General features: G+C 71.8%; 52 protein-coding genes and 2 pseudogenes (2 of these 54 cut by a window edge). 20 read left to right on the top strand and 34 right to left on the bottom strand.

The annotated features are described in order from the left end of the window. On the bottom strand, positions 1-504 hold the 5' portion of the coding sequence (locus ACN28A_RS30110) for a VOC family protein (protein ID WP_421400884.1). 201 nt of this gene lie to the left of the window's left edge; only the first 504 of its 705 coding nucleotides appear in the window; its start codon is at positions 502-504; its stop codon lies beyond the left edge, outside the window. 187 nt (positions 505-691) lie between these two features. On the opposite strand from ACN28A_RS30110, the gene ACN28A_RS30105 reads away from it, so the two are divergent. Further along, a complete protein-coding gene (locus tag ACN28A_RS30105) occupies positions 692-1,135 on the top strand; it encodes a DUF5980 family protein (RefSeq protein ID WP_421400882.1) in 444 nt (147 codons plus the stop codon). 26 nt (positions 1,136-1,161) lie between these two features. Here ACN28A_RS30105 and ACN28A_RS30100 read toward each other — a convergent pair whose 3' ends face one another. Then, entirely contained in the window at positions 1,162-2,061 is a 900-nt protein-coding gene (locus ACN28A_RS30100) for a hypothetical protein (protein ID WP_421400880.1), read from the bottom strand. Between the two features lie 142 nt (positions 2,062-2,203). On the opposite strand from ACN28A_RS30100, the gene ACN28A_RS30095 reads away from it, so the two are divergent. Both ACN28A_RS30095 and ACN28A_RS30090 read left to right on the top strand, forming a co-directional pair. After that, the gene (locus ACN28A_RS30095) at positions 2,204-2,716 is read left to right on the top strand and encodes a SigE family RNA polymerase sigma factor (RefSeq protein WP_421404712.1); all 513 of its coding nucleotides are present in this window, start codon (positions 2,204-2,206) and stop codon (positions 2,714-2,716) included. Next, complete coding sequence (locus ACN28A_RS30090) at positions 2,713-4,203, top strand: WD40 repeat domain-containing protein (protein WP_421400878.1); 1,491 nt, start codon at positions 2,713-2,715, stop codon at positions 4,201-4,203. The genes ACN28A_RS30095 and ACN28A_RS30090 overlap by 4 nt, the downstream gene beginning before the upstream one ends. Positions 4,204-4,218: 15 nt before the next feature. On the opposite strand, the gene ACN28A_RS30085 is transcribed toward ACN28A_RS30090, so the two are convergent. Beyond that, positions 4,219-4,410 carry a DUF397 domain-containing protein gene (locus ACN28A_RS30085; RefSeq protein WP_421400875.1) on the bottom strand — a complete coding sequence of 64 codons (192 nt, stop codon included), beginning with the start codon at positions 4,408-4,410 and terminating at the stop codon, positions 4,219-4,221. Next, positions 4,397-5,194, bottom strand: coding sequence for a helix-turn-helix domain-containing protein (locus ACN28A_RS30080; RefSeq protein WP_421400872.1), 798 nt, complete (start codon positions 5,192-5,194; stop codon positions 4,397-4,399). Before ACN28A_RS30080 ends, ACN28A_RS30085 begins: the two co-directional genes overlap by 14 nt. 232 nt (positions 5,195-5,426) lie before the next feature. On the opposite strand from ACN28A_RS30080, the gene ACN28A_RS30075 reads away from it, so the two are divergent. Then, entirely contained in the window at positions 5,427-5,837 is a 411-nt protein-coding gene (locus ACN28A_RS30075; protein ID WP_421400869.1) for a hypothetical protein, read from the top strand. Positions 5,838-6,262: 425 nt separating this feature from the next. Here ACN28A_RS30075 and ACN28A_RS30070 read toward each other — a convergent pair whose 3' ends face one another. After that, positions 6,263-6,637, bottom strand: coding sequence for a hypothetical protein (locus ACN28A_RS30070; RefSeq protein WP_421400866.1), 375 nt, complete (start codon positions 6,635-6,637; stop codon positions 6,263-6,265). A 251-nt stretch (positions 6,638-6,888) separates the two neighbouring features. On the opposite strand from ACN28A_RS30070, the gene ACN28A_RS30065 reads away from it, so the two are divergent. Continuing rightward, entirely contained in the window at positions 6,889-7,875 is a 987-nt protein-coding gene (locus ACN28A_RS30065) for a hypothetical protein (RefSeq protein WP_421400863.1), read from the top strand. Between the two features lie 110 nt (positions 7,876-7,985). Here the strand turns inward: ACN28A_RS30065 and ACN28A_RS30060 are convergent, their stop codons facing one another. Next, positions 7,986-8,744 carry an SDR family NAD(P)-dependent oxidoreductase gene (locus tag ACN28A_RS30060; protein ID WP_421400860.1) on the bottom strand — a complete coding sequence of 253 codons (759 nt, stop codon included), beginning with the start codon at positions 8,742-8,744 and terminating at the stop codon, positions 7,986-7,988. A 77-nt stretch (positions 8,745-8,821) separates the two neighbouring features. Between ACN28A_RS30060 and ACN28A_RS30055 the strand changes: the two genes are divergently transcribed. Both ACN28A_RS30055 and ACN28A_RS30050 read left to right on the top strand, forming a co-directional pair. Continuing rightward, a complete protein-coding gene (locus tag ACN28A_RS30055) occupies positions 8,822-9,271 on the top strand; it encodes a MarR family winged helix-turn-helix transcriptional regulator (protein WP_421400857.1) in 450 nt (149 codons plus the stop codon). Positions 9,272-9,540: 269 nt separating this feature from the next. Further along, a complete protein-coding gene (locus tag ACN28A_RS30050) occupies positions 9,541-10,752 on the top strand; it encodes a hypothetical protein (protein WP_421400854.1) in 1,212 nt (403 codons plus the stop codon). A gap of 523 nt (positions 10,753-11,275) precedes the next feature. On the opposite strand, the gene ACN28A_RS30045 is transcribed toward ACN28A_RS30050, so the two are convergent. Next, the gene (locus ACN28A_RS30045) at positions 11,276-11,881 is read right to left on the bottom strand and encodes a hypothetical protein (RefSeq protein ID WP_421400851.1); all 606 of its coding nucleotides are present in this window, start codon (positions 11,879-11,881) and stop codon (positions 11,276-11,278) included. A gap of 145 nt (positions 11,882-12,026) precedes the next feature. Between ACN28A_RS30045 and ACN28A_RS30040 the strand changes: the two genes are divergently transcribed. Continuing rightward, the gene (locus ACN28A_RS30040) at positions 12,027-12,815 is read left to right on the top strand and encodes a transposase (protein WP_421400848.1); all 789 of its coding nucleotides are present in this window, start codon (positions 12,027-12,029) and stop codon (positions 12,813-12,815) included. On the opposite strand, the gene ACN28A_RS30035 is transcribed toward ACN28A_RS30040, so the two are convergent. Continuing rightward, positions 12,781-13,215 carry a GNAT family N-acetyltransferase gene (locus tag ACN28A_RS30035; RefSeq protein ID WP_421400845.1) on the bottom strand — a complete coding sequence of 145 codons (435 nt, stop codon included), beginning with the start codon at positions 13,213-13,215 and terminating at the stop codon, positions 12,781-12,783. The genes ACN28A_RS30040 and ACN28A_RS30035 overlap by 35 nt on opposite strands. Before the next feature lie 47 nt (positions 13,216-13,262). Then, complete coding sequence (locus ACN28A_RS30030; protein ID WP_421400842.1) at positions 13,263-13,970, bottom strand: DUF899 domain-containing protein; 708 nt, start codon at positions 13,968-13,970, stop codon at positions 13,263-13,265. Between the two features lie 333 nt (positions 13,971-14,303). Here ACN28A_RS30030 and ACN28A_RS30025 point away from each other — a divergent pair, with 333 nt between their 5' ends. Both ACN28A_RS30025 and ACN28A_RS30020 read left to right on the top strand, forming a co-directional pair. Next, positions 14,304-14,909 carry a response regulator transcription factor gene (locus ACN28A_RS30025; protein ID WP_421400839.1) on the top strand — a complete coding sequence of 202 codons (606 nt, stop codon included), beginning with the start codon at positions 14,304-14,306 and terminating at the stop codon, positions 14,907-14,909. 286 nt (positions 14,910-15,195) lie between these two features. After that, on the top strand, positions 15,196-17,202 hold the full coding sequence (locus ACN28A_RS30020) for a sensor histidine kinase (protein WP_421400836.1): 2,007 nt from the start codon (positions 15,196-15,198) through the stop codon (positions 17,200-17,202). Here ACN28A_RS30020 and ACN28A_RS30015 read toward each other — a convergent pair. Next, complete coding sequence (locus tag ACN28A_RS30015) at positions 17,104-17,499, bottom strand: response regulator (RefSeq protein WP_421400834.1); 396 nt, start codon at positions 17,497-17,499, stop codon at positions 17,104-17,106. The genes ACN28A_RS30020 and ACN28A_RS30015 overlap by 99 nt on opposite strands. Positions 17,500-17,523: 24 nt before the next feature. On the opposite strand from ACN28A_RS30015, the gene ACN28A_RS30010 reads away from it, so the two are divergent. Beyond that, entirely contained in the window at positions 17,524-17,841 is a 318-nt protein-coding gene (locus ACN28A_RS30010) for a VOC family protein (RefSeq protein ID WP_421400831.1), read from the top strand. Between the two features lie 136 nt (positions 17,842-17,977). Here ACN28A_RS30010 and ACN28A_RS30005 read toward each other — a convergent pair whose 3' ends face one another. Beyond that, positions 17,978-18,538 carry a GNAT family N-acetyltransferase gene (locus ACN28A_RS30005; protein ID WP_421400829.1) on the bottom strand — a complete coding sequence of 187 codons (561 nt, stop codon included), beginning with the start codon at positions 18,536-18,538 and terminating at the stop codon, positions 17,978-17,980. Between the two features lie 227 nt (positions 18,539-18,765). Next, a complete protein-coding gene (gene map / locus ACN28A_RS30000; RefSeq protein WP_421400827.1) occupies positions 18,766-19,584 on the bottom strand; it encodes a type I methionyl aminopeptidase in 819 nt (272 codons plus the stop codon). A 73-nt stretch (positions 19,585-19,657) separates the two neighbouring features. On the opposite strand from map, the gene ACN28A_RS29995 reads away from it, so the two are divergent. Then, on the top strand, positions 19,658-19,924 hold the full coding sequence (locus tag ACN28A_RS29995; RefSeq protein WP_421400825.1) for a helix-turn-helix domain-containing protein: 267 nt from the start codon (positions 19,658-19,660) through the stop codon (positions 19,922-19,924). Between the two features lie 18 nt (positions 19,925-19,942). Here ACN28A_RS29995 and ACN28A_RS29990 read toward each other — a convergent pair. The 11 genes from ACN28A_RS29990 to ACN28A_RS29940 all read right to left on the bottom strand — a co-directional run bounded on the left by ACN28A_RS29990 (position 19,943) and on the right by ACN28A_RS29940 (position 33,238). Then, positions 19,943-20,820 (bottom strand): IS5 family transposase gene (locus tag ACN28A_RS29990; RefSeq protein ID WP_421404710.1). Its coding sequence is split into 2 segments (ribosomal slippage): positions 19,943-20,428 and positions 20,431-20,820, totalling 876 coding nucleotides; the frame shifts between segments, so codons are not numbered across the junction. A gap of 461 nt (positions 20,821-21,281) precedes the next feature. Further along, positions 21,282-22,097, bottom strand: a complete 816-nt coding sequence (locus ACN28A_RS29985) for a class I SAM-dependent methyltransferase (protein WP_421400823.1) — start codon at positions 22,095-22,097, stop codon at positions 21,282-21,284. Positions 22,098-22,233: 136 nt separating this feature from the next. After that, positions 22,234-23,151, bottom strand: a complete 918-nt coding sequence (locus tag ACN28A_RS29980; protein WP_421400821.1) for an ABC transporter ATP-binding protein — start codon at positions 23,149-23,151, stop codon at positions 22,234-22,236. Continuing rightward, positions 23,151-23,891: an ABC transporter ATP-binding protein gene (locus tag ACN28A_RS29975; protein WP_421400818.1), complete on the bottom strand. Its 741-nt coding sequence runs from the start codon at positions 23,889-23,891 to the stop codon at positions 23,151-23,153. Before ACN28A_RS29975 ends, ACN28A_RS29980 begins: the two co-directional genes overlap by 1 nt. A gap of 52 nt (positions 23,892-23,943) precedes the next feature. After that, positions 23,944-25,077, bottom strand: a complete 1,134-nt coding sequence (locus tag ACN28A_RS29970) for a branched-chain amino acid ABC transporter permease (protein WP_421400815.1) — start codon at positions 25,075-25,077, stop codon at positions 23,944-23,946. Next, positions 25,074-25,991 (bottom strand): branched-chain amino acid ABC transporter permease, encoded by a 918-nt coding sequence (locus ACN28A_RS29965; RefSeq protein ID WP_421400812.1) that lies wholly within the window; start codon positions 25,989-25,991, stop codon positions 25,074-25,076. The genes ACN28A_RS29970 and ACN28A_RS29965 overlap by 4 nt, the downstream gene beginning before the upstream one ends. Beyond that, complete coding sequence (locus tag ACN28A_RS29960; protein WP_421400811.1) at positions 25,988-27,187, bottom strand: ABC transporter substrate-binding protein; 1,200 nt, start codon at positions 27,185-27,187, stop codon at positions 25,988-25,990. The genes ACN28A_RS29965 and ACN28A_RS29960 overlap by 4 nt, the downstream gene beginning before the upstream one ends. 222 nt (positions 27,188-27,409) lie before the next feature. Then, positions 27,410-27,787: a roadblock/LC7 domain-containing protein gene (locus ACN28A_RS29955; RefSeq protein ID WP_421404708.1), complete on the bottom strand. Its 378-nt coding sequence runs from the start codon at positions 27,785-27,787 to the stop codon at positions 27,410-27,412. Between the two features lie 20 nt (positions 27,788-27,807). Beyond that, entirely contained in the window at positions 27,808-30,399 is a 2,592-nt protein-coding gene (locus ACN28A_RS29950) for a nitrate- and nitrite sensing domain-containing protein (protein WP_421400808.1), read from the bottom strand. A gap of 389 nt (positions 30,400-30,788) precedes the next feature. Beyond that, complete coding sequence (locus tag ACN28A_RS29945) at positions 30,789-31,427, bottom strand: helix-turn-helix transcriptional regulator (RefSeq protein ID WP_421400806.1); 639 nt, start codon at positions 31,425-31,427, stop codon at positions 30,789-30,791. A gap of 518 nt (positions 31,428-31,945) precedes the next feature. After that, complete coding sequence (locus ACN28A_RS29940) at positions 31,946-33,238, bottom strand: cytochrome P450 (RefSeq protein ID WP_421400805.1); 1,293 nt, start codon at positions 33,236-33,238, stop codon at positions 31,946-31,948. Between the two features lie 674 nt (positions 33,239-33,912). On the opposite strand from ACN28A_RS29940, the gene ACN28A_RS29935 reads away from it, so the two are divergent. The 4 genes from ACN28A_RS29935 to ACN28A_RS29920 all read left to right on the top strand — a co-directional run bounded on the left by ACN28A_RS29935 (position 33,913) and on the right by ACN28A_RS29920 (position 40,412). Further along, positions 33,913-35,964 (top strand): M14 family zinc carboxypeptidase, encoded by a 2,052-nt coding sequence (locus ACN28A_RS29935; RefSeq protein ID WP_421404706.1) that lies wholly within the window; start codon positions 33,913-33,915, stop codon positions 35,962-35,964. 88 nt (positions 35,965-36,052) lie between these two features. Further along, positions 36,053-37,117: a zinc-dependent alcohol dehydrogenase family protein gene (locus ACN28A_RS29930; protein WP_421400802.1), complete on the top strand. Its 1,065-nt coding sequence runs from the start codon at positions 36,053-36,055 to the stop codon at positions 37,115-37,117. Between the two features lie 133 nt (positions 37,118-37,250). Further along, positions 37,251-38,909: an FAD-dependent oxidoreductase gene (locus ACN28A_RS29925; protein ID WP_421400800.1), complete on the top strand. Its 1,659-nt coding sequence runs from the start codon at positions 37,251-37,253 to the stop codon at positions 38,907-38,909. A 48-nt stretch (positions 38,910-38,957) separates the two neighbouring features. Continuing rightward, complete coding sequence (locus tag ACN28A_RS29920; protein ID WP_421400798.1) at positions 38,958-40,412, top strand: ATP-binding protein; 1,455 nt, start codon at positions 38,958-38,960, stop codon at positions 40,410-40,412. 83 nt (positions 40,413-40,495) lie between these two features. Here ACN28A_RS29920 and ACN28A_RS29915 read toward each other — a convergent pair whose 3' ends face one another. Next, positions 40,496-41,077 carry a sigma-70 family RNA polymerase sigma factor gene (locus ACN28A_RS29915; protein WP_421400796.1) on the bottom strand — a complete coding sequence of 194 codons (582 nt, stop codon included), beginning with the start codon at positions 41,075-41,077 and terminating at the stop codon, positions 40,496-40,498. Positions 41,078-41,325: 248 nt separating this feature from the next. On the opposite strand from ACN28A_RS29915, the gene ACN28A_RS29910 reads away from it, so the two are divergent. After that, positions 41,326-42,087, top strand: a complete 762-nt coding sequence (locus ACN28A_RS29910; protein ID WP_421400794.1) for a zf-HC2 domain-containing protein — start codon at positions 41,326-41,328, stop codon at positions 42,085-42,087. 318 nt (positions 42,088-42,405) lie between these two features. Next, the gene (locus tag ACN28A_RS29905; protein WP_421400791.1) at positions 42,406-43,827 is read left to right on the top strand and encodes a glycosyl hydrolase family 18 protein; all 1,422 of its coding nucleotides are present in this window, start codon (positions 42,406-42,408) and stop codon (positions 43,825-43,827) included. Between the two features lie 189 nt (positions 43,828-44,016). Here ACN28A_RS29905 and ACN28A_RS29900 read toward each other — a convergent pair whose 3' ends face one another. Continuing rightward, a complete protein-coding gene (locus ACN28A_RS29900) occupies positions 44,017-44,205 on the bottom strand; it encodes a DUF397 domain-containing protein (protein ID WP_421400789.1) in 189 nt (62 codons plus the stop codon). After that, positions 44,196-44,990 (bottom strand): helix-turn-helix domain-containing protein, encoded by a 795-nt coding sequence (locus tag ACN28A_RS29895; RefSeq protein ID WP_421400787.1) that lies wholly within the window; start codon positions 44,988-44,990, stop codon positions 44,196-44,198. The genes ACN28A_RS29900 and ACN28A_RS29895 overlap by 10 nt, the downstream gene beginning before the upstream one ends. 254 nt (positions 44,991-45,244) lie before the next feature. Between ACN28A_RS29895 and ACN28A_RS29890 the strand changes: the two genes are divergently transcribed. Further along, complete coding sequence (locus ACN28A_RS29890) at positions 45,245-45,565, top strand: hypothetical protein (RefSeq protein ID WP_421400784.1); 321 nt, start codon at positions 45,245-45,247, stop codon at positions 45,563-45,565. After that, positions 45,543-45,902 (top strand): flavin reductase, encoded by a 360-nt coding sequence (locus ACN28A_RS29885; RefSeq protein ID WP_421400781.1) that lies wholly within the window; start codon positions 45,543-45,545, stop codon positions 45,900-45,902. Before ACN28A_RS29890 ends, ACN28A_RS29885 begins: the two co-directional genes overlap by 23 nt. A gap of 235 nt (positions 45,903-46,137) precedes the next feature. On the opposite strand, the gene ACN28A_RS29880 is transcribed toward ACN28A_RS29885, so the two are convergent. From ACN28A_RS29880 to ACN28A_RS29845, 8 genes and pseudogenes are all read right to left on the bottom strand, one after another. After that, positions 46,138-47,244 carry a GDSL-type esterase/lipase family protein gene (locus ACN28A_RS29880; RefSeq protein WP_421400779.1) on the bottom strand — a complete coding sequence of 369 codons (1,107 nt, stop codon included), beginning with the start codon at positions 47,242-47,244 and terminating at the stop codon, positions 46,138-46,140. A 287-nt stretch (positions 47,245-47,531) separates the two neighbouring features. After that, entirely contained in the window at positions 47,532-48,956 is a 1,425-nt protein-coding gene (locus ACN28A_RS29875; protein ID WP_421400777.1) for a BNR repeat-containing protein, read from the bottom strand. A 273-nt stretch (positions 48,957-49,229) separates the two neighbouring features. After that, positions 49,230-49,526 (bottom strand): annotated as a pseudogene (locus ACN28A_RS29870) (antibiotic biosynthesis monooxygenase family protein); the annotation flags it as partial. A 46-nt stretch (positions 49,527-49,572) separates the two neighbouring features. Beyond that, complete coding sequence (locus tag ACN28A_RS29865) at positions 49,573-50,814, bottom strand: beta-ketoacyl synthase N-terminal-like domain-containing protein (RefSeq protein WP_421404704.1); 1,242 nt, start codon at positions 50,812-50,814, stop codon at positions 49,573-49,575. Positions 50,815-50,852: 38 nt separating this feature from the next. After that, complete coding sequence (locus ACN28A_RS29860) at positions 50,853-52,124, bottom strand: beta-ketoacyl-[acyl-carrier-protein] synthase family protein (protein ID WP_421400775.1); 1,272 nt, start codon at positions 52,122-52,124, stop codon at positions 50,853-50,855. Positions 52,125-52,369: 245 nt separating this feature from the next. Further along, positions 52,370-52,747: pseudogene (locus tag ACN28A_RS29855) on the bottom strand (cupin domain-containing protein); the annotation flags it as partial. Further along, positions 52,740-53,669, bottom strand: a complete 930-nt coding sequence (locus ACN28A_RS29850; RefSeq protein ID WP_421400772.1) for an SRPBCC family protein — start codon at positions 53,667-53,669, stop codon at positions 52,740-52,742. The gene ACN28A_RS29850 and the pseudogene ACN28A_RS29855, both read right to left, overlap by 8 nt. Beyond that, positions 53,666-55,128, bottom strand: partial view of an acetyl-CoA carboxylase biotin carboxylase subunit gene (locus tag ACN28A_RS29845; protein ID WP_421400770.1) — the 3' portion only. The gene runs 1 nt beyond the window's last position; 1,463 of the gene's 1,464 nt are visible here — the last part of the coding sequence; the start codon is cut by the window's right edge — 2 of its three bases fall inside, at positions 55,127-55,128; its stop codon occupies positions 53,666-53,668. The genes ACN28A_RS29850 and ACN28A_RS29845 overlap by 4 nt, the downstream gene beginning before the upstream one ends.

The raw sequence follows: 55,128 nt of genomic DNA, 5'->3' as shown, positions 1-55,128 counted from the left end.
CTTGGTGCCGCCGTGCGGTGACTGGATCGCGGTCTCCTCGTCCTGGTCCCAGACCAGCGGCCAGCCGAGCGCCTCGCTCCAGAAGAGGCCGACCGCCCGGGTGCCGTCGCAGGCGACCTCGCCGAGCAGACCGCACCCGGCGAGGAAGTTGTTGCCGGGCGGAATCACACAGAATTCGTTGCCCTCCGGATCGGCAAGTACGACGTGCTTCTCCTCTGGCCGCTGCCCGACGTCCAGGTGCGCGGCGCCGAGCTTCAGCGCGGTCTCCACCCGGTGCTGCTGGTCGGCAGGGTCGTCACTGGTCAGGTGCAGGTGCATGCGGTTCAGGCCGGTCTTCGCCGCGCGGCTCGGGGCGAACCGGAGGCCGAGCTGGGTGTCGTCGCCGGGCAGCAGCACGGCCCGGCCGTCGTCGACGACCTCCCGGCCGAGCATGCCGGCCCAGAACCGGGCCAGCCGGGCCGGGTCGTGCGCGTCGAAGGTCACCGCCAGCAGTCCCGGAAGCATCGCCCCACCGTAGACACGGGCCGGCGGGACGACAAGGCACTTTCGGCGAACCGGCCGGGCTGTCAACCGCACCATCTCTGATATCTCTCTGAGCCCACACCGATACGTTTCCGGCATTCGCCGGTGGCGGCTCGGTCGACGACGAACGGGCTGTCAGCCGCCCGGCGAACGAACCTGGGGAGGAAAGATGTTCCGATCGACCTTCGGTGTCGCCCGACTCGCGCTCGGGCTGGTCACCGCGCTGGCGCTGGTGCTGGTCGGCAGCCAGCCGGCTGCGGCGACGGGCGGCACGACCCCGCCCGGGAGCTGGCAGCTGACGAACATCGGGCAGCGCATCTGCATCCCGGCCGGCGAGTCCTGGTGGACGTACTTCTGGATCACCATCGGCGGCGAGTGGTCGACGCCGATCGAGGTCGGGGCTCGGGGTCTGCCCGTCGGCACGACCACCAGCCTGCCGCACGCGCCGATCCCACCCGGGTCGAGCGACGGTCACACCGCCGTCAACCTGATCGCGATGACCCTGCCGCCCCTGCCGTTCGGGGTGTACCGGCCGGAGCTGACCGCCTCCGACGGGACGGTGACGCAGAGCGTCCCGGTCACGATCCGGGTGCAGGAACGCTGGGGCTGCTGACCTGTCCCCCGCGGCTCCGAGGAGCGTCACTCGGCGGCGAGGTCGGCGCAGCTCCGCTCGTCCGGCAGCAGCGGTCGCAGGGCGACCTGCCAGCGCTCTCCCCCAGAGGTCCACGGGGTACGGGCGTTCGCCTTGGCCGCGGCGTCGAGCAGTGCGGTCACCTCGGCTCCGCGTACCTCGACACAGCCCTGGTCGAAACCGGACGAGGGCGGTGACCCGGGCAGGGCCGGACCGGGCCAGGCGACCTCCGGCGGGGCGTCCAGCCCGTTGTCGTCCGGACGCCACGGGATCGCCACCCCCGCGATCGTCTCCGCCCGGTAGGGCTGCACCTCGCCGGCCTTCTCCTGGCTCAGCGGAAGGTCGGTGAGGGTGGTGACCAGCTTCTGCAGCTCTGCCCGGGTGGCCCGCTGCTCCTCGGTGAGGCCGGAGACGTTCTCCCCGCTCTCGGCGAGCGCGTAGACCTCCAGCACGTCCGTCCCGCCGCCGTCGGCGGACGACACGGTGAACCGGGTCGACGGGACGTCCGCGACCGGTGGCCGGCCCAGATCGGTGGCGGTGCCGACCCCGGCGGCACGCGCCTGCTCGACCAGCCGGTCGACCTGCTCCGGGGTGAGGCGCTGCTGCTGGAGGTTCGGCAGCGCCGGCCCGGGATAGATGGCGATCTGGGGACCCTCGGTGATGAGCCGCCCGTCCGCGTAGATCGTGACCCTCGGCACCCGGGTCAGCCGGGCGGCCGGCGGCACGAAGCCACCGACGTCCTCCACCCGGAGCACCACCGCGTTCGGGTCGGCGGGACCGGGGTCGCCGCCCGGCCCGTCGCCGCCCGGCCCGTCGCCGGTCGACCCGGCACCGTCGCGGGCACAGGCCGCGGCCAGCAGAAGCAGCGCGCCGACACAGGTTATCCGGACACCTCGCCACGTTCTCATGCCAATCAGACGGGCCGGCACCCCGGTCGGTTCCACCCCGTCCGACCGTCGCATGATCAAGTTCCGATCGGCGGCGAATCGTCCGACGCACCCACCCCGATCCGGGCCGGCCGGCGTGTGGTCGGTTGGAGGGAAGGTGGAGATGGACGCCGAGGAGGCATTCAACGCGTACCTGGCCGGGGGGCTGGCCAGGTGGTCACGCATCGCGTTCCTGCTGACCGGCGACCGGCACCTCGCCGAGGACCTGGTCCAGATCACCTTCGAGCGGGTCGCCCGGCACTGGGAGCGGGTGGTGGCCGGCGGCGACCCCGACCCGTACGTCCGGCGGATCATGCACACCCAGCACGTCTCGCTGTGGCGGCGCCGCTGGCGCAGCGTGGAGCTGTGGTCCCGGCCGCCCGAGAGGCCGGTCGACGATCCGGCTGGCGCGACCGACCGGGCGGTCGTCGTCCGCCAGGCGCTGGCCCGGCTCGCGCCCCGGCAGCGCGCCGTGCTGGTACTGCGGTACTTCGAGGACCTGACCGAGGCGGAGGCGGCGAAGGTACTCGACTGTTCGGTGAACACGGTGAAGAGCCAGACCCGGGACGCCCTCGCCCGGCTGCGGGTTCTTGCCCCGGAGCTGGGCGAGTTGGTCGGTGGAGGGGAGTTGAGATGACGGGACAGCTACCCGAGGTACTCGGCGAGGTCGGCGACTCGATGCCGCCGGCCCGGCTTACCCCGGACGTGTGGCGGCGGGGCCGGCGGGCCCGGCGACGGTCCCGGCTGCTCCGGGCTGGTGCGGCCGCCGTGCTGGTGCTGCTGGTGGCGCTGGCGCTGCCCTGGGCGCTGGACCGGCCGTACCCGCTGTCGTCGACCGTCGGGGACGGCGGCCCGGCCGTGCCGGCGCGGCTGTCGCTGCCGTGGATGTGGCAGGCGACCGTGCAGATGGATCCGCCCGGCCCGGCGTCGGTGCTCTTCGGCGGCGACTCGATCGGCCTGCGTGGCACCGACATCTTCGACAGCGAGGGCAAGCTGGCCGTGGTCGGCCGGGACGGCGACTACCGGATGCTGCTCTACGCCGGCTGGGACTCCATCGCCGCCGGGGAGAACGCACTGCTCGCCCCGGACGGCACCAGGGTCGCACAGTCCTATCTGGAAGGCTCGGGATTCGAGGCGGACAACGGCGTCACGATCGTCGACCTGACGACCGGCCGGAGCAGCCAGCACGGCGCCGGGCAGGGCCTGGACTGCTGCGCTCCGGTCGCCTGGGCGCCGGACGGTAGGTCGTTGCTTGTCGCGGTCTCCGGGGCGGACGAGGTTGTCGACGAGCGGACCGGGATGATCCGGCGGCCGGAACGGCTGGCACTGCTCGACCTGGCCACCGACACCCTGCTGCCGCTGCGGGACTTCACCCCCGCGCGGGCGGTCCGGTCCGCGTCGCGGGCGGCGTTCGCCCCGGACGGGCAGACGGTCGCGGTGACCGAGGGCGAGACGGTACGCCTGGTCGACCGCGCCGGCCGGCTGCGCTGGTCGGCCGAGCTGGGCGACCGGACGTACCTGGCCGGAATCGGTGCGTTCAGCCCGGACGGTACCCGGATCGCGACCGTCACCCTGGACGGCTGCCTCGACGAGTGCGACGAGGCGGCGTTGGCGGCCCGGCGGTGGAGCGTCGGCTTCCTCGACGCCGCGACCGGCCGGCCGCTGCCCGGCCCGGGTTTCCCGGTCGTGACCGGCTCGGCCGTCCGGGCGTTGGGCTGGGCCGGTGGCCGTGAGCTGGTGGTGCTGCGCTACGAGCCGGAGCACTTCGCGCAGAAGACCCGGGACCGGGAGTGGAACGACACCGGCTGGTACGAGACCGGCCACGTCACCCTGCTCGCCCTGGCCCCGGACGGCGCCACCCGCACGTTGCTCGACCCGCCGGACGACGTGCTCACGATGGACGTCGCGCAGGATCTGCTGACCGCCGACCGGTTCGGCGGGCCGTCGCCGACCGCCGCGATGTTCCCGGCCCGGGACATCATCTGGGTGGCGGCGGTCCCGGCAGCCTGCCTCGCCGTGGTGCTCGGGCTCGTCGCCCTGGCCGTCGTCCGCGCGATCCGTCGCCGGCAACGTGTCCAGTGGAAGTCAGGTGGAATACCGCCTGGCCGGGGGAAGGCTGCCTAGCCGGAGAATTGCTTTCTAGTGTCGCTCGACGGCGAGGCTGACGAAAGCACGCCACGCCGCCGGCCGGAAGGCCAGCACCGGACCCGCCGGGTCCTTGCTGTCCCGTACGGCGACTACGCCGGGCAGGTTGTCGGCCACCTCGACACAGTCGCCACCGGCCGTGCCGCTGCGGGTCGACTTCCGCCACCGGGCGTCACTGAGGCGCATGCTGGCTCTCCACTTCCTTCAACAGTGCGAGCGACTGGTCCTGCGGCAAGGCTACGCCGCGCACACCCTCCCAGCGCGCGAGGAGTGCGGCGATGCCGTCCTCGTCACCGACGGTGAAATCGGCAATTTGGTTTTCCAGGTTCCCCACCCAGTTGCCGTCGGCGGATCGGGCCAGAGCGAGTTGCCCGGAGAGGCCGACGTGCAGGCCGGTGCCGGCGGGGATGATGTGGAGCTGGATGTAGGGCCGCTCGGCCATCCGTAGCAGGTGCGCGAACTGCTCGGCCATGATGGCGTCCGGGCGGCGCAGTGCCGCCTCGTCGAAGACGGCGATCACCAGCGGCGGATGGTCCCGGGTCAGGATCTCCTGCCGGGCGAGCCGGGAGGCGACCAGCTTCTCGACCTCCTCCTCGGGTCGGGTGGCGTCGAAGCGCAGCACCGCGCGGGCGTAGTTCTCGGTCTGGAGTAGTCCGGGGATCAGCGTCGGGTGGTAGTACCGGAGCTGCGTCGCGCTGCGTTCGGCGTCCAGCCAGCGCTTGAACCAGGTGGGCTCGTTGTCCCGCTGCGCCGCCTTGAGCAGGGACACGAACAGGCCACCGGTCTCCAGGATCTCGTCGGCCCGGGTGGCGTACGGCATGTCGACTGCTCGGGTACCGGTCTCCACGGCGGAGATCGTCGAGGCCGAATAGTTCGTCCGCTTGCCGAACTCCTCCTGCGGCATGCCGCGCAGGGCTCGCTGCCTGCGGAGCTGGTCTCGGATGAACGCGAACGCGTCCTCGTGTTCCATCGGACCTCCAGAGGGTTGTTCCAGATCACCATGAGTTCGCCAGTAGCCGCCGCCGGCTCGCCAGATCAGCGCCGTGAGCTGCTCGATCGCCTTCCGAGCCTAGTCCTGTCCACAGCAGAGTGTCACCCAGCGGAACTGCTCGGTGACCGCCAGGCGCCCGGGTGGAACCGTCCCGGGAGTCGGCCCCGCCCCCACCGGGGCCGGCTCCCCTCCAACTCCCGAGGAGGTTGCGATGAGAAGGCTGTTCCGGCACCTGACCGCAGCACGGTCCCACCACCGCCGGGACTGGCGCCGACTCTGGCGGTACTGCCGCTGCGGCTGGCGCTGGCGTTGCCCGGAATCGGTGCAGCTGGTGCCCACGCCCCACCAGCCGCCGCCTCTGGTCGAGCTGACCGGGGTGGAGCCGGGGGATGCGGAGCCGGCCGAGGTCGAGCTGACGGAGGTGGAGCGGGCCGAGATCCGTACCCTTGCGGTTGCGCCGCCGCCCGACACACCTGACGCGTCCCCGCCGCCGGCCCGGGATCGGGCGCGCAATCGGCGGCCCGGGTGGGACGCGCCCACCCGGGCACACCTGGCGAACGGCCGGGCGGGTGGACTGACACCCGGGCAGGAGCACCGGACACGGCGTGGCGCGCGGGTGTGACAGGTGATCGGCCGCAGGAGCGTTGGCGTAAGCACATCCCGGCGCACCCGTCGTACCGGTGCCGCAGGTGCGCGGCCCCCTGGCCCTGCCGGCCGGCCCGGCTGGCGCTGGCGACCGCCTACCGTGACGACCGGGTGGGTCTGATGGTGTACCTCGGCGCGCACCTCGCCCGCGCGCTGCGCGAGCAGCCCGACACGCATCCCGCACTGCTCGCCGGGCAGATCCTCTACTGGGTACCCCGCCGCCGCTGACCGCCACGCCACCCGACCCGGCCCGCTGGTCGGTGGCGCGGCCGATGCCCGTGAAACCCGGGCGCACAGGCGGGGCAGCTCGACAGCCTACAAACAGCACCTCGGTCCGGAGCAGCCCCTCCTAGCGACCTGGAACGCGGCTCGCCGCGTCACCGACGACGGTCGCCACGACGCTCAACCGTCAACAGATCCGCAAAGCACGGCCCGCAGCCTGGCCGTCGCCGTCGACAGAGGCCAGTGCAGCGCTGTCTCGAGAGGTTCCCCGCCGACGATCTGGCCGAGGAGCTGCCAGCCGAGCCAGTAACCGCAGCGTCCGGGCAGCTCGCCGCACCGATCGACGGCACCGCTGAACCACTGCTCGGCCCGCCGGGCGACCAGACCGGGGATCCGGTCGGGAGCCGCACCGGGATCGACCCACGAACGGACCGCCGTGAAGATCTCGGCATCGGGTTCGACGACGTCACGATGCCACCGGTTGACGAGGTCGCCCGCCAAGCCCCCGGCCGCGAACTCGTCGAACCCGTCCACCAGGTCCAGGACAGCCAGCATGGCTTCATCATGCAGTGTCGTCGAAGGTTGCAGTGCCGCCGAACAGGGCCTGCGTCGCACGACTCCGCGAGTGGGCGACCTCCTCGCCCGGGCCGGTAGGCGGCGGGACTTGCCCCGCAGACAATGATCGGCTTTGCTGGACGAGATTCTCTTCCGCAGATGCACGGGGGCGTCTGGTCGGACGAGTCGTGGCGCCGCCGCGTGCCTGGCGCCTGCTGTCGCTCCCGTGCGGTCGAACGCAAGGAGCCTGCATGAACAAGCGCGTGGGCGCGGCTCTCGCCGTGCTCAGCCTGGGTCTCGCGACGGTGGCGGCAGCCCCGCCGGTGTCCGCGTCACTCACCCCGCCGGGAACTCCGCCCGCCACGCTCATCGTCCCCGGGAACAACTTCCATCCGGAGAGCGTCACCGCCGCCGGCTGGGACGTCTACGCCGCCAGCATCGTCACCGGTGCCGTCGTACGGTTCCGGCAGGGTGTCTGGACCGCGGAGGAGTTCGTACCGGCCGGGGTCAACCTCGGCACCGCGGGCATCCTGGCCGACCGCGCCCGCAACGTACTCTGGACCTGCGGCATCGACCTGAGCTTCCAGACGCCGACGGTGCTGCGGGCGTTCAGCCTGACCACCAGGTCGATCGTCGCCACCTACACCGTGCCCGACCGGGGCGTCTGCGCCGACATCGCGCTGGTGGGCGCCGACGTGTTCATCACCGACACGGTCGACCCCACCCAGTCACCCGCGTTGCCCGGCCGGATCCTGAAGCTGACCACGCCCAGCCCGAACTCCGCCGTCGGTGGCACGCTGAGCGTCTGGTCGGCCGACCCGGCCTTCAGCCAGCCGACGGGCGGGCTGCAGATCAACGGCATCGCGTACGACGGCAGGTCCAGCCTCTACACCACCAACTACAGCGGCGGCCGGCTGGTCCGGGTCGACATCGCCGCGGACGGTTCCGCCAGGCCGGCCGTGGTGGTGCCGGTGTCGCGCCCGTTGCAGAACCCTGACGGCATCCGCATGCTCGACACCAACCGGCTGGTCGTCACCGAGAACGCGGGCCCGGTCACCGTGATCGACGTCCGTACCGGCGCCGTCACCGACTACGCCACAGTCGACCAGCCGTCGTCCGTCGTCCGGGTCGGCGACTGGTTGTGGGTCGCCGAAGGACAGATCCTCCGCCTGCAGACCGGCCAGCAGCCGAACCTGCCCTTCAAGATCCGCCGCTTGCCGGTCGAGCCGACCGCTTAGCTCAACCAAGGTGCGGTGGGGGCACACCGGCACGGAATCGATGCGCAGACCTGGGACCTGGCCCACGTCATCGCCCGGTGCGCCCCCACCCCTGCCGTCCTCGGCCTCCGTCAGCGGACCAGTTCGCGACCACCGGCCACGGACAGGGCCTGCCCGTTGACGTGACCGTTGGCCGCCGACGCCAGGAACGTGACGGCCTGTGCTACGTCGTCGGGCGTGCAGATCCGCCCGGTGGGTGTCCTGGCCGACTCGGCGGCGACCGCCTCCGGCCCGAGAAATGGAGCGTTCAGGGCCTTGTCGGTGAGGGTGAAGCCGGGACGGACGACGTTGGTCAGGATGCCGTGCCGGGCTTCCCGGACGGCGAGTACCCGGGCGGCGGTCTCGATCGCTCCCTTGGCGGTGGCGTAGGCGAGCGGCCCGGCCATGGGCTGTTCGACGATGTCCGTGGACACGACGACGATCCGGCCCCAGCCGCCGGCCCGCATCGCTGGCAGGGCGGCGTCGATCAACGCCACCGGGCCGATGGTGTTGGCGTCCAGGCTCGTGGTCAGGCCCTCGATCTCGTCGTCGTCGAAGGACGGCCACCGTACGGCGTTGGCGACCAGGATCGTGACCGGTCCGAGGTGCTCGCCGATCTCGGCCAGGACGTCGTTCGCGGCTGCGGTGTGCAGGTGGTCCAGGCGCACGGCGTACGCGGTACCGCCCGCCCTGGTTATGTCATCGACGACCTCCGTCACGCCGTCCCTGTTGCCGTGCCAGGTCACGCCCACCCGGGCGCCTTCGGCGGCGAGTCGCAGCGCCGTGGCTCGTCCGATCGCTCCGGATCCACCCGTCACCAGAGCAGTCCTGCCGGTGATGCCGGTTTCCATGCCAACTCCTTAGCCAGCTATAGGTTAGCCGACTATGCAATGACCGGGCCGCTCACGTCAACTCGTAGACTGCCGTCGTGGAACTCGCGGATGTCCTGGCCACCAACAAGGCCCTGGTCAAGGTGGCCAGGCTCTACCGGTCCGCCCAGGCCGATCTGCTCGGCGCCCTGGACCTGCATCCCGGGCAGGACGTCCTGCTCTGGACTCTCGGCGCAAAACCGGACGGCATGCTCATCACGGAGATCGCCGCGCAGCTGGGCGTGGAGCAGCCGACCGTGACCCGCAGCCTCAGCCGCCTGGACCGGGGCGGCTGGTTCGTCCGCGAGCCCGTGCCCGGGGATCGGCGGGCCACCCTCGTCAGACTTACCGACAAGGGTCGTTCGACCATCCCGGCCATCGAGGCGACCTGGCGACGGCTCGCCGAGACCGCCACCGCGGGAATGGACGAGAACCAGCAGACAGCCCTGATAGCAGCACTCGAACGGGTTCGCCTGAATCTCCGGGTCCTGGCTTCCGAAGGCGAATAGGTCCTCGGACCAGGTGCCTACAGACCCGCCCTTGGGCGCGTGCTGCGGATTCCGTCGCTGGGCGTCGGGTCGGGAACAAGTCTCTTCGGAGCGTGCCCCGGGCGTTGACCCAGAGATTGGCGCTGGTCACCGGGTTGGCCTTTGACGAGTGGTAGCCGCACCAGACGGATGGGTTGCATGGCGTGTCGCCCTGGTGACTGCATCGGTAAGGTGCCGTGGCCCATCGTGTTCCCGATGGCTCGTGTGAGGGCTGATGGAGGAGGAACAACGTGACGGTAAAGGTCGGCTCGCTCGTCTACCGGGCAAGGAATCTGCCCCAGCATGCCGCTGCGGTGGGGGCGGTGTCAGCCGGGATACCGCCCCTGCTGTTCGGCAGCTCGACGAAGCTGTGGAAGTTCGTCGACGCCGACGCGCTGGTCAAGGCGCTGGCGGTGCTGCAGCAAGCGAACTGGACCGGCGGATCGGCTGTGCCACCCAACGCCGTCGCGCTGAACTACACCGTTCCGTCCGGTGTGGAGAAGGCCGGCACGGTGCGTATTGGCAGGGGCCAGGCGGCCATCGAGTACTCCTCCCTGCTCGACCTGCAGCAGACCGAGGTGTACCAGGCACTCGTCCAGGGCGCGGCGTGGCTGGGCAGCCCTGGGTTCGCCGCGCTTGCTGCGGACACGGTTGCCGAACGCTGGCGGTTTGCCACCTGGGGCGAGGTGGACACCGCATTGCAGGGTTGGGTGCCGGGCACCCCGTATCCGCAGCAGTTGACGACCCACCGCGTGGCCCGGCATCCGGAGAGCGTGCTTACCTGGTATGACCCGGTGAACATGAAATTCGCCGGGTCTGAGTTCCGCAACTTCTTCGGTGCCTGTGGCTCCACAGCCAAATACCTCATCGGCCGTGTCCAGGACCTGGGCGGCCAGGTGGAGCTGGTGGCCGAGGAGAGCGGGCTGTACGGCACCGACGGTGCCGCCACGCTGACCCAGCTGGTCCAGGCCGACTACCCGGGCCCGGTACTGATCAACGTGGTGAACCACGCCATCCACGAGTTCGTCCTGGAGCGGGCCACCGACGGTACGGCTGCGCTGTTCCAGGGGTATCTCGGCGCGTACGACGCGCTGTGGTGGGCCGAACTCAAGCGGGCCGAGGTCACCGTCAGCGGCAACGAGCTGAGCACGCTGCAGAACCTGCGCACCACCTACGGCGGCGGCCGGGCAGTGCCGTTGCCCACCCTGCTGACAAACCTGGGCACGTTCATGAAGGTCGACCAGCTGCGCAACGCCGGCATCGCCTGGCGGGCGCTGCCGTTCCTGCCGCAACAACACTTCAACGACGACGGGCTGCCCAGCTTCGACGTCAAGGTGTGGCAGGTCACCCAGCCACAGGCAGTGCTCAACGCACTGCGCGGGCGCCAGGTCATCGACCAGCAATTCACCTCCTGGCTGAGTCTGGCCGTGCTCAAGGAGGCCGAGAACGCCGCCCCGCAGTAGCGGACCCGGTGGCGGGCGAGACCGCCACCCTCGCCCACGGCAAAGCCGGCTGCCAGACCGGCCAGACGATCCGTCATTCCCGGCAGGGTCGGACATGCATTGTCCGACCCTGCGTGGCGCAACCACACGCTTACCTGCCTCGACACCCGGGCCTGTACGCCGACAACGGACCTCGCACTGCCCCGCCTCTCGCCCCCGGGGCGGGCAGCGGGAGAGGCAGCAGCAGAGACAGGCCGCGGCAGATGTCAGGCATCTGCGGGCCAGGCGGCCGCGGCGGGCTTTCCGCCGGGATCGACCGAGGTGGTGTCGCGGTCGGGCGGCGGGTCAGGACCCGGGGACCGTCAGCCGTGACGGCGACCGTGTGCGCGGAGTGGGCGGAAATGATCGGCGTCCGGCGGGGTTCGCTCGTTTCTTCGCTGCGCGGAGTTGGAACGTGCCGGTGGCGGTGCACCGTCGAGCGGCTGATCCGCGAGTCCGGCTGACCGACCGATCAAGGGAGAGAACGGGTTATTTACCATGCTCTTTAGAGCTTGAAGGCCAATTCGGCGGCCAGAATGATGTCCAGGACAAAGCACCATTCGGCGTGGGAGCGGGCCACGACCTTGTTGAGTCGGAGATGGACCAAGTCCCAGATGCCGTGCAGGAACAGGCCAGCGGCTACCAGGTAGCGGCCCAGGTCCGGTTCTACGATCAGCCCGACCAGGGCTAGCGCGCCAAACCCCAGCATTCCCAGCGCCTGCGCCTGCAATGCGCCCGAGCGACGGAGCTGGCCATCGATGGCACCCCAGATCAGCACGACCAGCGCGACGGCGGCGAACACGGCTGATGGAGCGATCACGTCCAGCGCCCGCAGGACGATGATGGTGGTCATTCCGGTCACGATGACGGGCCACGACGCCTGCCGTCGGTGACCTTTGGCTACTACCAGATAACCCAGTTGCATAAGAATCAGCGCGTCCCACAGCGGCGCCACTACCTCGGGTGAATCCTTACCGCCGAACCCCACGGCGGTCATCACCAGCGCCAGCGCGGTCGGCCATCGGCGCAGCAGCGGTGTGCTCCAACGCCGGTGGGGACGCAGGCTGGGGATCTGTGCCAGCGGTGGGCGGGCCTCGCTTGTTGATCGCATACTGCTGCCCTCCGAACGTCTCGGCGACCTCATCGCCAGGGGGTTCTCTCCTCATCGAGTCTCGTCTCACCAGGTCGAACACAACCAGTGCTACCAGCACGACCTCACTGTGTGGGTCACACGCCCACGGGGCTGCACTTTGCATTTGTCGGTCCGGCTGGACGCCACGCCGTGCAGTCCGGCGTACCGCTCCCAGGTCACCCCCGAGACGCCTTCCGGCACGTGGCACCCGTCGCCACGCGGCGGGCCGGTCGACGGCGAGGGTGTCGAGATGCCGTTGCCAGGGCGGCAGCCGCGGATGGTGCCGCATGATCTCGCGCCGGGGGATGCGGCGTATCGATGGTTCCGGCGGTGGAGTGTGCTGGGCGTGTGGGATCAGATCCACGACGCGCTGCGTGACGCGGTCCGTGCCGCCGAGGGCCGTGACCCGCAGCCGTCGGCGGCGGTGCCGGATGCGCAGTCGGCGAAGTCGTCCTGCGGCGGGCAGCAGATCGGCTTTGACGCGGGTGAGAGGGTTCGTGGCCGTAGGCGGCATCTGCTGGTGGACACCAACGGACTGCTGCTGGCCCACGTGGTGCACTCGGCCGGCGTCCAGGACCGGGCAGGCGCGAAGCTCGTCCTGACCGGCATCACGGCCCGCTATCCGCACATCGGCCCGGTCTGGTCAGACGGCGGCTACGCCGACGCGGTCGACGCCACGCTGATCGACTGGGCCCGGTCCGAGTCGGCATCGCGTTGCAGATCGTCGGACGCAACGACGACATCAAAGGCTTTTAGGTACTCCCACGCCACTGGGTCGTGGAGCTCACGCTGGGCTGGCTGTCACGCTGTCGGCGCCTGGACCGCGATTATGAGCGGCTGCCGAATCCCTCATCGCCACCGTAGCCGGGATCAGGCGGTCAGCGCGGGGACCGCCGTTGCCGGCTTATCGTGAAGCGGTACATCTGCACCGTCCAGGTCGGCTCTTCGGTCGGCTTGGACGCGTACCATTCGGCGCCCATCGATTCGTAGAACGGTGCCGCGTTCGGGTCGGCGCCGATGATGAAGTCGGACCGGCCGAGGTCGAGTGCTGTGCGGACCGCGTGCTCCCAGAGGGTCCGTCCGTGCCCCCGGCCGATCTGGTCGACGTCGACGAACATCCTGTCCAGCAGCAGCTCGTCGTCCTCGGTCGTGAAGCTGTAGAAGCCCACATCGCGCCCGCGCCCATCGAGGAGGATGTAGACGGGGTTCTCGCGGATGTACGACTCCCTGATCCGCCGGGCGTCCCCGGCCCAGTCAAAGTACCCCGCTGGATAGTTCCAATGCGAGGCGGACCGGTTCTGGAGCTCCTCCAACGCCTGAGCGTCATGAGGCTCCGCGCGGCGGAAGCGAGGAGGGGTTCTCATGGCCGGCCGTACTCGTCGTGCCGGCGCCACCACTGGTAGGGCTCGCCTTGGGGACGGCCGGCGGGGGAGTTCTCCCAGTGCTCCTGTCGGCCGAGGGGCGTTAGGTCGAGGAACGTCATGGCGTGTGCGACCGTCTCGACGCCACGGCCGTTGACGAAGTAGGTCCGGTACACCTGATCGCCGTCCCGGAGGAACGCGTTGATGCCAAACATGTCCGCCACGTCGAAGTCCCGGGAGAAGTCGTTGGCGGAGTCGTCGCTCCGGAGCGTGTACCAAGGCACGCTCCACCCCATCCGCCGCCGGTAGGCGTGGACCTGCTCCTGGGATGCGGCAGACACGAACACCAGTGTGGTGTCACGCGCGTTCAGGTGGGCGGGGTGGGTCACACTGTCGGCGAACATCGAGCAGCCGCCGCATCCGGCCTCGGGCCAGCCCTCGACGCCGGGGTCGTAGAAGAAGCGGTACACCAGAAGTTGACGCCGGCCGGCAAACAGGTCGAGGAGACCGACCTCGCCGTCCGGGCCCAGGAAGCGGTAGCCGGTCTCCACGGGGGTCATGGGCATCCTGCGCCGTTGGGCGGCGAGCTCGTCGCGCGCACGGGTCAACTCCTTCTCCTTGACCAGCATGGCCTCGTACGCGGCGGCCCAGTCCTCGGCCGGGACGATCGGCGGCAGGGCGCTCGTGGGTAGGTGGGACCCGGTCATCAAGGATCTCCTCGCGGTTGTGTCTTCGGCGGGGCACCGCTCATCTCCAGTGTGCTTGCCCACCCGTGGCGGCGGATCCGCATCCAGATGCCCGTGCCGGAGCCACCGGCCGATTCTCGCCCGGCGTGTTCAGGCACGGCCAGTGTCTCGGTCACGATGTCGCGGTGGGGTTGGCACGGGCCGGCACGTGCAGTTTGACGTGGTGCGGGCTCGGCCGCGGCCGGACAGCGCCGTCCCGGCACCGCGGCGCATCTGGTGTACGTTCGGGTGACCGGCGACCCAGAAAGTGATGAGAGTCGCCCGCGCCGGATCGCCACTGCTCCAGGAGTACAGATGATTCGGGTTCTGCTCGCCGAGGACATGCGGATCCTGCGCGAGAGCCTCGTCGCCCTGCTGCGGCTCGAGGACGACCTCGAGGTCGTCGCCGAACTCGCCTCCGGCGACGAGATCGTGCCCGCGGCGCTCGAGCACCGTCCCGACGTGGCCTTGATCGATATCGACCTGCCCGGTACCGACGGGCTCACCGCGGCCGCCGAGTTGCATGAGCGCCAGCCCGACTGCCGCACCCTCATCCTGACCGGCCTGGCAAGGCCCGGCGTCCTCCGTCGTGCCCTCGCCATCCGGGTATCCGGATTCATGGTCAAGGACGCGCCGTCCGAGGAACTGATCGACGCCGTGCGCCGGGTGGCTGCCGGGGAGCGCATCATCGACCCGAAGCTGGCGCTGGCGGCCCTGGAGACGTCCGACAATCCGCTCTCCCCCCGGGAGGCCGACGTTCTCCGCCGCCACGCGGCCGGTGCGTCGGCGGCGGAGATCGCCGTGGAGATGTATCTGTCCTACGGGACCGTGCGGAACTACCTGGCGGCGGCAGTCACCAAGTTGGGCGCACGCAACCGGGTGGATGCCGTTCGCATCGCCACCGACGCCGGCTGGCTGTAAGGCCACCGGCGGCGCTGGTCCGGTGTGCAGAGTGCACAAACGCCGCGGTGCCGTTGCCATCCTCGGCTCGTGCTGGCGACCTGCACACGGTTGCGCCTCAACGGCAGCGGGGCACGCTACGTGATCTCGCCCGCACGGTGGACGTTCCGAGCGCCCGGTGGCGGGCCAAGACCCTGGAATACCCGGCGGACGACGCTCTTCTGAAGCAGCCCCTCGCTGACGCTCTTCTGAAGCAGCCCCTCGCTACAGTGAGCCCCTTGTGCCGGGGGCCAGCGGGAGGTGATGTATGGCCGATGACGGTGCGCACGGGCCGCTCACACCCAGGTTGGTGTGGACGGTCCCCACCGGTTTCCTGTGCCTGCTGCTGCCCGCCCGAGCCGGCGTCGCGGTCGACCACGGGAACGGTGCCACCGGTGCCGGCATCGCGTTCGCCCTGTTCGCGCTGCCTCTGCTGTACACCCTGCCCAGCGGCCGGGCGGTGTGGGACCGCCACCGGTGGTGGCTGCTCTCCGCACAGGCCGTGCTGACGTACGTCCCATTCCTCATCTACGGCCAGACCTGGGTGTTGGGCCTCTCGGGCCTGCTCGGTGGGCTCGTGCTGCTGGCCGTCCGGGCCCCGGTGTCGTGGCTTCTGTTCGGCGCCATCCTGGCTATCGAGGGTGCGATCCGCATCGGCGTATACGGCGCCTACCCGGCGACCGGCGCCCAGTCCTACAGCTGGGTGTTCGTCGTCCCGATCGGCATGGCTCTACCGCTGTTCGGTCTGGTGCGCCTGTCGGATCTGGTCGTGGACCTGCGCGCGGCCCGCACCGAACTGGCCGGGCTGGCGGTCACCCGGGAGCGTCTGCAGTCCGCGGGCCGCCTGCGCGCGGCCATCGGTGATCGCCTGGAAGCCGTCACAGTGCGCGCCGTGGCGGCGCTGCGGGAGCTGCCGCTCAACCTGGACCCTGCCCGCGCCCACCTGGCCGACGCGGGTGGACTTGCCCGGCAGGCGGCGCAACAGGTACGGCAAACGGTCACAGACCCCGAGCCGGAACCCGAGCGGGTCCCGCCGGCGCGGTGGCGTACCGGCCGCACGGTGGCGCCACGGCTGGCCATGCTGGTGCTCGTCGTCGACCTGGGCGCCTATGCGATTCACCATGTCATGATCGTCTTCGACTCGTCGTCCAGCCGCGCGCTGACGGCGGTGGCCGTGGTCGCGGTCGGTGCCATCGTCGCGCTGCAGCTTTACCACTCCCTGGCCGGTCGGCCCGGCGGCGGTCCCCGCGGCTGGCCCGTCACGCTACCCGTTCAGGCGCTACTGCCGTTCACCGAATTCGTCAACGCCTCGCTGCTCGGGCTGCCCGCCTTTCCGGCCGGCTCGGCGTTGCTGCTGCTGCGGGGTTGGCTGGCCGGAGCGGCGTTCGCCGTCATCAGCTCCAGCATGGCGGCGTACTGGCTGGTGCTGCAGCCGGGCGACGTCGACGGGGTGGTGTATCTGGTGGGGCTGACGACATCGACCGGGCTGGCGGTATACGGGCTGTCCCGGTTGCGGGACCTGGCCGAGGAACAGGAGACCATCGGCCGGGACCTCGCGCGTGCCGCCGTAGAGCGGGAACGCCGGCGCGTCGGCCAGGACACCCACGACCTGCTCGGACTGGGCCTGTCGGCCATCGCGCTCAAGTGCGACCTGGCCGGTCGACTGATTGGCCGCGACGACACCAGAGCGCAGATGGAACTTCACAAGCTGCTGCGGCTGGCTGCACAGGCACGTGCCGACATCCGCGCGGTCACGGCCGGAGAACCGGGCCTGTCCATCCGCACCGAACTCGTGGCCGCCCGCGACGTGCTTGGCACCGCGGGCGTACGGGTCGAGGTCACGACGACCGGCGCGGAGTCGGTTCCGGCGGACGTGGACGCGGTCCTCGCCACCGTGCTCCGTGAGGCGGTCACCAACGTGCTGCGCCATTCCCGGGCCACCCGGTGCGACATCGACCTGCGCGCCAACGCGGTGACCGTCAGCCTGCGGATCGCCAACGACGGCGCGGGCGCCGCACCGGCAGCGCCGCCCGCGCCGACGCACGGCCGACCGGTCGGCGGCCGGGGTCTGGCGAACCTCGCCGCCCGGGTACAGGCCCGGGGTGGGCAGTTGAAGACGAACGTCGAGGACGGCCGGTTCGAGCTGACCGCCCGGCTCGCCCTGCCCGCGGACGGGTCAGGCCGGGAAGGCGGGGTAGACCCGCTCGCCGCGGGCGGCGCCGCGCACGGCGCGGACGAGGTCGTCGGCGGTGCCGTCCTTGACCAGGAACCCTGACACACCGACGGCCAGCGCCCGGTGTACGTGGTCGTCAGCGGCCAGGCCGGTCAGGATCAGGACCCGGCACGTCGGCAACCGCGCCCGCAGCCGCGCGGCCGCGGCGAGCCCGTCGACCACGGGCAGATCGATGTCCAGCAGCGCGACGTCCGGCTCGAGTTCGAGCGCGGTGGGCACGATCTGGTCGCCCGAGGCGATTTCGGCAACGACCTCCAAGTCGTCCTCCAGATCCAGAAGGGCAACCACCGTATCGCGGTACGCGTCCGCGTCGTCGGCTACCAGAATCCGGATACTCATCGGTCACATTCTCCGCCCGCTCCGATGGTCGTGCACAGTGCCACCGTCACCACGGCGGCATTCGATCCGCACACCGGGACGTGTGCGTTCTGCATGCCCACTACGCGCGTGGGGCACTGGGCCCGGCGCACCCGAACCGCGGCTAGACCAGGATGCTGCGGCACGTCACGGTCCGAGTGTTCCGCAGCGTCCGCACCGGCACCTCGTTCAGCCGCCTACGAGGCGGTACGCACGACGGGCGCAGAGATCGTGCACCCGATCACCGACGAGCAGTGGGGCGTCCGGCGCTTCTTCGTCCGCGACCCGGACGGCAATGTGGTCAACGTCGTCAGCCACCGCTGACCGGCAGAAGGGCCAACGGCCTACCGTCCCGACAAGCCTCGAGTCTGGCGAACTGGTGACCTGTGCGGAGCGCGACGTCTCCGCCGGTCACCGAGCGCCCTGGAAGCAGCAGATCCGGACGTCGACCGAGCGCTCCTCAGGACTGCTGCTCGGCGTCGGGAAAGGTGACCTGGAACAGCAGGTGGTCCTGCCATCGGCCGGCGATCTTGAGGTACTCCGGGGCTCGGCCGTACTGTACGAAGCCGTTCTTGATCAGAACCCGCTGGGACGGTTCGTTGTCAACCAGGGTTTCCGCCTGGAGTCGGTGCAGGCCAAGTTGGTCAGAGGCGGTCCGCTTGGCGGCAGCCACCGCTGCGGAGGCAAAGCCCTTACCATTGCGGTCCTGAGAAATCCAGTAGCCGATGCTCGCGGACTGGAACGCCCCTCGAATGATGCTGTTGATGTTCAGCGTGCCGACGAGATTACCGGCCCCGTCGACTATGACCATCGGCAGCGCGGTGCCGTTCTCCGCCGCTTGGAGGCTTGCGAGGGCGGCGCGCTCCTGTCCCTCGTCTGTGAAGTGCTCCTCCGGGCGCAGCGGACTCGACGGCGCCAGGAACTCTCGGTTGGCCCGGGTGAGTTGAGCGAGTGCCGGAATGTCCTTGCGCTCCAGGGGACGCAGGAGCGAGCGAGCCGCTGTGGGCGCTTCCAGTACCATGCCACCTCAACCTGTTCCGCACGTCCGTTCACGATGCATGATGCCAAGGGGACTTCCAGCTCCTCAATTCGGCGTGATCGGATGCACTCATCTGTCAAGTCGAGGGGGCCGGTCGCCCGGCGCAGGTCGAGATCGGCGTAGCCACCTCCGTACCCGGACCTGTACGCCGACATCGGGCCCCGCGTTCCGCCCCGAGGCAGGCAGCGGCAGAGGCCAGGCACCTGCGGTCAGGCGGCAGCGGCGGGCTTTTCACCGGGGTCGGCCGAGCTGGTGTCGCGAGTAGGACGGCGGGTCAGGACCCGGGGTCCGTCCGCCGTGATAGCGACGGTGTGCTCGGAGTGGGCGGTGCGGGAGCCGTCGGCGGAGCGGATCGTCCAGCCGTCCTCGTCGTACCTGATCTTGTCGGTCGAGCGGCAGAACCAGGGCTCGATGGCGAGGGTGAGCCCGGGATCGAGTTTCAGGCCCCGACGGGCCCGACCGCTGTTGGCCACGTGCGGGGCCTCGTGCATGGTGCGGCCGATGCCGTGGCCGCCGAACTCGGCGTTGACGCCGTACCCGTAGGAGCGGGCGACCTCGCCGATCGCGGCGGAGATGTCACCGAGTCGACCGCCGGGCTGGGCGGCGGCGATCGCGGCCTCCAGGGCGACCTCGGTGGCCTCGACCAGCCTCAGGTCGGCCGGATCGGGGGTGCCGACGACGACGGAGAGCGCGGAGTCGGCGACCCAGCCGTCGATACCGACCGCCATGTCGATGCTGAGCAGGTCACCGTCGCGCAGGACGTAGTCGTGCGGCAGGCCGTGCAGCACCGCGTCGTTCACCGACAGGCACAGCACGTTGCGGAACGGACCCCGGCCGAACGAGGGTGCGTAGTCCCAGTAGCAGGACTCGGCGCCGCGTTCGGAGATCCGGCGGCGGGCGTGATGTTCGAGGTCCATCAGGTTGACCCCGACCGCGGCCACACCGCTCAACTCGGCGAGCAACTCCCCGACGAACCGGCCGGCCACCGCCATCCGGCCGATCTCCTCGGCGGACTTGAACTCGATCACGAAAGCCTCCTCTGCTCTGCGGTATTTTTATACCACGCCAGCTCGGCGGCGTTCCGGGGGATATCCTGCTGGGATGGTGCGCCAACCACTCACCGCCGAACAGATCGCCGCTGGCCAGCGACTCGGGACCGCCCTGCGGGCCGCGCGGGGCGGCCGCAGCCTCGTCGAGGTGGCCCTGGCGGCCGGCATCTCCCCCGAGACGCTGCGCAAGATCGAGGCGGGCCGGCTGCCCGCACCGGCGTTCGGCACGGTGGTCTGCCTCAGCCAGGCTCTCGACGTTCCCCTCGGCGACCTGGCCGACGCCTGGCTGGCCGACATGCCCGTCCGGCAGGCGTCCTAGGGCCTGTGTCGAAGTCGGTTACAGCCACTCGTTGATCGCGGCGATGTGCACGGTGGCTTCGTAGCGGACGGCGAGTTTGTCGAAGCGGGTGGCGACGGCCCGGTTGCCCTTGAGCCGGTTGATGCCGCACTCCACGGCATGACGCTGCTTGTACCGTTCGGGGTCGAAGGCCGGGGGTCGGCCGCCCTTGGACCCCAGCATGCGCCGGTTGGCGTCCTGGTCGGCTTTCGAGGGGATAGTCGCGGCGATGCCGCGTCGGCGCAGGTAGCGGCGGTTGGCCTTCGACGTGTACGCCTTGTCGGCCAGGACCCGGTCCGGGCGGGTCCGGGGTCGGCCGGCGCCGAGACGGGGCACTCGGATCCCGTCGAGCACCGCGATGAACTGCGGGCTGTCACCGCGCTGCCCGGCGGTCAACACGATCGACAACGGCTTCTGCCCCTGCTCACAGGCCAAGTGCAGCTTCGTGGTCAGCCCGCCCCGCGACCGGCCGAGCGCGTGATCGGTCGGCTCGACCATGACCCCGCCCGGCGGCTCGGCCTGCAGATCCCCCTTTTACGCGCCCCGGCAGCGTGCTGATGCGCCCGGGCGACCGTCGAGTCCACCGACACGTCCCAGACCACACGTCCGGCCGAGTCAGCAAGGGACTGCAACACGGTCAAGATCTTCGCCCAGGTCCCATCACGCTGCCAACGCCGGAACAGCCCGTACGCCGCGGCCCAGGATCCGTAGCACTCCGGAACATCCCGCCACGGAGCACCGACCCGTGTCCGCCACCTGATCCCATCAATGAGCTGCCGTTTCGTCCATTTCGACGGCCGACCTGGCCTACGCCCCGCAGGCAGCAGCGGCTCCAGCGCCACCCACTCTGCGTCGGTCAGGTCGTGCCGCCTCGCCACCGCTAGGGTGTCCACGAGGTCTCCGGTCTTCGGGTTCTGCTTGGTCGCTGAACCAGATACCGGAGACCTCGCTACACCTCGAACACCAACACGCGAAGATCCTCACCCAACAGCTCAAGCCCTGGCACCGACTTCGACACAGGCCCTAGCAGATCCGCGAGCCAGCCGACCGCACCGCCGGCCAGCCAGCCGACCGCACCGCCGGCCAGCCAGCCGACCGCACCGCCGGCCAGCCAGCCATCGCGAGCCGGCCGACCGCACCGCCGCCCGACCGCACCGCCGGCCAGGCGACCGCGACCACCGAACCCGGGCCGACGAATGTGGTGGTCCGGCGGTCGACCGCAGCGCTCCGGTCGACCGCCGGACCGGCCAGTCAGGTCGGCGGGTGTCGCGGCGGCCCGCCGCTGGGGAGGAAGCGACCGCCCTCGGCCCCGCACCGCCGCCCACTGGCGGGGAGATGGTCAGTTCACGGTGCCCGGACCCGGCCGCCGGCCCCGGGTGGAGACGAACTGGTACGACAGCGACGCGAACGCCGGATCCTTGGCGAGTTCCCGGAACCCCTCCAACTGGGTAGGCGAGAGTCCGGTGGCGAGCAGCCGGGGTTCGAGCTGCCGGGAGTTCGTCTCGTGCAGCGAGGCTCCGGTCGAGCCACCCGGCCAGCTCTGCGAGTGGGTGATGGTGTCCACGTCGATCAACCCGGCCAGCACCATCTCGGTGTGTACGTCCTGCGCCCAGGCCAGGTCGGCGCCCCGGTCCTGGAGGATGCCGAGGGTCGCCTCCATCACCTTCTGGAAGAGTTTCGCCGCGTCGTCGGTCGGGGCCGCCAGCACCCGCAACCCGGCGGTGCAGTCGAACTCCTCGACCACCAGCCAGCCGCCCGGGGCGAGCGCACCGATCAGCTCGGCGAGCACCCGCCGCCGCTCCGGAAGGTGCAGCAGGACGAGTCGGGCGTGGATGACGTCGAACGGGCCACCCTCGGGCGCACCGGTCCGCACGTCGTGCTGGCGTACCAGCAGATTGTCCGCCGGCTCCAGCCGGGACGGTTCGATGTCGGTGGCGACGACCAGGCCGGTCGGGCCGACGACCCGGGCCATGTGCCGGGCGATCGAGCCGCCGCCGGCACCCAACTCCCAGCACCTCGCGCCGGGCCGCAGCACCGGGGCGAGCCGCTCCGCCGTTATCGGGTCGAGGAACGCTTCCAGCGCGCGCATCTGCGCCTCGGCCTCCGGAGAGCGGTTGTCGAACGCGTAGCTGCTCTTGACAGGGGTGGCAGTCACGATCGGTACCTCCTTCGTGATGATCTGTCACGACGATCCGCCCAGGCGTCATCGCGCGTCGGCACCGGAGGAACGTGGGGGTACCGGTGCGGACACGAAGTCGGCGGTGCGCGGAGCGTCGGAATCCGACGGTTTCTCAGGGTGCGGATGAGGAAGCGGATGAGGAAGCGGACGTGGTCGTGGCGGAACCGGAAGAGCTGGAAGCCGCCGAGGAGTCGGAACCAGGAACGAGCGCGTCCGGGCCTCCCGTTGACCCGGAGCGAGCGGAGTCGGGTCCGGTCGGGACCGGCGACTCCTGGCCGGGCGGGACCGGTCCGGTTCCGCCCGGCGTGGCCGCGCCCGCCACACTGAGTACCGCCTCCACCGGGGCGGGGTCGGCGCGCACGGCGGCCGTCGAGTCCGCGAAGACCAGCCGGCCGTAGTCCAGCACCGCGATCCGGTCGGCGACCTCGACCGCGTGCTGGAGCTGTTGTTCGACGAGCAGGATGCACAACCCGGCCCTGGCCAGCCGGGTCACGAGTTCCCGGACCCGGGCCGCCAGGTCCGGGGCGAGCCCCTCGCCCGGTTCGTCGAGAAGCAGCACCCGGGGCTGGGTGAGCAGCGCCCGGGCGATGGCGAGCATCTGCTGCTCCCCGCCGGAGAGCTGGTTGCCCCGATGGCCCAACCGCTCGGCCAGCCGGGGAAGCAGTTCCAGCACCCCGTCGACCGTCCAGTTCGGACCGGACCGCGAGCCGCCCCGGCGGCGTAGCGAGGAGGCCAGCGTCAGGTGCTCGGCCACGGTCAGCCGGGGAAAGACCCGCCGACCCTGCGGCACCAGCCCGACCCCGGCCCGAGCCACCCGGTGCGCCGGCCGGCCGGCCAGGTCCGCGCCGTCCACCGAGACAATCCCCTGGTACGGCCGCAGCAGCCCGGCGACGGCGTGCACCAGGGTGCTCTTGCCGGCGCCGTTGCGGCCGACGAGCGCCTGCACCGTACCCGCCGGCACCTCCAGGTCGACGTCGTGCAGCACGGTGCCGCCGTCGTAACCGGCGTGCAGGCCCTGGATGCGCAGCATCACCGCACCGCCTCGGCGTACGCCCGCCGGACGGCGGGGGCGGTGCGGACCTCGTCCGGCTCGCCGGTGGCGACCAGCCGGCCGTCGTGCAGCACGGTGACCGTGTCGGCCAGGGTGTACACCAGATCCAGCCGGTGCTCCACGAGCAGCACCGACACCTCCCGGGGCAGTCCGGCCAGCAACTCGGCCAGCCGCTGCACCTCCAGCTGGGACAGCCCGGCGGCCGGCTCGTCCAGCAGCAGCAGGCGGGGACGGCCGGCCAGGGCCATCGCGATCTCCAACTGGCGCCGCTGGCCGTGCGACAGGTGACCGGCCGGAACCGCCGAGACGACGGCGAGCCCGACCCGGTCGAGCAGCGCCTCGGCGCTCTCCCGCAGCCGTCGCCGGCTCCGGCCGCCCATCGACCGGAACCCGCCGGCCCGGTGCCAGCCGGCGATCTCGACGTTCTCCCGGGCGGTCAGCGACGACCACACGGCCGGACGCTGGTGGATCCGGCCGATCCCGATCCGGGCCCTGCGGGCCGGACCGAGCCGGGTGACGTCCCGGCCGGCGAAGACGATCCGGCCGCCGTCGACCGGGGTCGCCCCGCCGATCAGGTCGAGCAGCGTCGTCTTGCCGGCGCCGTTCGGCCCGATCAGGGCGTGCCGCTCGCCGTCGGCGACCCGCAGGTCCACCCGGTCCACCGCGACCAGCGAGCCGTACCGGCGGACCACCGCCTCGGCAGTCAGCAGTGCCGTCATCGCGACTCCCCGCCGGCCGACCCGGCCGTCCGCAGTGTCGTCCGCAGTGCCGTCATCGCGACTCCCCGCCGGCTGGCCCGCCGGTGCCCACCCGGGCGGCGGCGACGGGGTCGCCCCGGGACGGGCGGCCCTGGATTCCCGTCCCGGGGCGGTCCCCCGGCCCGGTCCGGCCCCGTGAACGGGACCTGACCAGATAGGCGAGTTCGGTCGAGAAACCGGCCACGCCCCGGGGGAAGAGATAGGCGGTGAGCACGAACAGGGCACCGAGCAGCAGCGGGGCGTACCCGGGCAGCAGGCCGGAGAGCCAGTCCCGTACCGCGATCACCAGCGCGGTGCCGACGATCGCACCACCGATCGACGTCGCACCACCGATCACCACGCCGAGTAGCAGCAGCGCGGCGACGTCGAAGCCGAAGTCGGCAGGCGAGACGAACTGCTGTGCGGTGATCAGCAGCGTTCCGGCGACCCCCGCCACCGCACCCGCCCCGACGAAGGTCACCGCCAGGTAGCCGGTGACCCGGTGTCCGGAGGCCCGCATCCGGGCCTCGTCGTCCCGGCTGGCCCGCAGCAGCAGCCCTGCCGGTGTACGCAGCAACATCACCATGGCCGCTATCACCACCCCGACGACGACCAGTGTGTACAGATAGCGTGCCCGGTCGCTGGCCAGCGGAGCCATGCCCCAGACGGGCCGGATCGCCGGGATTCCGGCGAGCCCGTCGGTCCCTCCGGTGACCGAGCTCCACCGAGTGGCGGCGGTAACCGTCAGTTCACCGATGGCCAGGGTAATCATCAGGACCACCACCCCTCGGGCGTACACCACCAGAGGGACGGTGAGCAGCGCGAATAGGGCCCCGGTCGCCGCCCCGACGAGCACCTGCACCACGCCGACCGGCGAGACGTGCATGGCCACCAGGGCAGCGGCGTAGGCACCCGCGGCGTACGGGCCGGTCTGGCCGAGCGTGGGCAGCCCGGCCAGCCCGGTCAGCAGCGCCACGCTCACCCCGACCAACCCCAGCACCAGGGTGCGGGCCGCCAGCGAGGTGGTGTAGGGGTCCACCGACCAGGGGACCGCGACGGCGACGAGCAGCAGTCCCGCTCCCCCGGCCCGGGTCAACCAGCGCCGGGCGGCGGCCGGGCTCACGTCGTACCCCCGGGTCAGCCAGCGCCGGGCGGCGGCCGGGCTCACGTCGTACCCCCGGGGCGGAGCCGGAGGAACCGGCCGGGCAGCCCGCGTGCCCGGACGGCGAGCACCACGGCCATCGCCGCGAAGAGCAGGAACGGCGCGGCGGTCGGCGCCAGCGCGACGCCGAGACTCTGGATCTCGCCGACCGCGAGGGCGGCCAGCAGGGTTCCCTGGACCGATCCGAGACCGCCGAGCACCACCACGACAAGCGAGAGCAGCAGTACGGTGTCGCCGGTGGTCGGCGCCGGACCGATGATCGGGGCGCCGAGCACCCCGGCGGCCCCGGCCAGCGCGCCGGCCGCGCCGAGCACGCCGAGCCGGATCCGGGCCGGGTTCACCCCGAGACAGGCGACCATGTCGGCGTCGTCGACCGCCGCCCGGACCAGCATCCCGGCCCGGGTGCGGGCCACCGTCAGCCAGAGCAGCACCGCGATCAGCGCCGCCACCCCGATGAAGACCAGCCGGTACGCCGCGTAGCGGTAGCCGAACAGTTCCACCGGACGGTCCAGTGCGGCCGGGATGTGCACCGGCAGGCTGTCCGGGCCGAACGCGGTGACCAGCAGCGCTCCCCCGGCCAGCGCCACCCCGAAGGTGAGCAGCGCCTGGGTCAGGTGGTCCCGCCGGGCGACCGGGGCGAGCAGGCCGGCCAGCACACCGCCGGCACCGGCCGCCGCCACCGTCCCGACGCCCAGGGCGAGCAGCAGGCTGCCCCAGCCACCGTCCGTCAGCGCCGCGGCCAGGTACGCGCCGATCGCGTAGAGCAGCCCGTGCGCCAGGTTGAGGATGTTCGCCACCCCGAAGCAGAAGACCAGCCCGGAGGCGGCGACGAAGAGCAGCAACCCGTACGCGACTCCGTCCAGAGCCGGGATCACGTACGGGTCGACCGGGCCGAGGACCGGTGCCGCCTGGGCCGTCATCCGCCCACGGTCGCCAGGTCACCGACGACGGTGTTGGACAGCGCCCGGCCGTCCTGCCGGACCTGCCGCAGATACCACTTCTGCACCGGCGAGTGCGTCGTCTTGGAGAACTGCCAGGTGCCGCGTGGACTGTCGATCTGGCCGAGCCCGGCGATCGCCGTGTTGATCTCCTCCGGGGTGGGGTTGTCACCGGCCGCCGCGATCGCCTTGTCCAGCACCGCCGCCGCGTCGTAGGACGCCATCGCGTAGGTGGTCGGGGAACCGTCGTGGTCCTCCTTCCAGGCCGCCACGAACGAGCGGTTCTCGGCGTTGTCCAGGTCGGGCGAGTAGTTGAGTACGGAGTAGATGTTCCGGGCCGCCTCGCCCTGTGCGTTCAGCACCCCGCCCTCGGTCAGGAAGCCGGCGGCGTAGAGCGGCAGGTCCTTGATCTCCGACTGGGCGTACTGCTTGACGAAGTCCACCGCGGCGGTGCCGGCGTAGAAGGTGTAGACCGCCGCCGCACCCGACTCCTTGATCTTGGCGAAGTACGGCAGGAAGTTGGTGGTCTGCGGGAACGGCGTCCAGAGCGTCTTGCCGTCCGGGTTGGCCAGCTTGCCGCCGACCTCGGTGAACGTCTCGGTGAAGCCGCGCAGCTGGTCGTGCCCGCCCTGGTAGTTCGGGCCGATCGCGAAGACCTCGCCCTTGACGTTGTCCCGGACGTACTCGGCGATCGCCGCCCCGGTCTCGTCGGAGAGGTAGGAGGTGAACCAGGACCGGGAGTTGTCCTTCAGCCCGGGGTTGCCGTTGGAGCCGACGAACGGGATCTTGCCCTCGGCGAGCACCGGGGCGACCCCGGCCACCGAGCCGCCGCCGACGATGCCGGTCAGCACCTGCACCCGGTCCTGTTTGATCAGCTTCGTAGCGGCCGGTACGGCGGTCTGCGCGCCGTTGCCCTCGTCGGCCACGACCAGGTCGACCTTGTGGCCGCCGAGCTTGCCGTCGTGCATCCGCAGGTACAGCTCGAAGCCGTCGCGGATCTCGGTGCCGACGGCCTCGTAGGTGCCGGAGAGTGAGGCGAGCAGACCGATCTTTATCGTGCCCGGCGTGCCGCCGGCGTCGTCGGCGCTGTTGCAGGCGCTGCCGGCCACGGTCAACCCGAGGGCGAGCAACGCGCCGGTCAGGACGCGACGCCGGCTCGTACCGGTGGGGAAAGGCATGACTTCTCCAGTCGAGGGGGTGCGGAAGGTTGTGGGGATGAGGTGCGGGTCGTGGTGCTGGCCGCCGGGAGAGCGGAGGCGACCGGGGTGGTACGGCGGTACGGCGGGGCCGGGCCACCGGAGGGTGGGCGCCGGACCGTGCGGCAACACCGGTACGGCGACACCGGTGTGACGACACCGGTGCGGTGCGGCGGGCGGCGGGCCGGGACCGTCGGGTCGCCGTCAGCGTCCGTGTGCCACCGCGGCGCGGGCCGCCGGCGTCAGTACGTCTCCAATCCGGTTCGCCAGTTCCGTCATCTCGTAGGAGACTTTGCCGACGTCACAGGTGGGCGCCGCCAGGACCAGCAGCGAGGCACCGTCGTTGAACGCCATCGAGAACATGAAGCCGCCTTCGAGCTGGGTGACGTTGGAGATCACCGCGCCGGCCTCGAAGAAGCCGGCGGCCCCCCGCAGCAGGCTGACCAGGCCGCTGCCGGTGGCCGCGAGCTGGTCGGCCCGGTCCGGCGGCAGGTTCCGGGTCGACGCCACCATCAGGCCGTCGCTGGAGATGGCGATCGCGTGGCTGACCTCCGGGGCCCGCTCGACGAAACTGTCCAGCATCCAGCCGAGATCTCGTTGGTTCACGTGGTACTCCCTGTCGCGTCGCTTGTGGCCGAGGCGTTCACCAGCTTGGGACGGCGGGCGGCCACCCCCCGGGCGTAGGCGGCCATCGCGTTGGCCACCTCGGCCGGGTCGCGGTGCTCCGAAACCGGCTGCTGTTCGGGGGGCAGGGCAACGCCGCCCGGCACGAGGTGCCGCTGCGGTTGACGGATCGGGAGCCCGGACGAGGTGGTGGCGTTGATGTCCGGGGTGACCAGCCCGGTGGCGGCCCGCCATCCGGCGTCGCCCCGGGTCTGCCAGACCGTCGGGGCACGGCCGCCGTTGGATCCGCCGGTCCCGCCGGGCGTGTCGGCCGGCGGGCCGGCGGGTACCGGAGCGGCTTCCGCCGGGGCGACCGTGCCGTTGCCCGGCCGGGTTGCGTTGCCCGGCTGGGTCCCGTTGCCCGGCGGCGTGCCGTTGCCCGGCGGCGTGCCGAACGGAGTTCCTGAGCGGTCGGTGCGGAACCAGTTGTTGACCTGCTCGAAGATGACCAGTTCCTGGGTCGGCTCGTCACCCCGGCCGGTCCGCTGCGCCGGTGGCCGGAAGACCGAGGCGGCGGGCAGCGCCCGCTCCCCGGCCGGCCGCCGGGGCGGGCCGTTCGGGGTGGCCGTCGACCCGGTGACCGGCGCGGCGCTGCCCCGGGCCCGGCCCTCCGGCATCGCGGCGAGGCGGCCGGGGGCCAGCTGCTGGGTCTCCGGCGGGACGGGCCGGATCAGCGTCGCCGGCAGCGACACCTCGGCGATGGTGCCGAGCTTGGGGCCGGGGCGCAGCTCGACCGCCACCCCGAGCCGGCCGGCGAGCTGACCGACCACGACCAGACCCATCGCCCGGACCGCCGCCACGTCGGTCGCCGGTGGCCGGGACAGCAGGTCGTTGAGCTGTGCCAGCCGTTGCAGCGAGAGCCCCACACCCTCGTCGCTGACCTGCACGATGACCCGGTCGCCGAGGCTGCGCGCGGTCACCCACGCCTCGGTCTCCGGCGGCGAGTACGTGGTCGCGTTGTCCATCAGCTCGGCGAGCAGGTGCACCACCTCGTCGACCTTGTCGGCCGCGACCGCCACGTCCGGGTCGACGACGCCGATCCGCACCCGGGTGTAGTGCTCGATCTGCGACAGCGCAGCCTGGACGACCTTCTGCATCGGTACGTCCTCGTGGCGTACCCGGCCGACGCCCACGCCGCCGAGCACGAGCAGGCTGGCGTTGATCCGGCCCATCCGGGTCGCCAGGCTGTCCAGGGTGTAGAGCTGCTGTAGCCGCTCCGGGTCGGTCTCGTCCTGCTCGACCTTGTCCACCTGGGCCAGTACCGCGTCAACCAGCCGCTGCTCGCGGCGGCTCAGATGCACGAAGATGTCGGCGGTGTTGGCCCGCATCACCGCCTGCTCGGCGGCGGTCCGCACGGCTGCCTGGTGCACGGCGGCGAACGCCTCGCCGACCTCGCCGATCTCGTCCCCGGTGGACGCCTCCAGGGTGTTGGCGGAGGCTCGGGCCAGCGCCTCGGGATGGATGCCGGCGCTGTCCAGGCTGCGCAGTTCGGCGACCATCGCCGGCAGCTCGCTGTAGGCGACGGTGTGTGCCGCGTCCCGCAGCCGCCGCAGCCGCCGGGTGATCTGCCTGGCGACCGCCCAGGTGACGAGTACGGTCAGCAGCAGCGCGACGGTCATCGCGGCGCCCTCGGCGACGGCCCGCCAGCGCTGCTCGACCCGGGCCGCGTCCACCTCGGCCAGTACCGCGGAGTCGACCCGCTGCTGCACCTCGAAGAGCCGGGCGGCCCAGCCCTGGGTGGCTCCGATCCAGGCGTTGGTGTCGACCTCCAGCGGAGCGCCGATCTCGGCCCGGGAGACCTGGTCCTGGAGGCGTTGCAGGGTGAGCATCTCCTTGCCGCTGCCGGCCTGCTCCCACCAGACCTGCCACGGCCCGGGGGCGAGGCCGAGGAAGGCGAGGCTGGATTCGGTGAAGCCGGTCCGGGCGGCGGTGATGTCCTGTTGCATCGCCGGAGTGAGCTGGCCGGCGGCGATCGCCCGGAGCACCGCGACCTGCTGCTGGCCGAGCGACTCCGCGGTCTTCGACAGCGCGGCGGCGGCCCGGATGCCGTCGGCGACCTCGGCGGAGACGATGCCCTGGGCGATCGACTCCCGGTAGGCGAGCAGGTCCGCGATGATGATCCGGTAGCTGAACGTGGTGGCCGAGACGGCCGCGTGCGCGGCGGTCCGCACCTGGGTGCGCAGCGGCGGCAGGCCGGCCAGCGCGTTGTCGATCCGGGCCAGTACGCTGCCGGGCCCGACGGCCGGCTCGGGGGCGAGTGCGCGTTGCCGCTGGTAGCGGGCGACGATCTCGTCGGTGTCGGCGGCCTGCCGGGCGTAGGCGTCCTGTTGGCGGGAGGCGGCGGCGGTCAACAGGTCGGCGGCGGCGGCCCGTTCCCGCTGGAGCTGGTAGGCCAGCCGGCCGGCCTCGGCGCCCAGTTCGGCGAGTACGCCGAGGTCGCTGGCCTGCTCGGCCTGCCGGGCGCTGTCGGCCAGCGCCAGTCCGGCGAACCCGACCACCGCGACCAGTGGTGCGGCCACGATGATGCGCATCCGGGAGGCGATCTTCCACCCGCGCCGGCGTACGGGCTGGGGTCGGGCCGCGTGGGATCGGGTGGTCGAGGCCAAGACTCACTCCCACGGCTCGTCATCGAGAGATCTGCACCTTGCAGTTAGCAAGTCCCATTGCGCCGGACCGGCGGGTCCGGCAACAGGGTTAACCGTGGTACAAACAGCTCGTACCACTATCTGTACCCATGACCGGACGGGGAGTTACTTTCCCAGGTAGCGATGCCCGTCGAGGCCGGTGGGCAGGCCCACCGGCCGGTTCACATGCTGGTTCGCGACTCAGTGAACTCGGCACCTGAGCCGTCCGCCGGGTCCACCCGACCTACCTCCGTCCCGCGGGCCGCGACGGACCGCGACGGAGCTGGCGCGGCGATTCAGTGCCGGCGGCGCGACGCGCCCACCCGGTCCCGCCGATGGGACTCGACGGGGGACCGCCGGCCGTCGCCGGCCGGCCGGCGCGACTCGGCCGCCGACTGCCGGGACTCGCCCGCCGCCGACTGCCGGGGCTCGCCCGCCGGCAGCGGGTCGGCCGACGGGTCGGCGTCGTGCAGCCGGTGCACCTGCGCCGCGAGTCGGTGCGCCTCCTCGGTCAGCCGGTGCGCCTCCGCCGGCTGCTGCGCGGACCCGCCCGGGAAGTGCGCCCGCAACATCTGGTCGATCAGGTCCCGCAGGCCGTCGATGGCGTCCACCACGGACTGCGGATCCCCGACCGCCGGCTCCGGCTCGACCGCGCCCGGCTCCGGTCGGCCGGCCGCGGCGCCGCGCGGCCCGCGGCGCCCGTCCGCCGCGATCTGCTCGGCCGCCACCTGTGGCCAGAGCGCCTTGAGCCGCCCTCCGGTCCCGAGTACGTCGTCACAGCGCACGGCGAGCTCGTGGCTGCCGTACCGGCGGCCCGCCTCCACCGCCGCCACCGTCTCCCGGCTGAACCGCACGCGGTCGGCGAGGGCGCGCTGGGTCAACCCCTTGCGGGTACGCCAGCGGCGCAGTTCGCGCTGGAACTCTCGGGTGGCCATCGATTCTGCGGTACCTGACGACGCAGCGTCCATTTGCTCACCTTCGTTGGTCAGCGATCCGATCACCAGCACCAGATCATGAGACGCGCGGAACAGATCATGACCCGGCATTTGCCGGGGCCAATTCTTACCCTCGCAGCCACGGGTGTGAAGCCTTACGCGCCACCCGTCGTTGACGGTAAGTGAAAAACCTCGCAGGCCGAGCTACTTGACGGTAGGAAAATGATCTCCGGGTGGACGTGCCGACACTGGTTGCCCGGATTCACCCCTTCCGCCGCGACCGGCGAATGGCGACAGTCCGCAATCACCGGTCAAAGAGGCGGCACCCCGGCCGTCCCCCTACACCACGACGTCGGTCGATTGCTTGGCTGTCGTTGACAGAGTGTGACCCGGATCGACCGATCCGGCCGCCCCGGACGGACGCGACCGTCGATGTCATCCGGCCGGAGTCGTCGCCGGTCGAGTTCGACCCGGGTCGGCCACTCCGGACCCGAAATGGCCGGTGGGCACGGGATCGGCTAGGCGGCCCGGATACCGAACCCGTCTGGTGGATCTTCGTGTAGTTCCGCCGGCGCGGTGGTGATATCGACGACGGCCGGAAGGGACCGGTGCGCACGGAACGCCACATTCGGCTTGTAGACGCTTACGTGACCCGGTGCCAGACGCAGCCCCGGAATTGCCTCCGCGAGCCGCACGAGCGCGATCCGGGCCTCCAGTCGGGCCAGTGCCGCCCCGATGCAGAAATGCGGACCGTAACCGAAGGAGAGATGGTCCTGCACGTCGTCCCGGTCCGGATCGAACCGATCCGGACCGGTGAACGTCGCCGGGTCGCGGTTCGCGGCACCGACGAGGAGCAGGCACCGTTGCCCGGCGGGGATGGTGACGCCGCCGAGGGTGACCGGCCGCAGGGTCAGCCGGAGCCAGCCGTCGATGGCCGGACCGAACCGCAGTGCCTCCTCCAGGAAGGCCGGCACGGCGGCCGGATCCTCGGCGATGCGCTGCCAGCGGCCCGGTACCGACAGCGCCTGTTCCAGGCCGTGCGCGAGCAGGCCGGCGGTGGTCTCGTGCCCGGCGACGAGCAGGTTGAACGCCATGGAGGCGACCTCGGCGACGGTGAGGACCTCGTCGTCGCCGTCCCGGTAGCGCAGCGCGCGGGAGACGAAGTCGTCGCCGTCGAGGTCACCGGCGGCCCGCCGGTCGACCAGTTCCTGGCAGTAGTGCCAGAAGTCCAGCAGCCCCTGGGCCAGGCGCACCTGCTCGGCGGGGTCGGGCTGCCCCCAGACCAGCGCGATCTGGCCGTCGGCCCATCGCCGGATCCGGGTGGTGTCCCGGTCGGGTACGCCGAGGATGTCCAGCACCACGAGCAGCGGCAGCAGGGCGGTGAACTCTCCGATCAGGTCCACCACCTCCCCCGGGCGGGCGGCGATCCGGTCCACCAACTCGTCGACCCGGCGCCGCACGATCGGCCCGTACTGGGCGGCGACCCGGGGAGCCGTGTTGGCGAAGGTGGCCCGCAGCGCCCGCCGGGTACGGGTGTGTACCGGCGAGTCGGCCGCGGCCGTCGTGGGCGGCACGTCCAGGCGCATCACGATGGCCAGCGCCTCCGGGCACATCTGGTAGACCGGGGCCAACGTGAGGGCGTTGCCGAAACTGTCCGCGTCCCCGAACGCCCGCCGGACGTGTTCATGGCGACTGATCAGCCACATGCCGAGGTCCTCGGCATAGTGGACGCTCTCCGGGCGGTCCAGCAGATCCCGCCACACGGCGGCCGGATCGGTGAGATAGGTACCAGTGAACGGGCTGAGTTCCATGGCCGCCTCCTGGCGCACGCTCGGCGCGCTGTCGTAGGGTTTCGATGGCAATAGCTCACCCACCGGGAATGAGTTGCCCCGCAACTTCCAACGACATCTGGGAATCTCACGATGCGCTGCGGCAGACGCTAAGTCAAGGTATTGGTTTGTGCCATTGCATTGACGCTCGTGGACGCGCATCCGAGCTGCCCGGCCGGCGGTCGCCCGACCCTCCCGTGCAAGTTGCGCGATGCACGTTGCCGCCTGTAACGCCGACCGGCCGACCGTCACCCCGAGTCACCGCAACCGGCCGGACCGACCCGCGCATCCCGGTGGCGGAGCCGCTTCTGCGGGACACCGGGGCACCGTCCAGAAAGGATCTGGATAATCACCCTGAAACACCGCAGCCTGAGCGATGGTTAGGGTCGATGGTCGCCAATACCTAACAGCCGCTCGAACACATGCGACCCGCCGGAAACACGAACGTTCCGAAGATGTTCACCCGTGCGACGTCGAACGACCGGGACACGGTCCTCCGACACCTCCGGGCCTTGACAGGAGTCGATCAACCCACTGGTGTGGAAGCACTCAACTCGACGACCGTCAGGAGGTCCAAGTTGGCCAGACACTGGTGGACGGCCACCGCCGCCACGCTGGTCCTGACCGCGGCCACGCTCGGCAACCCCGCAGCGGGCATGGCCGCACCCGACGCCGCGCCCCCGGGCGCGGCCGCCCCGACCACCCTCGCCGACGACGAGACCGCCCTGGTCCGCGTCCAACTCCGCGACGAGGCCCAGTTCCGGCAGCTTCTCGCCGAGGGCGCCGACATCGCCAACCGGCCCCGGCACCGGGACGGACAGCTCCTCGCCGACCTGGTGCTGACCGGCCGGCAACTGGCGGCACTCACCGCGCAGGGTGCGGTGGCCCGGCAGGTGGTGCAGCGCGACGGCGACGCCGCCCGGCACTACGCCGAGAGCGTCCGCGCCGCGCAGGCGCGCGGCACCGCCGTCGCCGCCGTCGACACGCTGCACTTCCTCCAGGCGTACTGGTGGACCAGCGGAGGGCGGACCTTCCTACAGACCCAGGTGGCCACCACCGCCGCCGAGGACCCGGACGTCGAGATCACGGTGAACTGGCGTACCGCCGACGGCACCACCGGCAGCTTCCCGCTGGTCCGGTTCTCCGACGCGGGCGAGTACCAGTACCACTACGCGCAGCCGCAGCGGTTGCCGGCCCGGCCGACCCAGGTGACCGCCACCTCCAGCCTCGGCGGGACCGCCCGGCCGACCACCCCGGCGAAGTGGCCGAACGCCACCCCACCGGCGCTGCCCGAGGGCTACCAGTCCGACTTCGTCGACGCGTACGTCACGCCAGTCGACGTGCAGGCCCGGATCAAGCGGCTGGCCCGGCAGTACCGGAGTCTGGTGGACGTGATCGACCTGCCGAACCGGACCCAGGGCTACCGGCGCACCGCCGCCGGCTACCTCGGCGACCCGACCAGCGCCGCCGTGGTGGTCGAGTCCGTGAAATTCGGCGACCAGAACATGAACGGCGTGCAGGTCCGCACCGTCGACCCCGGCCGGGCCGACCGCCCGCTCTCGGCCAGCTACCGGGACCGGGTGCTCACCATCTCGCTGGCCACCGACGCGGCGGGGAAGACGGTCAGCACCACCGACGAGGTGGCCGCGCTCGTCTCCGCCCGCTTCCCGCAGCGGTTCTCGGCGTTCGTGGAGAACGGCTCGGCCGGGCTGCCGATGCCGGTCGCCGGCCCGGTACGCCTGGACGACGGCCTGCAGGGCGCCGAGGTGCCGAAGAAGCCGTGGACGGTGCAGGCGCTGCGGATCGGCGTACACCGGGACGGGTCGCGGATCGGCGTGCTGGCGTACTCGCAGGAACACGCCCGGGAGTGGGCCACCCCGCTGGTCACGCTGGAATTCGCCGAGCGGCTGCTGGCGAACGCCGGCACCGACCCGGCGACCCGGGAGCTGCTGGAGGCGGTCGACGTCTTCGTCGTCCCGACGGTGAACCCGGACGGGGCGAACTACTCGTTCCACGACGCCAACTTCCAGCGCAAGAACCTGGTCAACCACTGCACCGGGGCACAGCGCGACCCGGTGAACCGGAACTCGTGGGGCGTCGACGTCAACCGGAACTACACGGTCGGCTCGCTCTTCGACGGGTACGCCGGGGCCAGCACCAACTGCCTCTCCGGCACGTACGCCGGCACCGGTGAACTCTCCGAACCGGAGAGCCGCAACGTGGTCGACCTGGCCAAGGCGCACCCGAACATCAGGTTCGCGATGAACGTGCACAGTTACGGCGGCTACTTCATGTGGCCGCCGGGCGCCTACCAGGCGCAGGGGCGGATCCCGCTGCCCCGCCCGTCGATCGACGAGTCGAAGATGTTCCTGGACAGCGCCCGGCGGATCGTCTCGGCGATCGCCAGCCACCGGGGCACCGTCACCTGGCCGTCCCAGACCGGTCCGGTGGCCGACGTGCTCTACTCCGCCGCCGGCAACTCCGCCGACCAGCTCTACTACGAGCTGGGCATCTTCGCCTGGGACTTCGAGGTCGGCAACGACATCTGGAACGAGCAGACCGGCGAGTGGGAGGCGGTCGGCTTCCAACCACCCTTCGCCGAGGCGCACGCCGAGTCGCAGGAGTACGCCAGCGGCCTGGTCGAGCTGCTCCGGGTGGCCCGGGACTACGCCGCCGAGCAGGAGGAGGACCGGCGACGCGCGTCCTGAGCGACTGACCGGCGCTGACGGTCCCCTGGCGCGGCCGAAGGGCTGTCCCAGGGGGCCGTTCCGGGTCCGGGACAGCCAACGTGTGAGGATGGGCCGCGTGCGGGCGGTGGTCTTCGAGGAGTTCGGCGCGGAGCCGGAACTGCGTACCGTCCCGGACCCGGCCCCGAGCCCGCAGGGCGTGGTGGTGGAAGTCGCCTCGACCGGGCTGTGCCGCAGCGACTGGCACGGCTGGCAGGGCCACGACCCGGACATCCGGCTGCCGCACGTGCCGGGGCACGAGTTCGCCGGGGTGGTGGCGGCGGTCGGCGCGCAGGTGCGCGGTTGGCGGCCCGGGGACCGGGTCACCGCCCCGTTCGTCTGCGCCTGCGGCAGCTGCCCGGCCTGCCTCGCCGGCGACCAGCAGGTCTGCGAGCGACAGACCCAGCCCGGTTTCACCCACTGGGGCTCCTACGCCGAACTGGTCGCGGTCGAGCACGCGGACGTGAACCTGGTGCGACTGCCGGACGACCTGGATTTCGCCGGTGCCGCCGCGCTCGGCTGCCGGTTCGGCACGGCGTTCCGCGCGGTCGTCGCCCAGGGCCGGGTGGCCGCCGGGGAGTGGGTGGCGGTGCACGGCTGCGGCGGGGTGGGCCTGTCGGCGGTGATGATCGCGGTCGCCTGTGGTGCCCGGGTGGTGGCCGTCGACGTCAGCCCGGCGGCGCTGGAGCTGGCCCGCCGGTTCGGCGCCGCCGCCTGGCTGGACGCCGGGACGCTGCCCGGACCCGGTGCGGTCGCCGCCGCCGTACGCGAGCTGACCGGCGGGGGCGCCCACCTGTCGCTGGACGCGCTGGGCAGCGCGCCGACGTGTGCCGGCTCGATCGAGAGCCTGCGGCGCCGGGGCCGGCACGTGCAGGTCGGGCTGCTGCCCGCCGCGAACGGACACCCGGCGGTGCCGATGGACCGGGTCATCGGGTACGAGCTGGAGCTGCGCGGCAGTCACGGGATGCCCGCGCACGCGTACCCGGACCTGCTGGCGCTGGTCGGCGCCGGGGTGCTCCGACCGGCCGAGCTGGTCAGCCAGACGATCGGGCTGGCCGAGGCCCCGGCCGCGCTGGCGACCCTGGACCGGCCCCCGGTCGGCGGCATCCGGCTGGTCGAGCCGGGCCGGGACTGACCGCCCGCCGCCACCGGGCTGGGACGGACCGCCCGCCGGGGCGCCGACACCCGGGGCGGGCGGCAGCGGCGGGCGCCGGCGGCTCGCCATCGGCGTTCGTCAAGCCGCGCTTCCGGGTGCTTTGATTGGTGCCATGGCGAATCCGGTGATCTTGACGGTCGACGACGACCCGGCGGTGTCGCGTGCGGTGGCCCGGGACGTACGGCGGCGCTACGGTGACCGGTACCGGGTGGTCCGCGCCTCCTCCGGCGCCGAGGCGTTGGCCGCGCTGCGCGAGATCAAGCTCCGTGGCGACCTGGTGGCGGTGCTGCTCGCCGACTACCGGATGCCGCAGATGAACGGCATCGAGTTCCTCGAAGCGGCGATGGACCTCTTCCCGACCGCCCGCCGGGTGCTGCTGACCGCCTACGCGGACACCAACGCGGCGATCGACGCGATAAACGTCGTCGACCTGGACCACTACCTGCTCAAGCCCTGGCACCCGCCGGAGGAGAAGCTCTATCCGGTGCTGGACAGCCTGCTGGAGGCGTGGGCGGCGACCCCGGAGGTCGCACCGGACGAGGTGCGGGTGATCGGCCACCGCTGGTCCGCGCCGTCGTTCGAGGTCCGCGACTTCCTCGCCCGCAACCTGGTGCCGTACCGCTGGCTGCTGGCCGACGAGCCGGAGGGCGGCCGGCTGCTCTCCGCCGCCGGCGCCGACCCGGCCGACGTGCCGGTGGTGATCACCGCCGACGGCAGCGCGCTGGTGAAGCCGACCGAGGCGGAACTGGCCGACCGGTGCGGGCTCTCCACCACCCCGGCCGCCGACTTCTACGACCTGGTGGTGGTCGGCGGCGGCCCGGCCGGGCTCGGCGCGGCCGTCTACGGCGCCTCCGAGGGGCTGCGCACCGTACTCGTCGAGCGGCAGGCGACCGGCGGCCAGGCGGGACAGAGCAGCCGGATCGAGAACTACCTCGGCTTCCCGGACGGCGTCTCCGGCTCCCAGCTCGCCGACCGGGCCCGCCGGCAGGCGTTGAAGTTCGGCGCCGAGTTGCTGACCGCCCGGGACGTGGTCGGACTGGAGGCGGCCGGCACCACCCGGCTGCTCCGGTTCAGCGACGGCAGTTCGATCGCCGCGCACACGGTGGTGCTGGCGACCGGCGTGTCCTACCGGCAGCTCACCGCGCCCGGTCTGGCCGACCTGACCGGCCGGGGCGTCTTCTACGGCTCGGCCTCGACCGAGGCGGCGAACTGCGTCGGGCAGGACGTCTACATCGTCGGCGGGGCCAACTCGGCGGGGCAGGCGGCGGTCTACTTCGCCCGGCACGCCCGCCGGGTGCACCTGCTGGTACGCGGACCCGACCTGCACCGTTCGATGTCGCACTACCTGATCGAGCAGATCGAGCGGATCGACAACATCGAGGTGCACCCGCACTCCGAGGTGGTCGGCGGGGAGGGCGGCGACCACCTGGAGCAGCTCGTCATCTGCGACAACCGGCTCGGTCAGCGGCGCACCGTCAAGGCGTCCTGGCTGTTCGTCTTCATCGGCGCCGAGCCGCGCACCGACTGGCTGGCCGAGGTGGTGGCCCGGGACGACCGGGGGTACGTGCTGACCGGGCTGGACCTGGGCAGCGACGGCCGGCGGCCCGCGGGCTGGCCGCTGCCCCGCGACCCGTACCCGCTGGAGTCGAGCCTGCCCGGCGTCTTCGCGGCCGGCGACGTACGGGCCGACTCGATCAAGCGGGTCGCCTCGGCCGTCGGCGAGGGTGCCATGGTCGTCTCGCTGGCCCATCAATACCTGGCGGCGCAGTGAGGAGCCCTGCCGACGGAAATGGTTCACGGACACGGATCGGGTGACACGATGACCGGATCGGACGAGCGGCTGGCGATCGAGGAACTGCGCACGCTGTTCCTGTTCGAGTCGCTGGACGAGGAGAAGCTCGGCCACATACACGAGCACGGCCGCGTGCGGCGGTTGCCGGCCGGTGCCGACGTCTATGTCGAGGGCGCCGAGGCGGACTGCTTCTTCGTCCTGCTCGACGGGACGGTCTCGCTGACCCGGCTGGTCCAGGGCGACCGGGTGGAGATCATCCGCACCGAGCAGCGCGGCGCGTACGCCGGGGCCACCCAGCCGTACCTGGACGAGGCACGGGTGCACACGTACCCGAACGGGATGCGGGCGGTCACCGACGCGACGTTCTTCGTGCTGCCGGCCGAGGTGATCGGCACGGCCATGCGCCGCTGGTTCCCGATGGCGATGCACCTGCTGGACGGCCTCTTCCTCGGTATGCGGACCACGCAGACCGTGGTGGGCGAGCGGGAGCGGCTGCTGGCCCTCGGTTCGCTCTCGGCCGGGCTGACCCACGAGCTGAACAACCCGGCCGCCGCCGCCGTCCGGGCCACCTCGGTGCTGCGGGACCGGGTCGCCGGGATGCGGCACAAGCTGGCCATGATCGCCGACGGGCGGCTGGACGGCGAGCGGCTGCAACGGCTTGTCGAACTCCAGGAAAAGGCGGTCAAGCTGGCCGCCACCGCACCGGCGCTCTCTCCATTGGAGACCAGCGACGCGGAGGACGCCCTGGCGGACTGGCTGGACGAGCACGACGTGACGGCCGGCTGGGACATCGCCCCGACGCTGACCGCCGGCGGCATCGACGTGCGGTGGCTGGAGCAGGTGAGCGCGGCGGTACGCGCCGACGACCTCGAACCGGCGATCCGCTGGCTGACCTACACCGTCGAGACCGAGCTGCTGCTCGGCGAGATCGACGACGCGCTCAGCCGGATCACCGGGCTGGTCGGCGCGGCGAAACAGTACTCGCAACTGGATCGGGCACCGCACCGGACGGTCGACGTGCACGACCTGCTCGACGCGACACTGGCGATGTTCAACTCCAAGCTGAGGCCCGGTGTCCGGGTGGTGAGGGAGTACGACCGCGCCCTGCCGCCGATCCCGGTCTACGCCGCCGAACTCAACCAGGTGTGGACCAACCTGGTCGACAACGCGCTCTACGCGATCGGCGCGGAGGGGGTGCTGACCGTACGCACCGGGCGGGACGACGACCGGATCGTTGTGGAGATCGCCGACACCGGACCGGGCATCCCGGCCGACGTCCGGTCGCGGATCTTCGAGCCGTTCTTCACCACCAAGCCGATCGGCGACGGGACCGGGCTGGGGCTGGACATCTCGTACCGGATCGTGGTCAACAAGCACCACGGGGACATCCGGGTGGAGTCCGAGCCGGGGCGTACCGTCTTCCGGGTCTGCCTGCCGATCTCCGGGCCGGCGCCCGGCGCCGCCGAGGCCGCCCTGTCCTGATCCGGGTGCCGATCCCGCCGCCTCGGCGGGCGGGGTCGGTCAGCCCGGCGGGCGGGGTCGGTCAGCCCGGCGGGCGGGGTCGGTCAGCTCGTCGAGCGGAGCCGGCGACCGGAGCCGTCCGCCCGCATCGCCTCGACCAGGTCCTCCCGGGCCCGGGCCACCCGCGACCGGATCGTGCCGACCGGGCAGTCGCAGACCTCGGCCGCCTCGGCATAGCTGAGCCCGGCGACCTGGGTGGCGACGAACGCCTCCCGGCGGTCCGGTGGCAGGTCGGCCAGCAGCCGGGTCAGTTCCACGGCACCCTCGAAGCCGCTGCTCTCCCGGGCCAGCTCGGCATCGGCGGCGAGCTGCCAGTCGGGCAGCGAGGCGACCCGGGGACGTCGCATGGCCGTCCGGACGTGGTCGACGCAGGCCCGCCGGGCGATCGAGAGCAGCCACGTCTTCGCCGACGACCTGGCGGCGAACCGGGGCAGCGCGCGCATGGCCCGCAGATAGGTCTCCTGGGCCAGGTCCTCCGCCTCACCGGCACCGACCAGGTGGGAGACGAACCGCTGCACGTCGTGCTGGGTCGCCCGGATGAAGGCCGCTGCCGCCGATCGGTCGCCGGCCTTCGCGGCCAGCGCCAACCTGGTGATCTCGTCGTTGTCGACGCCGGGGGGAGGCATGCCCCAAAGCTACCCGTACCGGCGCTCACCTCGAATACCCCCGGTGGGCATACGATTGCCTTACGGGTCGATCATGTACCTCACGGGTCGATCATGCGCCTTACGTGTCGATCATGGGCACGTCCGGATTCACGGAGCGGCCGACGGACGCCGCTGTCGACCCGCTCCGGTCAGCCGAACGGGGAAACCTGCGGCGCAATGCTTACCCCCGAGGGAACCGACGGGACGCCGGGTCCGACTATGGATATGTGCGGTGCGAAGAGTCTCGAGAAGCCCTGTCGGCCCGACTGGACGGCGAGGACCACCCGGCCGAGCGGGCCGGCGTGGACCGGCACCTCGCCGGCTGCGCACGGTGCCGGAGCTGGCTGGAGAGCGCGACGGCGCTGAACAGGCTGGCCCGGACCAGTGTGGTGGGGCCACCGACGGAGATCGACGACCGGATCCTCGCGGCCGTTCCCGGGCCGGGCCTGCTGGCCCGGCTGGCCGGTACGCTGCGGATCGCGCTCGGGGTGGTGGGCGTGGCCCAGTTCCTGCTCGGTGCCGGTCAGATCGCCGGCATCGGTTCGACAGGTCATCCGCACGGCCTGGCGGTCGTCCTCGGCGGCGGCCCGGACCACCTGTGGCACGAGTCGGCCGCCTGGAACGTCGCGCTCGGCGCCGGATTCGCCTGGATCGCGCTGCGCCGCACCCGGCCGCTGGGACTCGTGCCCACGCTCACCGCCTTCGTCGCCGTGCTGAGCCTGCTCTCGGTGAACGACGCGATCGCCGGCCGGGTCGATCCGTTCCGGATCCTCAGCCACGGGCTGATCCTGGCGGGCTATCTGATCATCCTCGGTCTGTCCCGGCCGGCGATCGAGTCGGGCGAGCCGCCGACCCGGCACGGCCAGCGGACCGGGTCGGGCTGGCGGGCGACCTTCGAGGAGGAGCCGGCACCCGCGCCGCCGCGCCTGCGGCTGGTCCGGGCCCGGCCCGGAACGGCACAGGCGCACAGCGACCACCGGGCGGCCTGACCGCACCTCCCGGCGGCGGGTCGACCCGGCCCGTCCCGCCGGGCACCGAACACCTCGCCCGCAGACTGTCGAGCTGCCCCGCCCATGCGCCCAGCACGGGACAGGGCGGGGCGCCGAGGGTCTCCCGGTCATCCGAAACAGCGCATTGACTTTGTTAGTTAACTTTCCTAATGTTTCAGCAACTCAGCGACGTCGATCCCGATCCGCTTCGCCCGGTGCCGGCGCCGGAACCTCCGCTGCCGCCGCACCGGCGCTGCGGCGACCCCACCCCCAGGTCGAATCGAGCCGCTGAGGCGTCTGCGACAGAAGGGAACGTGGATGTCACCCACCACGAGCGCCGAACGGATACCCCCGGCGGGACGCCGCCCCCGCGTCCGGTCCAGGTTGTTCACCGGCGCGCTCGCACTCGCCACCGCCGCCACCGGGACGGCCGTCGCGCTCGCGCCGCTCTCCCCCGCCGAAGCCGTCGTGCTGCCCGACAACTTCAAGAGCGTCGGCTACCTGCCGAGCTGGGCCGGCGACGTCAACGCCATCCAGTACAACAAGCTGACCCACATCAACTACGCGTTCGTACTGCCGAACGCCAACGGCACGCTGCGGGCGGTGGAGAACCCGAGCAAGCTCTCCGCGCTGGTGTCGCGGGCGCACAGCAGCAACGTCAAGGTGTCGATCGCGGTCGGCGGCTGGAACGACGGGGACGACTCGGCCTTCGAGGCGCTGGCCGGCAACGCCGCCAGCCGGACCACCTTCGTGAACAGCGTGCTCAGCTTCGTGACGCAGTACAACCTGGACGGTGTCGACATGGACTGGGAGTACCCGGACCCCGGCACCTCGGCGAACAACTTCACCGCGCTGATGCAGCAGCTCAGCGGTCAGCTCCGCAGCCGGGGCAAGCTGCTCACCGCCGCCGTGGTCTCCGAGGGCGGCAGCGTCAACGGTGTGCAGCCGGCCGTCTTCGGCTATGTCGACTGGCTGAACATCATGGCGTACGACGGCGGCAGCCCGCACGCCAACTACGACTGGTCGGTGAACGCGGTGAACGGCTGGAAGGCGCGCGGCCTGCCGGCCGGCAAGGCGGTGCTCGGCGTACCCTTCTACAGCCGGCCGGGCTACTACACCTACTCGGCACTCGTCGCGATGGACCCGGCCAACGCCAACCGGGACTGCACCACGGCCGGCGGCGCACAGCAGTGCTACAACGGCATCCCGACGGTGAAGCGCAAGACCCAGTGGGCGATGGCCAACGCCGGCGGCATGATGAACTGGGAGTTGTCCCAGGACACCAACAACTCGACCTCGCTGGTCAGCGCCATCTACGACACGGTGACGGGTGGCGGCACCCCGCCGCCGAGCGGCCGGACCGGCCAGATCACCGGCATCGCCGGCAAGTGCGTCGACGTCGCGGCGGCCTCCACCGCGAACGGGACGGCGGTCCAGCTCTACACCTGCAACGGCAGCAACGCCCAGCGCTGGACGGTCGGCACCGACGGCACGCTGCGCGCGCTCGGCAAGTGCGCCGACATCACCGCCGCCTCGACCGCGAACGGCGCGAAGGTGCAGCTCTACGACTGCAACGGCACGGGCGCGCAGGTCTGGCAGGCACAGAGCAACGGCACCCTGCGCAACCCCGCCTCGAACAAGTGCCTGGACGCCACCGACAACAGTTCGGCCGACGGCACCCGGCTACAGATCTGGGACTGCTTCGGCGGCGCGAACCAGGTCTGGCGACTCCCGGCCTGATCCCGGGCACCGCATCCGGCCCGGTCGCCACAAGCGGCCGGGCCGGATGGCATCCGGCTGGACGCTCGTCCGGCTCGGGCACCCGGAGCGTCCGGCTTGGACGCTCGTCCGGTTCGGGCACTCGGAGTATCCGGTTCGGGCACTCGGAGTATCCGGTTCGGGTAGTCGGGCGAGGGGGCGAGCCCGTGGTCAGCGCGTCGGCAGGCGCCGGACGAAACCGCGCCACGCCGCCGGCTCGAACACCAGCGCCGGGCCCTGCCGGTCCTTGCTGTCCCGCACCCCGACCACCCCGGGCAGGTTGCGCGCCACCTCCACGCAGTCACCACCGTTGTTGCCGCTGCGGGTGCTCTTGCGCCAGAGGGCGCCGGTCAGCTCCATGACGTCGCTACCTTCTTGATCAGCTCTAGTGACTGGTCGACCGGGAGCGCGTAGCCCCGGATCCGCTCCCACCTGCCGACGAGGGTAGCAATCTCGTCGGCACCGTCGACAATTCGCGCCGCGAGCTGGTTGTCCGCGTGCCCCACCCGCCGGTTCTCCGGCAGGTCGGCCAGGATGAACGGTCCGCCGTAGCCGGGATACATGCCGACCCGGGTCGGCACCACCTGGAGCTGCACGTTTGGCAACTGCGCGCAGGCGACGATCCGGGCCAACTGCTCGGCCATCATCGGCCGGGCCTCTTCGGCGCCCCGCTCGATCACCGCCTGGTCGAGGACGGCAATGATCATCGGCGGGCGTTCCCTGGTGAGGATGGCCTGCCGGTCCAGCCGGGCGGTGACGAGCTGGTCCACCTCGTGCGGGGTGAGCCGCTCGCCGGCCAGGGTGGCGCGGGCGTACGCCTCGGTCTGGAACAGGCCGGGCACGTATGCCGGTCCGAACCAGCGGAGCGCGATGGCGCGGCGTTCGATCTCCAGCCAGTCGCGGAACCAGGCCGGTGCGGTGCCGTCGCGGACCAGTTCCTCCCACATCTCGACGAGCAGCCCGCCCGCGCCGAGTTCGGCGTCGACCGCCCGCAGGTAGTCGGGCTTGAGCGGCTTGGTGCCGGTCTCGACCGCACTCACGTGCGTGTCGGAAAAGTGCAAGCGTTCTCCGAGCGCCGTCTGGGTCAGGCCGGCGGCCACCCGACGGCGGCGCAATTCGCGGAGCAAGAATTCCAATGGCGACATTCCCACGATTCCCCCAGAATCCCCGATCGGAGCGCGTGGTTCCCGGCAGGTTGCCGGCCGCACCCCGATTCATCGACGCGCCTACCGAGGGTAGGGCCTGGTCGTCCAGGGTGGAAGGAGGGCGCACTCGCCCGGATCCGCAAAAACGGAACTGAATCGAAAGGACGGGCGGGTGTTGCCGACGGGGGCGGTGCCGGGGCGCTGGAAGTTCCACCGCACCGCCCCCGTCTCCAATTCTGGCGACAGGAGACGGAATGAAAAGATCACGACGGATCAGGGCCCGGCATCGGCGGGACTGGCGACGGCTGTGGCGGTACTGCCGCTGCGGCTACCGCTGGCGCTGCCCCGACTCACCGGAACTGGTGCCGATGCCGTACGCGCCGACGGTGCCGCCGCTGGACCGCGCGGCGTACCGGGAACCGGTCCGGGCGTCGACCGTGGCGCTGGTGGTGGTGCCGCCGGTCCCGGGCCGGGCGGCCAACCAGCGGCCGGCGGCGCGAACCTCGGGCCGGAACAGCCGGCTGGCGGTCCCGGCGGCCGGGCGGACGCGGCATGCCGGACGCGTACCGAGCTGAGCCCGCGTCGCCCGGCGCCGACGACGGGCGGCGTGCGACACCCGCGAACGGTACGCCGGCCGGCCCTACCGGGCCGGAGCGGTACGTGATGTTGCGCCCGTACGGCGGATTCCGGGCGCACACGCCCGCCCGGCCGCTGTTCCGGTGCCGGGCCTGCGGGGCGCTGTGGCCGTGCGGGCGGGCCCGGCTGGTGCTGATCGCCATGTACCGCGACAACCCGGCCGGGCTGCGCGCGCACCTGACCGCCCGGCTCGCCCTCGCGCTGGCCGACCAGCCGGACGCCGATCCCGCGACACTGACCGCCCGATTCCTCGGCTGGATACCGGCCGACCGCTGACCCGTGCGGATACCCCGGGCGGACGGCGATCCGGCACCGGGCGGCGGACAGCTCGACCGCCCGAACCGCCGGCGATCCGCGTGGACACCGCCGGACCGGTGATCGCGCGACAGAGGACGACCCACCTGCCCCGGAATCGCTGCCGGGGCAGGTGGGTCGGGTCGAGACGCCGGCGGTCGCGATCGACACGGTCCGAACGGGGGCGGTCGGGCCGGTGCGGCGCCTCAGGGGGCGGTCAGCGGGCGGTGCAGCTCGGCGTGAGACCGGCCGCGCTGCCGGTGCCCTGGAAGCCGAACTCCGTCGACTGCCCGGCGGCGATCCGTCCGTTGTAGCTCACGTTCGTGAACTCGACGGCGCCACTGCTGCCGCTGCGCTGGGTGTTCCAGGCGTTGGTGACCGTCGTACCGGACGGCAGGGTGGCGTTGACGGTCCACCCGGTGGTGCCGGCGGAGCCCGCGGTGACCCGGACCGTGGCGACGAAGCCGCCGGTCCAGGAGTTGACCGAGACCGTCGCGGTGCAGCCGGCCGGCGGGTTCGTCGGCGGGTTCGTCGGCGGGTTGGTCGGCGGGTTCGTCGGGCCGGTGGTCGGCGGCGTGCTGGGAGTGACGGTCGGGGTCGGGGTCGGGGTGGTGCCGTCGGTGAGGCTGCCGGGCACGGCTTGCAGGGCGTTGTACCAGGTCGTGGCCATCTTGCTGTAGCCGGTCGCGTTCGGGTGCACCCCGTCGGCCAGGTCGGCGGTGGTGAGCGCGTTGTACATGTTGACCAGGTAGACCGGCCGTCCGGCGTTCGCCCGGGTCTGCACGATCTGCGGGATCGCGGCGTTGAAGCTGCGCACCTGGGCGTCGGTACTCGCCGAGCCGGCCGGGACGATCGTCGCCACGAACAGCTTCGCCTCCGGTGCGGTGTTGTGGATCCGGTCGATCAGCGCGGCCAGCCGGTTCGGGGCGTTCGGCAGGTCCCGGTTCTGGAAGATGTCGTTGGTGCCGATGTGCAGCAGGATGGTGCGCGGCTGGAATGTGTTGAGCCAGCCGACGATGTTGGCGTCGAGCTGGTCGATCCGCCAGCCGGAGTGGCCCTCGTGGTTGCGGTCGCCGAGACTGGCCGGCCCGTTGCTCAGCGAGCCGACGAAGTCGACGTTGTAGCCGCCGGCCACCACCTTCTGCCACAGGTCGATCCGGTAACCGCCGGGTACGTTGAAGCCGTCGGTGATCGAGTCGCCGAGCGGCAGCACCCGGACGGCGGCCGCCGCCTCCACCCGGTGTCCGGTGTGCAGCAGAACGGCCACGGTCGCCAGTACGGCCGCCAGCAGTGCCCCGGCACACCGCCGCATGGTCGTCGACATGGGCCACCTCCTTTCAATGCATTCACATCTATCTATCGGCCTCATTGAATGTCCCGCACTCGGCCCGCCGGAGGTCGGAGGCGCGACGGAGCGGCGAACGCGCCGTCAGCTGCGCCGAACGGGCCAGCGGCCCGCCGTCGACGTAGGCGGGCGCCGGAACGGAACGGAACGGAACGGAGTGGATCTGAGGCGGGACGAAGTGGAGTGGGTGGAACTGGGGCGAGACGCAGCCGGGCGAGACGGAGCCGGGCGAGACGGAGCGGGAGCGGACGGACCGGCGGCGCGGCTCAACCGAGGCGGAAGTCGACCACCCGGATCGGCGACGGCGTTGCACCGGTGGAGGCACGCTGGTAGAGGATCGACAGGACGCCGTCACTCTCCACCCGGGTCCGGTCCACGATCACCTCGCCGAAGGCGTTCAGCCCCGAGCCGTCGAAGCGGAGCGTCCAGTCCGTGTAGCCGCTCGCCCGGCTGGCGGTGACGATCCGGCCGTACGGCAGGACGACGTAGGCGTTGTCGGCGGCGTCCAGCACGATCTGGGACCGGCCGGTCGCGTGCAACGGCACCGGAAGCTCGACCTTGCGCCACCCGCCCGACGAGTCGCGGAACAGGTGGAAGGCGCGGCCGTTGGCCCGGCGCGCCGAGGCGTACGAGGTGACGCAGGAGGTGAACCGGCCGGGTACGTAACTGACGACGACGTGCGGGTTGCCGGTCGAGTCGACGTCCTGGCTCTCCTGGTTGATCAGCCCGTGGTTCGGCGGCAGCGGGTCGACCACCAGTCCTGGGCTGGAGATCGAGACCAGGTTGCCCGAGTTGGTGGTGCCGACCACCGTCCCGGCGTTGTTGCGCCAGGTCCGGCCCTGGTCGTCGCTGTGCACGTAGCCGGTGTCGTGGTTGGTCAGCCCGCCACTGTTGCAGGTGACCGCCGAGTTCCCCTCCCGCCAGGTGAACGCGGCGTGCAGCCGGCCGCCGGGACCGTAGGTGAGGCCGTGCAGGTACATGTTCCGGGTGGTACTGGTCGCGCCGTTCGCGCTGTACGATCCGGTCGCCGACGACCACCGGCCGAGCCGGCGCCAGGTGGAGCCGTCGTACTCGGCGAGTTCGTTTGTGCCGTTGCGCGAGCGCCCCGTCCGGTAACTGAGCTGGAGGCGGTTGCCGGGGGCGGTCCGGAACTGCGGGTACGTGATCGCGCCCAGCCCGACGGAGTCGAGGCTGCGCTGCACCGCGCCGAACCGGCCCGCCTCCCAGCTCCGCGACCACGGCGCCGAGACCAGCCCGGCCTCGGACCTGACGTAGTGGATCTCGCTGTCGTGGGTGTCCATCGCGACGTGCAGCCGACCGTCGCCCGGCGAGATGCCGAGCGCGATGGAGTTGTGCGAGTCGTCGACGCTCAACCGGTGCGGCAACCGGAGGAGCTGCCACGGCCCGGACGGCAGTTGCCGGCGGGCGAGCACGGCCTCCCGGGTCGAGGTGTACCAGGCGGCGTACTGGTGGCCGGCGTGGCTGACGATGCCGTCGCCGTAGGAGTTGTTGTTGACCAGGCCGTCGTAGGAGACGAAGTAGAGCGCGGCGGGGTCGAGCTCAGTGTCGGCGAGCCAGGTCACCCCGGGCGCCGCCGCGACCGCCCGGCCGGGCTGGACCACCATCCCGGCGAGTACGCCGAGGACCAGGGACGCCGCCAACGCGGCCCGGCGGGACGACGGGACGGGCATGGCTCTCTCCCTCGCGGCACGGGCGCCCCCGGCGCTCTCCCAGACCGAGCAGACTGAACGGATTCAAGTTACATCCAGGTCTGTCTATCTGAAAGTCGTCGGGGTCACCCCACCGCAGGGACGGCGGCGTCAGGGGCTACCCACCGAACTCTCCCGGCGGGCCGAGCTGTCCCGGTGGACCGAGCTGTCCCGGTGGACCGAGCTGTCCCGGTGGACCGAGCTGTCCCGGTGGACCGAGCTGTCCCGGTGGACCGAGGTCTCCCCGCGGGCCGAGGTCTCCGCCCGGACCACGAAGCGGATCGACCGGGCCTCGGTGATGCAGGCGCGCAGCGGCGCCGCGAGTTCCCGGTGCCCCGGGCTGCGCTCCCACGCCTCGAAGTCGGCGAGCGACGCCCACTCGCTGGTGATCAGCCACTGCTCGGGATCGCCCGACGCCTGGCAGACCTGGTCCGCCAGGTGCCCCGGCACCCCCTCGGCGACCTCGTAACGGATCTGCTCGTACGCCTCCAGGAAGTCCTCGGTGCGCTCGCGCGGCACCCTGATCAGGAACAGCACCCTGGCCTTCGACATCCGGTCCTCCTCCGCACACTCCCCCGGCCTACGCCGGAGCCTCGGCCTACGCCGGGGCGCGCCGCACCACCACGGCGCTGTTGAAACCGTCGAACCCGCGCGCGCCGACCAGCGCCACGTCCACCTGGCGTGGTCCGGACTCCCGGACGAAGTCCAGCTCGCAGCCGGGCGCCGGCCGGTCCGGCCCGGCCGTCGGCGGCAGCACCCCGTGCCGGATGCCGAGCAGCGCGGTCGCCACGTCCAGCGCCGAGCCACCCTGGTGCGCCCGCCCGGTCAGCGGCTTCTGCGTGGTCACCGGTGGCGGGCTGGCCCCGAACACCGTCCGCAGCGCCTCGGCCTCGGCACGGTCGTAACGGGCCACACCGAGCGCATCCGGGAAGACCACGTCGACCTCGGCCGGATCGGCCCCGGCCCGGTCCAGGGCGAGCCGCATCGCGCGGGCGTACTGCACCGGATCCCCGGCGGCGAGCCGGCCGGTGTGCCGGGCGTCGTGACTGGCCCCCCAACCGGCCACCTCGGCATAGCCGCGCACCCCCCGGGCACGGGCGTGCGCCAGGTCCTCCACCACGAAGACCGCCCCACCCTCGGCCGGTACGTAGCCACTGGCCGCCACGTCGAACGGCCGGTACGCCGACGCCGGCTCCGGACAGGTGCTCAACAGTCCACCGCGCAGCTGGCAGGTCAGCGCGTACGGGCTCAGCGGGCACTCGGTGCCGCCGGCCAGCACCACCGGAGTACCCCGCCGGATCATCCGTACCGCGTGCGCCAGGCTGTCCAGCCCACCGGCGGACTCGGCCGCCAACACCCCGCACGGCCCCTTGAACTGGTGCCGGATCGAAAGCTGGCCCACACTGGCCGCATAGAACCAGGCGATCGACTGGTACGCCCCGACGGTCCGGGCCGGGCCACGCCAGAGCCGTTGCAGTTCCCGCTGACCGAAGAGGTTGCCGCCGGAGGAGCTGGCCAGCGTCACCGCGTACCCGTAGGGATCGTCGGCCGTCTCCGGCAGGCCGGCGTCGGCGAGAGCGAGCCGGGCCGCCGCGAAGCCGAGATGCGTCCACCGGTCGGTCTGCACCAGCTGCCGGTTGTCGACGTGGTGCAGCGCGTCGAAGTCGGCCACCTCACCGGCCAGCCGGCACGGATAGCGCTCGGGGTCGAAGAGAGTGATCCGGCCGATCCGGTTCTGCCCGGCCAGCATGCACTTCCAGTGCGCCTCCGCGCCGATCCCGCTCGGCGCGACCACGCCGATCCCGGTGATCACCGCCCGGCGCCGAGGCTCGCTCGCCACACCGCCGGCCGGCGTAGCGGTGCCGTCGGCTGCGCCGGTCACCGGGTCGGCCCGTCGAACCGGGTGAAGACCATCGCCGACTGAAAGCCCCCGAAGCCGCTGCCGACCGAGAGCGCCACCCGTACCGGCAGCTCCCGGGCGGTGTTCGGCGTGTAGTCCAGGTCGCACTCGGCGTCCCGGTTGGCCCAGTTGGCGGTCGGCGGCACCACGCCGCGCTCGACGGCCAGCGCGCAGGCCGCCATCTCGATCGCCCCGATCGCGCCGAGCGAGTGCCCGACCATCGACTTGATCGAGCTGATCGGCACCTGGTACGCCGCCGCGCCGAGAGCCCGCTTGAAGGCGGCCGTCTCGTGCCGGTCGTTCTGCCGGGTGCCCGAGCCGTGCGCGCTGACGTACGACACGTCCGACGGGTCACACCGGGCCTGCGCCATCGCGTCGTCGATGGCCAACGCCATCTCGACGCCGTCGGGGCGCAGGCCGGTCATGTGGTAGCCGTTGCTCCGGTTGGCGTATCCGGCGGCTTCACAGTAGACCCGCGCACCGCGCCGCCGGGCGTGTTCCGCCTCCTCCAGGACGAGCACGGCGGCTCCCTCGGCGAGTACGAAGCCGTGCCGGTCCCGGTCGAACGGCCGGGAGGCGCGCGCCGGGTCGTCGTTGTCCGGAGTCGTCGCCTTGATCGCGTCGAACGAGGCGACGGTGACCGGGGAGATCGGGCTGTCCGAGGCTCCGGCCAGCACCACGTCCGCCTCGTCGTCGGCGATGAGCTGCTGACCGTAGCCGATGGCGTCGATGCCCGAGGTGCAGCCGGTGGAGACCACCTGGGCCGGGCCGTGCAGCCCGTGCCGGCAGGCGACGTCGGCGGCGAGACTGCTCGGCATCAGCGCCTGGTAGAGGAACGGGCCGGCCCGGTCCGGGTCCACCAGCCAGTCCGCGCCGGAGTCGCTCACCTGCACGTACTCCCGTTCCAGCAGCATGGTGCCGCCCACCGCCGAGCCGAGCACCACTCCGGTGCGCTCCCGCGTCGGATCGGTCAACTCCAGACCGCTGTCCGCGAGTGCCTCGATCGACGCGGCGAGCGCGAACTGGACGTACCGGTCGGCGCGCTGACGCTCGGCGACGCCGAGGCCGGCGCGGACCGGGTCGAAGTCGCACTCGGCGGCCACCTGGGACCGGAACGGCGACGGGTCGAAGAAGCTGATCCGGCGGGTCGCGGTACGACCGGCGGTGATGGTCGCCCAGAACTCGTCCCGGGTGGCCCCGCCGGGCGCGACCACCCCGATCCCGGTCACCACGCTGCGGCGCCGGCTCACGGCCCGGCCTCCGGTCCACCCGCCACGACCGCTGCCGCCGCCCGGTCCGCACCCTCCGACCGGCCCGCGCCGTCCGACCGGTCCGCGCCGTCCGACCGGTCCGCGCCGTCCAACCGGTCCGTCTCCCCCGACCGGTCCGCTTCCCCCGACCGGTGCGCGCCTTCCGGTCGGTGCGCGCCTCCCGACCGGTCCGGGCCGGGCGGCTCGGTGGCCCGGTGCGCGCCAGGGGATTGCAGATCGGACGGCTCGGTGTCGACGTGTCCGAGTTCCGGGCGCGGAGCCAGCGGACCGAGCTGGAAAACCACCTCGGCGGGCACGTCGGCCACGTTGCGCAGCCGGTGCCGCACGTTCACGGCCACGTAGAGCGCCTCACCGGACCCCACCGGCACCGGCTCGTCGTCCAGGTCCACCACGATCGCACCCCGCGCGACGTAGAGGAACTCCTCGCTGTACGGGTGGTAGTGCTCGGCGATCCGCTCGCCGGGAGCCAGGTTCGCCACCCCCATGAAACCCGATCCGCTGCCGACGGTGCGGGGACCGAGCAGTACCCGGATCTCACCACCGCGACGACGGTCCGGAGCGATGTCGCGGGCGGCCACCAACCGGCGGCCCGGCTCACTCATCGTCGGCCCCGGCGGTCGCGGCTGCCGCTGCCGGTACCTGCTCCGCTCCCTGTGCCGGTGCCGGTGCCGGTGCCGGTGCCGGTGCCGGTGCCGGGGGCGTGGCCGACAGTTCGGCGGCGATCCGCTCGATCTTGTCCCGGATGATGTCCAGCTGGATCCGGCTGTTCGCGTTGATCCGGTCGGTCATCTGGGCGGTGGTCACCGGCGCCGTCGGTCGCATCTCGAAGTCCTGCGTCCAGGTCATCCGGGTACCGCCCGGCACCTCGGCATAGCGCCAGTGAATCCGCATGTACTCGAACGGTCCCGTCTCCACCCGGTGCGCCCGCACCTCGCGCCGCACCGGATCGGCGGTACGCTCACTTACCCAACTCCAGGTGACCCCGTTCTCGTCGGGATACATGGTCAGCCGGAACCGTACGGCGTCTCCGTCCCGCTCGATGATCTCGACCGACTGGTACTCGGTGAACAGCCCGGTCCAGCCCGCGACGTCGTTCGTCACGTCCCAGACCAGCGGCAACGGGGCGGCGATCAGCACGCTGTTCTCGGTGTGCCCGGGTCGGCCCGCCCCACCGGCGAAGGAGGCGGCGGAGGCGGAGGCGGCGGAGGCGGAGGCGGCGGTGACCGGCTCCCCGTGCCGGGCCACCAGCTCGGCTATCTCCGCGATGCTGAGTCGCCCCGCCTCCTCCGGAAGCTGGACCCGGTAGCGGTCCGCCACCACCGCCTGTAGTTCGAGCAGCGCCAGCGAGTCCATGCCGAGCTCCTCCAGGGAGGCGTCCGGGGAGGCGTCCGCGGCGGCGGCGTCCAGTCCGCAGTGCCGGACCAGAATCGCGGTGATCTCCGACGCCGGTGACGGTGACGGAGTCGGAGTCGGCTCCCGCTGGGTGGGTCCGGTCAGCGCCGGGTCCTCGTGCCTGACGGTCATCTGGTCCTCCTCGGAAGGTTGGCGGTAGTGGGTGGGCCACCCGGCGACGCAGCCATTGCCGCCGTCGGAGCAGCCGGAGCGGCCAGAGCGGCCGGTGCGGGCGGGGTCGCGGGAGCGCGGAGCAGCCGGTCGACCAGCCCGGTCGAGTACCGTCCCTTGCGGAACCCGGCGTCGTCGAGGACCCGGCGCAGGAACGGGATCGTGGTGCGTACGCCCGGCCCGTCCACGTCGAACTCGTGCAGCGCCCGCTCCATCCGGCCGAGCGCCAGATCCCGGTCGGGTGCCCAGACCACCACCTTGGCCAGCAGCGAGTCGTAGTACGGGCCCACCAGGTAGCCGGGGTAGCCGTGGGTGTCGACCCGGGTGAACGGCCCGCCCGGCGGGGAGAACCGGCTCAGCCGACCGGGGGTCGGCGCGAACCCCCGGTCGGAGTCCTCGACGTTGACCCGGCACTCCACCGCGACACCCGCGATCCGGACGTCCGCCTGGCGCAACCGCAGCGGTACCCCGGCCGCGATGTGCAACTGCTCGTGCACGAGGTCGACTCCTGTGATCATCTCGGTGACCGGATGCTCGACCTGGATCCGGCAGTTGACCTCCATGAAGGAGAACCGTTCGGCCTCGTCGACCAGGAACTCGAAGGTCGCCGCCCCGGTGTAGCCGGCCCGCAACGCACCGCGCAGCGCGGAGTTGGCGAGCGCGTCGAGGGTGCCGACCGACAGCGCCGGCGCCGGTCCCTCCTCGACCAGCTTCTGGTGCCGCCGCTGCACCGAGCAGTCCCGGGTGCCCAGGTGCACGCCGTTGCCGTACCCGTCGCAGAGCAGTTGCACCTCGACGTGCCGCGCCTGCACGAGGTACCGCTCGAGGTAGACCCGGTCGTCGCCGAAGACGGCCTGCGCGGTGATCCTGGTCCGCTCGTAGGCCGGGCCGAGTTCGTCGGCCGAGCGGACCACCGTCATCCCGCGTCCGCCACCTCCGGCCGCACACTTGATGATCACGGGATAGCCGATCTCGTCGGCGATCTCCCGCGCCCTGGCCGCCGTGCCGACGGTGGCCAGGCTGCCGGCCGGCAACGGCAGGCCGGCTTCCCGCATCAGCGACCGGGCCCGTGCCTTGTCGCCGAGCGCGGCCATCACCTCCGGTGACGGGCCGATGAAGACGAGACCGTTGTCGGCGCAGATCTCGGCGAAATCGGCATCCTCGGCGAGGAATCCATAACCCGGGTGTACGGCCTGCGCCCCGGTCCGCCGGGCCGCCTCGACGATGGCGGCGGCGTTGCGGTAGCTCTGCCGGCTCTCCGGCGGCCCGATGCAGACCGCCTCGTCGGCCAGCCGGACGACGGCCGAGTCCCGGTCCGCGACCGAGTACACCGCCACGGTCCGCACGCCCAGCTCCCGGCAGGCCCGGACCACCCGGAGGGCGATCTCGCCACGATTGGCGATCAGGATCTTCTCGAACA

It is taken from the genome of Plantactinospora sp. WMMB782, assembly GCF_049179135.1.
GTDB lineage: Bacteria > Actinomycetota > Actinomycetes > Mycobacteriales > Micromonosporaceae > Plantactinospora.
This window is presented reverse-complemented; position numbering and strand designations above follow the sequence as displayed.

Excerpts from the sequence above, each read along its gene's own strand:
- ACN28A_RS30105 (WP_421400882.1), top strand. The coding sequence starts at position 692 with ATGTTCCGATCGACCTTCGGTGTCGCCCGACTCGCGCTCGGGCTGGTC.
- ACN28A_RS30100 (WP_421400880.1), bottom strand. The coding sequence starts at position 2,061 with ATGAGAACGTGGCGAGGTGTCCGGATAACCTGTGTCGGCGCGCTGCTT.
- ACN28A_RS30095 (WP_421404712.1), top strand. The coding sequence starts at position 2,204 with ATGGACGCCGAGGAGGCATTCAACGCGTACCTGGCCGGGGGGCTGGCC.
- ACN28A_RS30090 (WP_421400878.1), top strand. The coding sequence starts at position 2,713 with ATGACGGGACAGCTACCCGAGGTACTCGGCGAGGTCGGCGACTCGATG.
- ACN28A_RS30085 (WP_421400875.1), bottom strand. The coding sequence starts at position 4,410 with ATGCGCCTCAGTGACGCCCGGTGGCGGAAGTCGACCCGCAGCGGCACG.
- ACN28A_RS30080 (WP_421400872.1), bottom strand. The coding sequence starts at position 5,194 with ATGGAACACGAGGACGCGTTCGCGTTCATCCGAGACCAGCTCCGCAGG.
- ACN28A_RS30075 (WP_421400869.1), top strand. The coding sequence starts at position 5,427 with ATGAGAAGGCTGTTCCGGCACCTGACCGCAGCACGGTCCCACCACCGC.
- ACN28A_RS30070 (WP_421400866.1), bottom strand. The coding sequence starts at position 6,637 with ATGCTGGCTGTCCTGGACCTGGTGGACGGGTTCGACGAGTTCGCGGCC.
- ACN28A_RS30065 (WP_421400863.1), top strand. The coding sequence starts at position 6,889 with ATGAACAAGCGCGTGGGCGCGGCTCTCGCCGTGCTCAGCCTGGGTCTC.
- ACN28A_RS30060 (WP_421400860.1), bottom strand. The coding sequence starts at position 8,744 with ATGGAAACCGGCATCACCGGCAGGACTGCTCTGGTGACGGGTGGATCC.
- ACN28A_RS30045 (WP_421400851.1), bottom strand. The coding sequence starts at position 11,881 with ATGCGATCAACAAGCGAGGCCCGCCCACCGCTGGCACAGATCCCCAGC.
- ACN28A_RS30030 (WP_421400842.1), bottom strand. The coding sequence starts at position 13,970 with ATGACCGGGTCCCACCTACCCACGAGCGCCCTGCCGCCGATCGTCCCG.
- ACN28A_RS30025 (WP_421400839.1), top strand. The coding sequence starts at position 14,304 with ATGATTCGGGTTCTGCTCGCCGAGGACATGCGGATCCTGCGCGAGAGC.
- ACN28A_RS30020 (WP_421400836.1), top strand. The coding sequence starts at position 15,196 with ATGGCCGATGACGGTGCGCACGGGCCGCTCACACCCAGGTTGGTGTGG.
- ACN28A_RS30015 (WP_421400834.1), bottom strand. The coding sequence starts at position 17,499 with ATGAGTATCCGGATTCTGGTAGCCGACGACGCGGACGCGTACCGCGAT.
- ACN28A_RS30010 (WP_421400831.1), top strand. The coding sequence starts at position 17,524 with ATGGTCGTGCACAGTGCCACCGTCACCACGGCGGCATTCGATCCGCAC.
- ACN28A_RS30005 (WP_421400829.1), bottom strand. The coding sequence starts at position 18,538 with ATGGTACTGGAAGCGCCCACAGCGGCTCGCTCGCTCCTGCGTCCCCTG.
- ACN28A_RS29995 (WP_421400825.1), top strand. The coding sequence starts at position 19,658 with ATGGTGCGCCAACCACTCACCGCCGAACAGATCGCCGCTGGCCAGCGA.
- ACN28A_RS29980 (WP_421400821.1), bottom strand. The coding sequence starts at position 23,151 with ATGCTGCGCATCCAGGGCCTGCACGCCGGTTACGACGGCGGCACCGTG.
- ACN28A_RS29975 (WP_421400818.1), bottom strand. The coding sequence starts at position 23,891 with ATGACGGCACTGCTGACTGCCGAGGCGGTGGTCCGCCGGTACGGCTCG.
- ACN28A_RS29965 (WP_421400812.1), bottom strand. The coding sequence starts at position 25,991 with ATGACGGCCCAGGCGGCACCGGTCCTCGGCCCGGTCGACCCGTACGTG.
- ACN28A_RS29960 (WP_421400811.1), bottom strand. The coding sequence starts at position 27,187 with ATGCCTTTCCCCACCGGTACGAGCCGGCGTCGCGTCCTGACCGGCGCG.
- ACN28A_RS29955 (WP_421404708.1), bottom strand. The coding sequence starts at position 27,787 with ATGCTGGACAGTTTCGTCGAGCGGGCCCCGGAGGTCAGCCACGCGATC.
- ACN28A_RS29950 (WP_421400808.1), bottom strand. The coding sequence starts at position 30,399 with ATGCGCATCATCGTGGCCGCACCACTGGTCGCGGTGGTCGGGTTCGCC.
- ACN28A_RS29945 (WP_421400806.1), bottom strand. The coding sequence starts at position 31,427 with ATGGCCACCCGAGAGTTCCAGCGCGAACTGCGCCGCTGGCGTACCCGC.
- ACN28A_RS29940 (WP_421400805.1), bottom strand. The coding sequence starts at position 33,238 with ATGGAACTCAGCCCGTTCACTGGTACCTATCTCACCGATCCGGCCGCC.
- ACN28A_RS29935 (WP_421404706.1), top strand. The coding sequence starts at position 33,913 with ATGGCCGCACCCGACGCCGCGCCCCCGGGCGCGGCCGCCCCGACCACC.
- ACN28A_RS29930 (WP_421400802.1), top strand. The coding sequence starts at position 36,053 with ATGGGCCGCGTGCGGGCGGTGGTCTTCGAGGAGTTCGGCGCGGAGCCG.
- ACN28A_RS29925 (WP_421400800.1), top strand. The coding sequence starts at position 37,251 with ATGGCGAATCCGGTGATCTTGACGGTCGACGACGACCCGGCGGTGTCG.
- ACN28A_RS29920 (WP_421400798.1), top strand. The coding sequence starts at position 38,958 with ATGACCGGATCGGACGAGCGGCTGGCGATCGAGGAACTGCGCACGCTG.
- ACN28A_RS29915 (WP_421400796.1), bottom strand. The coding sequence starts at position 41,077 with ATGCCTCCCCCCGGCGTCGACAACGACGAGATCACCAGGTTGGCGCTG.
- ACN28A_RS29905 (WP_421400791.1), top strand. The coding sequence starts at position 42,406 with ATGTCACCCACCACGAGCGCCGAACGGATACCCCCGGCGGGACGCCGC.
- ACN28A_RS29900 (WP_421400789.1), bottom strand. The coding sequence starts at position 44,205 with ATGGAGCTGACCGGCGCCCTCTGGCGCAAGAGCACCCGCAGCGGCAAC.
- ACN28A_RS29895 (WP_421400787.1), bottom strand. The coding sequence starts at position 44,990 with ATGTCGCCATTGGAATTCTTGCTCCGCGAATTGCGCCGCCGTCGGGTG.
- ACN28A_RS29890 (WP_421400784.1), top strand. The coding sequence starts at position 45,245 with ATGAAAAGATCACGACGGATCAGGGCCCGGCATCGGCGGGACTGGCGA.
- ACN28A_RS29885 (WP_421400781.1), top strand. The coding sequence starts at position 45,543 with ATGCCGGACGCGTACCGAGCTGAGCCCGCGTCGCCCGGCGCCGACGAC.
- ACN28A_RS29880 (WP_421400779.1), bottom strand. The coding sequence starts at position 47,244 with ATGTCGACGACCATGCGGCGGTGTGCCGGGGCACTGCTGGCGGCCGTA.
- ACN28A_RS29875 (WP_421400777.1), bottom strand. The coding sequence starts at position 48,956 with ATGCCCGTCCCGTCGTCCCGCCGGGCCGCGTTGGCGGCGTCCCTGGTC.
- ACN28A_RS29850 (WP_421400772.1), bottom strand. The coding sequence starts at position 53,669 with ATGACCGTCAGGCACGAGGACCCGGCGCTGACCGGACCCACCCAGCGG.